Raw genomic sequence first — 53,137 nt, 5'->3', positions numbered from 1 at the left:
CCTTGCGGCCGTCCGGCCAGCAGCGGGTCAGCGTGCGGCGCCCGATCTCGACCACCAGCACCGAGCCGTCCGGCAAGGCGATCGGACCCTCGGGGAACTGCAGGCCTTCGGCGATGGTGCGCAGCGTCATGTCTGGTCTCCTCCCTGAATCGCGCGCAGTATCGGCCGGACCTGCACCGCAGGGCAAACCCCCACATGGCTCGGCCCCGGCGGCGGTCTCGCCCCGGCCCGGCAGCGGGAGGACATCATGAGCGACCAGACAGACACCCCCGGAATCGACACGGTGATCGTGCCCCGGACCCGCGACCTCGGCGGTTTCGAGGTGCGCCGGGCGCTGCCCTCGGCGCGGCGCCGGATGGTCGGCCCGTTCATCTTCTGGGACCAGATGGGGCCGGCGAGGTTCCCGTCGGGCGAGGGGCTGGACGTCCGCCCGCACCCGCATATCGGGCTGGCCACCCTGACCTACCTGTTCGACGGCGAGATCATGCACCGCGACAGCCTCGGTACCGCCCAGCCGATCCGCCCGGGCGAGGTCAACTGGATGACCGCCGGCCGCGGCATCGTGCACTCCGAGCGGACCGACCCGGCGCTGCGCGAGGACGGCGCGTCGATGTTCGGCATCCAGGCCTGGGTCGCCCTGCCGAAACGGCACGAGGAGACCGCGCCCGGCTTCGTGCACCTGGGCTCGGACGAGCTTCCGACCATCGAGGGCGAGGGCAAGCGGGTGCGGGTGATCGCCGGCACCCTCTGGGGGGCCACCTCGCCGGTGCCGAGCTATTCCGAGATGATCTACGCCGACGCCATCCTCGAGGCCGGCGCCTGGCTGCCGATCCCGGCCGAGCACGAGGAGCGCGCGATCTACGTTGCCGAGGGCACGGTGTCGATCGCCGACGACCGGTTCGAGGCCGGCCGGCTGCTGGTCCTGCACCCGGGCGACGGCGTGACGGTCGAGGCGGTCGGCCACGCCAGGGTGCTGGTGCTGGGCGGCGAGCCGATGGACGGGCCGCGCTTCATCTGGTGGAACTTCGTGTCGTCGTCGCAGGACCGGATCGAGGCCGCCAAGGCCGACTGGCAGGCAGGGCGGTTCGATATCGTGCCGGGCGACGAGCGGGAGTTCACGCCGCTGCCGGAGGGATGAAGGGGCGGTGCGCCCCGACCGAGGACGGGTCCCGGCTCCGCCGCGCCTTCGGCACGCCGGTCCGGGATGAGGTCAGGGGCTACGTGCAGGATCCTCATCCCGGGCGCAGCGGCGCCGCCGCGGAGACCCGGGACCTGCCGGGCGCGGTCGCTCGCTATCCCACCACGTTGACCACGTTGAACCGCCGCATCTCCTGCACGGTCAGCCAGTGGATGTCGAAATGCGGGGTGGCGAACAGCGGGTCGAACACTTCGATGGCGACGCCCATCCGCACCACGTAGGCGGCGATCATGCCGGCGGCGCGCGCCGACATCTGCTCGTTCAGCAGCACGATCAGCCGGATCCGGTCGTCGATCGAGAACTGGCGCGCGCCCAGGATCTCGCGCAGCTTGCCGACATAGGCGTCGCTGCGGGCCGCCGAGTGCATGTGCACGCCGAGCCGGCCCGAGGGGTCGACGCTGCGCAGCACGCCGCCGAGGAACGCATAGAAGCAGGCGCTGGCGCATTCCCGGCCGCCGGCGACCCGGGTCGCGACCTGGGAGGCGCGCAGGGTCATGCCGACGTCGAGCCCGGCCTTCATGCTGCCGCCGGGCGAGTGCAGCTGAACCTCCATGATCGGCTCGCGCGAAAGCGCGGCGAGCACCCGGCTGGCGTCGCCGTCGACGAAGGGTCCGGACAGCGCCAGGATCGTGCCCTGGCCGGTGACGACCCGGTCGATGTCCAGGGCCCGCGCCGCGCCCGGTATGAGCAGCAGGGGCACGAGCAACAGGACGGCCGCTGCGAGCGGCCGGGTCAGGCTTCGACCCACCGGCCGTCCTGCAGGCAGAAGCGCTTGGTCTCGGCCTGCTCCTGGCCGTTCAGGTAGTAGACGCTCTTGACGTTCTTGCAGAGGTCGCCGTCCTCGACCTTGGCCGGCGAGACCGGCTCGGCCCAGCCGTGCACCTCCTGGTTCTTCTCGCTCTTCCAGTGCACCGGACCGGGCTGGCTGGCGTTGGCGGCCTGGCGGGCGGCGTCCTCGGCCCGCAGCCGGTCGGCTTCGTCGAGCTGCTGGCCGATCATGCCGCCGGCGACCGCCCCGGCGAGCGCGCCGATCACGACCGCGACCAGCCGGCCCTCGCCGCTGCCGAACTGTGCCCCGGCGGCGGCACCGGCGAGCCCGCCGAGCAGGGCCCCCGAAGTCTGGTTGTTGCCGGTGGTCTGGCAGCCGGACAGCGCCAGCGCCGATACGGCGAGTACGGCGGCCGCCTTGCGAACGCGAGTCATCGAATAGCTCCCCCTGTGCAGCCAGTCCGATCCGGTGGCCCTGATGCACGCCCGATAATCGAAAGCGTGCCCGCAGGCACGCCTCAAGGCAACGGAATTGCTCGCCGGATCCCGGTCTGTCGACGCGATCCCGCAAAGCTCCCTTGCGCGCGCTCGTCTTTGCGGGTGCCCGGCGTGGCGATACAGTGCGCGCCGATGACGATGCTGAGCTTCGACGACCTAGGCTTTCTCGGTTCCGGCCTGCGGCGGCCGGAATGCGTGGCGTGCACGGCCGCCGGCGCGATCTGGGTCAGCCACGCGCTGCCGGAAGGCGGCGGCGGGGTGGCCAGGCTGCTGCCGGACGGCAGTCTGCAGCCGTTGCTGGCGCGCGCCGGCATGCCGGGCGACTTCATGCCGAACGGCTGGTCGATGGCGCCCGACGGCTCGTTCCTGATCGCCAACCTCGGCGAGAGCGGCGGCGCCTGGCGGCTGCTTCCGGACGGCGCCTGCGAGCCGGTGCTGACCGAGGTCGACGGACTGCGGCTGCCGTCGGTCAACTTCGTGCACCGGGCCGAGGACGGCGTGCTGTGGATCTCGGTCAGCACCTGGCGGGCGCCGCGCGACCGGGCGTTCCACCGCGACGTCGCCGACGGCTTCGTGATCCGCATGCCGGACCCGGCCGATCCGGCCTCGGCCCGGATCGTCGCCGACGGCCTCGGCTACGCCAACGAGGTCAAGGTCGACCCCTCGGGGACCTGGCTGTACGCCAACGAGACCATGGCGCGGCGGGTGTCGCGCTGGAAGCTGACGGAGCGCGGCCTCGGCCCGCGGGAGACCGTCGCCGACTACCTGGACGGCGTGTTCCCCGACGGCTTCGAGTTCGACGCCGAGGGCGGCATCTGGTGCGCCAGCGTGATGAGCAACCGGGTGGTGCGGGTGGCGCCGGACGGCAGCCAGAGCGTGGTGCTCGAGGACTGCGACCCGGCCGAGGTCGAGACCGCGATGGCGCACTGGCGCGACGGGACGTTCGACCGCACCTATATGAACCTGGGTGCGGCCCGCCGGCTGCGGAACGTCGCCAGCATCACCTTCGGCGGCCCCGACCTGAAGACCGCCTATCTCGGCTCCCTGGCCGGGGACAGCCTGGTTACCTTCCGCTCGCCGGTCGCTGGCGCAAAGCCGCCGCACTGGCATTTCTGACCACAGGAGACGTTCCGATGACAGAGGTTCGACCCTACACGAGTGTCGGCACGGTCGAGGTGACCGAGGTCGGGCCGCGCGACGGCATCCAGGCCGACCCGACCTTCGTGCCGACGGCGCGCAAGATCGACTGGATCAACCGGCTGATCGACGCCGGCGTGCGCCGGATCGAGGCGACCTCGTTCGTGTCGCCGCGGGCGGTGCCGCAGCTGGCCGACGCCGCCGAGGTGATGAAGGGCGTCAAGCGTTCCAAGGACACGGTGCTGGCGGCCCTGGTGCCGAACGCCCGCGGCGCCATCCGGGCCGCCGAGTCCGGCGTCGACCAGATCGTGGTGTTCGTCTCGGCGTCGGAGAGCCACAACCTGAAGAACCTGAACAGCACGATCGACGACTCGCTGAAGGGATTCGAGGAGGTCGCCAGGATCGCCGGCGACGCCGGCATCCCGGTGCACGGCGCCATCGCCACCTCGTTCGGCTGCCCGTTCGAGGGCAACGTCCCGGTCGAGAACGTGGTGCGGATCGCCAAGGCGTACCAGGACATGGGCTTCGTCGGCATGAGCTTCGGCGACACCACCGGCATGGCCACGCCGCCGCTGGTGCGCGAGCGGGTGCAGGCGGTGCGCGCGGCGGCGCCGAAGCTGAGCCAGGTGCTGCACTTCCACAACACCCGCGGCATCGGCCTGGCCAACGTGATGGCCGGCCTTGCCGAGGGCGTCGACCGCTACGAGGCGTCGTTCGGCGGCACTGGCGGCTGCCCGTTCGTGCCGAAGGCGACCGGCAACATATGCACCGAGGACCTGCTGTACCTGCTCGACGAGATGGGCATCGAGACCGGCATCGACATCCGCAAGATGATCGACGTCGCCTGCGACGCCGAGGCGGTGCTCGGCCGCCAGCTGCCGGGCCAGCTGATGAAGGCGGGGCTGCGGCTCGACCTGCATCCGATGGACTCCGTCCGGACGGCTACGGGCTGAGCCGGGGGAAGCATTTCAATGGGTGCGCTTGCCGGTATTCGGGTCGTCGACCTGACACGGATCCTCGCGGGTCCGTTCTGCACGCAGCTGCTCGCCGACATGGGGGCGGAGGTCATCAAGGTGGAGCCGCCGACCGGCGACCCGGTCCGCGGCCAGGGGGCCGTCGTCGACGGCTTCTCCTGGTACTTCGCCCAGTTCAACCGCAACAAGAAGTCCGTCGTCCTCGACCTCTACACCGACGAGGGCAAGGACGCGCTGGCCAGGCTGATCGCCTCGGCCGACGTGCTGGTGGAGAACTACCGGCCCGGCGTGCTGGCCAAGATGGGCTTCGACGACGGGCGCCTCGAGGAACTCAACCCCCGCCTCATCACCGCCAGCGTCAACGGCTACGGCTCGACCGGGCCGTATGTCGACCGGCCGGCCTTCGACTTCATCGCCCAGGCGATGAGCGGCTTCATGGCGGTCAACGGCGACCCGGACGGGCCGCCGCGCCGGGCCGCGCCGCCGGTATCCGACCTGATCGCCGGGCTGTACTGCGCGTTCGGCGTGACCTCGGCGCTGGAGGCCCGGCACCGCAGCGGCCGCGGCCAGAAGGTCGAGTCGAGCCTGACCGGCGGGCTGATCTCGATGATGGCGTACCTGTCGGCCGAGTATTTCGCGACCGGCAGCAACCCGAAGCGGACCGGCAACGACCACCCGATCGTCGCTCCCTACGGGCTGTTCGAGGCGGAGGACGGCGAGATCGCGGTGGCTCCGTCGCACGACGTGATGGTGGCGCGGTTCCTCGGCGTGCTCGGCCTGTCGGACCTGCTGAACGAGCCCGACTTCGCCGACAACGCCCGGCGCATGGCCAACCGCCCGGCGCTGAACGCCCGGATCAACGCGGTGACGCGGACCCGGCCGGTCGACCACTGGATCGAGGCGATCAACAAGGCCGGCTGCCCGGCCGGCCGGGTGATGGCGCTCGACGAGGTGTTCACCGACCCGCAGGTCCTGGCCCAGGAGATGGTGGTCGAGTCGCAGCGCCCGGGCCGGGCGCCGATCCGGATGACCGGCTTCCCGGTCAAGCTGTCGGCCACCCCCTGTACCGTCCAGCTGCCGCCGCCGGAGCTCGGGGAGCACACCGACGAGGTGCTGGGCGGGTTGTAAGGGGGCGCCGGCGGCGGCCGGTGGGTTCCGGATGCGTCCCGCCTGCGGGCGGTCCGCTCCGGAATGACGGCAGAACAAAGTTCACCCCTCTATGTCGTCATTCCGGACTGGATCGCCGAAGGCGAGACAGAGCCGGAACCCACGGTGCGACGGGCGCAGGCCACTACCCGAAGAACACCCGGTGCAGCAGCCGCCCCGGCATCAGCGTGAAGGCGCCGGCCAGCACCAGCGCGCCGAGGTAGAGCGCAAGCATCACCCGCTTGTGCCGGCGCACGTCGTGCCGGCGGGCGGCGATCAGGCCTCCGGCGACGCTGAGCAAAGTCACCGGGATCAGCAGGTGGATCGGGCTCAGGCCGCCCTCGGGGTCGATCTCGCGGACGAACACCGTGCTGAGCGCCGTGACGGTCATAAGCGCCAGGAACAGATAGCCCATCCGCCGGTGCCACAGCGCGCCCTTGCGGCTGGCCAGGATCAGCCAGCCGCCGATGCCGGCCGCCGGCAGCACGGTCGCCAGATGCAGCAGGACCGCCGGCGGGGCGGCGAAGACCGGGGCGAGGGTCACGGCGCCACCTTGGTCTGCGCGGCCTCGAAGGCTGCGAACGCCGCCTCCAGCTTCCATTGCGCGGCGGCCTTCTCGCTGCGCCCCAGGATCGCGGCGCACGGCTCCGACGGAGTCGGGTCGCCGAGCCGGTCGCGGGCGCAGGCGCCGAGCGGCCGTGCCGCATCCGGGTCGGCCCACAGGCTGATGCCGGCCAGGAACGCATAGGTCAGGGCGTTGCGCGACAGCGCCTTCACGTCGGCGTAGGACAGGTCGTAGGTGCGCACGGCCCGGACGTATTCGTGGGTCAGGTCTATGCGCGACACCCCCTCGTCGTCGGTCGACAGGGTCAGCGGCACGCCGTAGGCGCGGTAGGTCGCGAACGGGTGGTCGTCGCCGGCCACGCCCAGGATCACGTCGTTGCTGGTCAGGTTGATCTCGACCGCGACCCGGTCCTTGGCCATCCGCCGCAGCAGCTCGTAGGGCCGGTCCTCGTACAGGATGTCGATGCCGTGGCCGATACGCTTCGCGCCGGCCACCTCGACCGCCTCGCGGATGTGGAACCGCAGGTCCTCCGGCGGCACCAGACCCATGGTAAGCTCGCCGGCGTGCAAGGCGACCGGCACGCCGGGCGTCTCCTTGGCCAGCGCCGCGATCATCCGCATGTGCAGGCTGTAGTCGCCGAGCGAGATCCGGTCGTCCTCCGGGGCGACGAAGTTCAGCCCGACGATGCGCGGGTCGGCCTCGACCAGCGCGAAGGCCAGCGCGGTCTCGGCGAACACCATCGCCTTCGGGAACGTCCGGATCACCTGGGCCAGGTAGCGTACCGTCACGTCGCAAGCCGGCGGGCGGGCGCCGGCGCAGTCCAGGATCTCGCGGGCCCGCGCCTCCATGGCGTCGAACCCGGTCCGCGCCTGGGCGACGATCTGCGGCAGGCCGGCATCGATCAGCTTCCGGCGCAGCCGGGAAAGGTCGTCGTCCCAGCCGACCCTGGCGCCGAGCCCGAGGGCCGCGCCCATGCCGGTCGAATCCATCAGCTCGAGGTAGGGGATGTTCTGGTCGGCGGCGCGCGCCATGGCCTCGGCCAGCTGGTCGCCCTCGCGGCCGGCGGCGGCGGCGTCGAACCGCGCGAAGGTCGCGAAGAACTGGTCGTGGCCCGAGACCTCGCGCAGCGCGTAGTTGCGGGTCGACAGCGCGTCGATCAGCCGGTTGTAGGCGTCGCCCGACTTCATCGCCTCGGCCATCGCCGGCCGGCCGGCCTTGGCGTCGCAGGGCGCCGGGGCGATGGTCTGGGTGGCGACGATCAGGCAGCGCCCGTCGGCGACCGCCCAGGCGATGAAGTTCTCGGCGTAGATCGTGCCGACCAAGTGGTTGTGCAGGTCGCCGCCCTTCGGCATGGCGCGCAGGAAGGCGGTCAGCTCGGCCGGGCGCTCGGCCTTCAACCGCTCGAAGCGCGCGGCGGCGGCGGCCGCATCGCTGTCCGGTGCGGCCGCAGAAGGCTCCATGGTGGCGCATGCGGCGAGCGTCAGGCCGACGAGCAGCCCGGCCAGGCCGCGATAGATCCGGTGCATGAGTTCCCCCGCGCTGGCGGTCGCTGTTCTGCAGGCATGTGTAGTATCATGCGGGCGTTCCGCGAACGGAAGCCGAAGCCATGAAGATCGGTCCGCTCCTCAGACGCGCCCGGGCCCTGCGCCGCTGGAAGCAGCAGGCGGTCGCCGACCTGGCCGGGGTCGCGCAGACCACGGTGTCGCGCTGGGAGGCCGGCGCGATCGAGCCGTCGGCGGAGCAGCTGCGCCGGCTCGGCCCGATTCTCACGCCGGTTGCCGATCTGGCGCGCGACAGCGGGCTGAAGCGGCTGGTGGTGTCCTCGCCGCTGCCGGTCCACCTGGTCTGCGACCTGACCCACCGGCTGCTGGCCGCGTCCCCCGCCCGCGAGGTCGAGTGGACGGTGTCGGCGTCCGAGCTGCACGGCGAGCCCCTGTTCCGGTTCGCCACCGACGAGATCCGCGAGGCCGAGAGCCGGCTCGACGACATCGGCTGGTTCGCCGACGCCACCACCGGCGCAGTGCTGTGGATCCGCGGGCGGGAGCGGCCCGGCCCGATCCGCATGATGACCGGCTACTGCGTGTGGGAGCGGCTGACCCTGAACGACGGCAGCCCGGTCCGGCTGGTCACCACCCTGCCGGACGGGGTCGTGCCCGAAGCCGGCCTGACCCGCCTGTTCGACGGCGAGCCACAGCACCCCTGAGCGGGGTCTCCGGGCCGGAATAACTTATGCGTGGCCGCGCCGGCGGGCGTGGCGCTAGCGTCCGCGCCATGCCGAGACACCACGGACAGAGAAGCGACACCGGGCCGGCCGAGGCCCTGGGCGGGTTTCTCGCGGCACTGCGGCCGACCGGGGCGGCGTCCGACCGCGCCTGGCGGATCGCCCTGGCGGCCATGCTGGCGGCCCGGCACCTGGAGCGGCCGGTCGACCTGAACCGGGTGCTGGAGATGGCTCTGGTCCGGACCCTGCCGGGATCGCCGGCGGCGATCCGCGATGCCCTCGATCCCGACAACGGCCTGCACGTCCACGCGCTGCTGCTGGAGCTGCAGACCGCCGGCACCTCCGAGGCCCGGGTGGTGCACGCGCTCGACGCGATCATGGACGGGCGCGAGCCGCCGGGTCGCGACCGGTTCCTGCGAAGGCTTGCGGCCGTCCTGCACGCGGGCGACCGGGGCCGCGCATGCACCGGTTGACGGCGCCGGTTGACGCCGCCGGAACCGGGACCGATCCTCCCGGCCCAACCCGGCGGAGAGACATTTCATGAGCAGCAGCGGCAGCACCTTCGGCACCTCGGCCTATGGCGGGGCCGGCTGGCAGGGACGCACCCGGACCCATCGCCAGGAGATCGGCGACCTGTGGGCGGCGTCCGGCATCGACAGCGAGTACGGCCGGCTGCGTTCGGTACTGCTGCACCGCCCCGGCGGCGAGCTGGCGGCCGCCCTCGACGATCCCGATTCGGTGCAGATGCTCGCACCGCTCGACATCGCTCGGGCCGGCGAGCAGCACGACGCCATGGCCGAGGCCTATCGCGCCGCCGGCGTGGCGGTCGAGTACGTCGAGCCGTCCGGGCAGCCGACCCCTAACCAGATGTTCTGCGCCGACCTGTTCGTGATGACGCCGGAGGGCGCGATCCTGGCGCGGCCGGCCTCGACCGTGCGGGCCGGGGAGGAGCGCTGGGTGGCGCGCCGGCTCGCCGACATGGGCGTGCCGATCCTGCGGACCCTGACCGGCAACGCGGTGTTCGAGGGCGCCGACCTGATGTGGGTCGACCCGGAGACGGTGATGATCGGCCTCGGGCTTCGCACCAACGAGGAGGCGGCGTCGCAGATCGCCGCGGTGCTGGAGGAGGTCGGCATCGAGACCCTGGCGGTCGACATCCCCTACGGCACCATGCACTTCATGGGCATGTTGCGGATCGTCGACGAGGACCTGGCGATCTGCTGGCCGCGGCGCACGCCGTTCGCCGCCGTGCGGGCGCTGCAGGAGCGCGGCCACGACATCGTCTGGCTGCCGGACGAGGACGATAACGTGCTGAACCGGGCGCTCAACGTGGTCACGCTCGGCCCGCGCAGGATCCTGATGCTGGCCGGCTACCCGTCGGTGCAGAAGGTCTACGAGGCCGCCGGCATCGAATGCGTGACGGTCGACGGCTCGGAGCTGGTCAAGGCTGCCGGTGCGATCGGCTGCCTGACCGGCGTGGTCAGCCGCGACCCCGTCGCCTGACGCGCACCGGAATCGGGGCCATCCGGATGGCGTCGTGCTGGTCGCGGACCAGGGCCGCGACCGCGACGATGATCCCGCCGCCGACCGATATCGCGATCCAGCTGCCGGCGATCCAGAGAGCGAGGTCCATCATGGGGTCCTTTCCCGCGCGTGCCCGATGCGGGAATGATCCCGGTCGGAAGGTTAAGATTCCGTAGCCGCAGGCCGTCCGCTGGCGGTTCCTTCGATGATCCGGCGGTGCCGCCGGATCGCCGGGACCAGGTGGTCGATCAGCGTGCGCACCCGCGCGGTGCGGCGCAGGTCGCGGTGGTACAGCAGCCAGATGCTCTTGCCGTCCAGGGTGCCGGTGCCGGGCACCCGGACCACGTCCGGCTCGGCCTCGCCCAGGAAACACGGGAGCAGCGCCAGCCCGAGGCCCTCCTTGCAGGCCTCGATCTGCAGCAGGTTCGAGAACAGCCGATGCCGGACCGGCAGGTCGGGGAACGGGGTGTCGCGGGTCCAGGACGGGGAGGGCAGGCCCTCGCCCCAGCCGATCCAGGCGTGGCGCCCGGGATCGAGGCCGTCGCGCGCGGTCTCGAGATAGGCCGGGGCGGCGTAGATCGCCTTGCGGTAGCGGATCACCCGCCGGCCGACCAGGTCGTCGGTCACCTCGTCGGCCATGCGGATCGCCACGTCGGCCTCGCGGCGCGCCAGGTCGGAGTAGCTGTGCGAGGCGTCGACGTCGAGCTCGATCCCCGGATGTGCCTTGGCGAAGCCGACCAGCTCGGCCGCCAGGAACGACCGCAGCATGGCGGGCGGGACGCTCAGGCGGACCAGCCCGCGCGGGCTGTCGTCGCGGCCGCCGACCCGGCGCTGCACCGCCAGCAGCTCGGACTCGACGCGTTCGGCGGCACCCAGCAGGTCCTCGCCGGTCTGCGAGGCGACCAGGCCTTCCGGCCGGCGGTCGAACAGCCGGGTGTGCAGGCCGTCCTCCAGCCCCGCAAGCCGCCGCGTCACGGTGGCGTGGTTGACGCCGAGGGCGCGGGCCGCTCCGCGCAGGCTCCCGGCCCGATGTACCGCCAGGAAGACCCGCAGGTCGTCCCAGTCGATGGATGAGAAACGATCCGCCATGGTGCAGAATTACACCCTGTCGGATGGAAATCGAACCACCTAGCGTAGCCCGCACCGTCCAACCGTCAGGCCATCGCCATGTCCGGCATCCATTCCTCGATCCTCGAACGCATCGGCGATACCCCGCTGATCGAGCTGCACGACCTCGTCCCCCAGGGCAGCGCCCGCATCCTGGTCAAGCTGGAGAGCGAGAACCCGACCGGCAGTATGAAGGACCGCATGGCGCTGGCCATGATCGAGGCGGCCGAGCGTGACGGCCGGCTGCAGCCGGGCGGCCGGGTGGTCGAGTACACCGGCGGCAGCACCGGCGTGTCGCTGGCCCTGGTCTGCGCGGTCAAGGGCAGCCCGCTCAGCATCGTCACCTCGGACGCGTTCAGCGTGGAGAAGCGCAACCACATGGCGGCCCTCGGTGCCGAGCTCACCCTGGTGCGCAGCGCCGGCGGCGGAATGGATGCGACGCTGACCCGCACCATGATCGAGGCGGCGCGCCGGATCACCGAGCGGACCGGCGGTTTCTGGACCGACCAGCTCAACAATGCCGACCAACTCGCTGCCTATCACCGCATGGGCGAGGAGATCTGGGCGCAGACCGGCGGCCGGGTCGACGCCTTCGTGCAGAGCACCGGCACCGCGGCTTCGGCGCGCGGGGTGTCGGAGGCGCTGCGGGCGCACCGGGCCGACATCCTGACGGTCGCGGTCGAGCCGGCGGAATCGGCGGTACTGTCCGGCGGCAAGAGCGGGGTGCACCGGATCGAAGGGATCGGCGCCGGCTTCGTGGTGCCGCTGTGGGACCCGAAGCCGATCGCCGAGATCGCCACGGTGTCGACCGAGGAGGCGATGGCGATGGCCCGGAAGTTGGCGGCCGCCGAGGGACTGTTCGCCGGCACCTCGACCGGCGCCAACGTGGTCGCCGCGCTCGAGGTCGCCAAGCGGCTCGGACCGAAGGCGACGGTGGTTACAGTGCTGTGCGATTCAGGCATCAAGTACCTCAGCACCTTGCTGTACAAGGACGGGGCGGCGACGGTGCGCGAATGGGACGGAGGGTATGCATGACGACGGATCGGCCAAGCTTCGCGGTCGTCGGCGCCGGCGGCGTCGGCGGGTACTTCGGCGGTCGGCTGGCGCGGGCCGGCTTCGAGACCGCGATCCTGGCCCGCGGCGCCCACCTGGAGGCGATCCGGCGGTCCGGCCTGCGGGTCGAGCAGCCCGACGGCGGCTTCACGGTCCAGGTCCAGGCGACCGACGAACCGGCGCAGATCGGGCCGGTCGACTTCGTGCTGTTCGCCGTGAAGCTGTGGGACACCGAGGCCGCGGCCGAGGCGTGCCGGCCGCTGGTCGGGCCCGAGACCGCGGTGGTATCGCTGCAGAACGGCGTCGATTCTGAGCCGACCCTGGCCCGCATCCTCGGCGGCGATCACGTCGTCGGCGGCGTCGCGGAGATCTCGGCCGCCATCACCGCGCCCGGCACCGTCACCCGGTTCAGCCCGTTCCAGCGTATCCGGGCCGGCGAGCTGCAGCCGACGGACTCGGGCCGGTTGGGCCGGCTGGCCGACGCCTGTCGGGCCGCCGGGATCGATTTCACCCGGCCGGACGACATCGGCGCCGCGATCTGGCTGAAGTTCGTGTTCCTGGTCGGTCTCAGCGCCCTGACCGCGCTGACCCGCCGGCCGATCGGCCCGGTGCGCGAGGACCCGGATACCCGGGCACTGCTGCGGGCGGTCATGCAGGAGGCGTTCGCGGTCGGGCGGGCGAAGGGCGTGGCCCTGCCGGACGACACGGTGGATGCGCGGATGGCCTTCGTCGACACGCTGCCGGCCGAGATGCGGGCGTCGATGGCGATGGATCTCGAGCAGGGGCGGCGTCTGGAACTGCCCTGGCTCTCGGGCGCGGTGTCGCGGCTGGGGCGGGAACTCGGCGTCGCGACGCCGGCCAACGACTTCGTCGTGGCGGCTCTCAAGCTGCTCTGAAGCGCGATCTCCCGCCGATGGGCATCACTCCGGCGGGCTGTCGTTGGCCCGGCCCAGCAGGCCGATCATCGGCGAGGCGACAAGCGAGGCGACGAACCAGCTGCCGACGAGCCAAAAGGCGATGTCCATGGCGGATCCCCCGCTGTTGCCACCGTCCCGCTCTCCGCTCCCACCAACGATGCTAGTGATGTTCATCTATTACAATCAATGGGCATGATTTGCCGCTAAGCCGCCGGCAACCAGGCAATTATTGCCGGTCTGGCGCGGCGGAACCCCAGGTCACCTTGTCGAGCCCGGCGAACCCGCGCCAGCGCTCGATCTCGGCCTCGATCCGGGCGATCCGCGCCCTGGCCGGCCGGACCCCCGGCTCCAGCCAGAATCCCCGGACCTCGAGCTCGCTTCGGTCGCGGTGCGCCTTCAGCTCGATGCGGCCGATCAGGCGGTCGCGTTCCAGGATCGGCAGCACGTAGTAGCCCCAGACCCGCTTGGCGGCCGGCACGAACGCCTCGAACCGGTAGTCGAAGCCGAAGAACCGCTGGGCCCGGTCGCGGTCGCGGATCATCGGGTCGAACGGCGACAGGAAGCGGACCCGGGCCTGTGGCTCCGGGGCGTCACGCACCAGGTCGAGCACGTCCGGCCGGGCCCACACCTCGCGGACCGAGCCGTCGGCGTGCTCGATCTCGATCCGGCGCAGCACGTCGGGGCCGGCCTCGGCGCACCAGGCCTTGGCCTCGTCCGGGGTGACGGCCTCGAAGAACGCCGCGATCTCGGAATGGCTGGCGACACCGAGCCGGGCGATCGCCTCGCGGCAGGTCCAGTCGACGGTTTCCGCGTGGCTCGGCTCCGGTGCCCGGTGCTCGTCCGGGATCACGCGCTCGGCCAGGTCGTACAGCTTGGAGAAGCCGCGCCGGGCGGTGACCGCGAACTCGCCGGTGTGCCAGAGGTATTCGAGGGCCGCCTTCGAAGGTGTCCAGCCCCACCATGTCCCGCGCTCCTCGGTGTCGTCGGCGGTCACGTCGCGCGACCCGACCGGGCCGTCCTCGCGGACCCGGCGGCGGATCTCGTCGAGCACCTCGTCCTGCCGGCCGTTGAACCGCTCGACCCAGTGGCGGCTCCCGGCGATGCGGGCGGCCCGCCGGGCGAACCGGTGCTTCCAGTGGGGGTAGAAGCGGGTCGGGATGATCGAGGCGTCGTGGGTCCAGTGCTCGAACAGCGACCGCCGCTTCTCCAACAGGTGCTTGAGCTGCGGCTTGCGGTAGCCGTTGGCGCGGGTGAACAGGATGTGGTGGTGCGCCTGCTCCAGGGTCGAGATGGTGTCGACCTGCACGAAACCGAGCCGCTCGATCAGGGCGTCGAGGCCGTCGCGGGTCAGCGGCCCGGACGGCGACTCGGAGAGTGCGTGGCGCTCCAGGAACAGGCGGCGCAGGTCGGTGTTGCTCAACCGGTCGGTCATGGTCGTCGTTTCCGCTTCCACGCTATGCTGGCGAATGGGTCTGCGCGGGAGGATAGCGATGCCAGTTCAGAAGCTCGACCACGTCAACGTCCGGACCTCGGATCTGCCGGGGATGATCGACTTCTACCAGCGGGTGATGGGCATGAAGCTGGGCGCCCGGCCCGGTTTCGACTTTCCGGGCGCCTGGCTGTATGTCGGCGACCAGGCGGTGGTGCACCTGATCGAGACCGTCGACTCGCCGCCCGACTACCGGCCCGACCAGCGACTCGAGCACTTCGCGCTGAGCGCGACCGGGCTCGGCGACTTCCTGGCGCACCTGCGGGCGCACAAGGTCGCCTACTACTGCCGGGTGCTGCCGGACTTCGACATCCGGCAGGTGAACCTGCACGATCCCGACGGCAACCACCTGCACGTCGACTTCCCGCCGGACGAGGACGCCGACCTGTCGGACTACGACGGCACGTGATGCTGCAGGCCGTGGACGGTCGGGCCGGACCGTCCTAGCATCGCCTCACGTCACGACACCCGGAGGCCCGTCATGTCCGTCACCTCGCTCGCCCAGCCTGCCGCCAAGCGCCCGAAGACCCGCTCGCCGGAAGAGCAGACGATCCGCGAGGAACTGGCGGCGGTCTACCGGATCTTCGGCACGCTGGGGATGGACGACCTGATCTACACCCACATCTCGGCGCGCGTGCCGGGGCCCGAGCATCACTTCCTGATCAACCCGTTCGGGCTGATGTATGAGGAGGTGACCGCCTCCAACCTCGTGAAGATCGACCTCGAGGGCAACATCCTCGAGGACAGCGGCCATCCGATCAACTACGCCGGCTTCATCATCCACGGTGCGATCCACGAGATGGCGCCGAACGCCCACTGCGTGATCCACCTGCACACCGACTCCGGGGTCGCCGTCTCGTGCCAGCGCGAGGGGCTGCTGGACGCCTCGCAGTTCGCCATGTTCCTGCCGGGCGGCATCGCCTACCACGACTACGAGGGGCTGGCGCTGGACGAGGACGAGAAGCCGCGGCTGATCGCCGACCTGGGCGACCGCAAGGCGATGATCCTGCGCAACCACGGCACGCTCACGGTCGGCGAGACCGTCGCCGAGGCGTTCTTCCACATGTACAACCTGGAGCGCGCCTGCCGGGTCCAGGTGCTGGCGCAGGCCGGCGGCCAGGCCGAGGTGCTGCGGATCCCGTCGGCGATCGTCGACAAGACCCGCTCGCAGAAACCGGTCGGCACCCGGTTCGGCGGCTACGGCCAGGTCGAACTGGCGGCCTGGATGCGCAAGCTCGACCGCATGGGCGTGCCGTTCCGGGACTGAGGCCGGCGAACGGTCACGGCGGCGGCCCGGGGTCGAGGTACAGCGCCAGGAAGATCTGGTCGACCGGGCCGTCGCGCTGGCTGCGCATCGGCAGCAGCAGGCGGACCGCGTCGCGGAACTTGCGCTGGTAGATGCGCGTGGTGTGCAGGCTGGCGCGGCCGGTCCGGACGGTCTTCTGCATGCATCCGACGAGGTCGGTCGCGAACCGGGCGTCGACGTCGCTGGCGTGCCGCCCGGTCCAGTCCTCGCCCGTGATCTGGCCGACCCGCGTGCCTTCCAGCCGGATCCGGAAGTCGGCGCCATCGTCGACCGTCTCGTACACGCAGATGTGCCCGAGCCAGGGCTGCAGGTCGAAGACGTCGAGGGTCTCGCGGTCCGGCGGCGCGCCGTCGACGCAGCACGCCCGCCACTTCTCCAGGAGGCTGCCGGCCCGCGGATCGGCGGACGGCGGCAGGGTTGTCACCTCGCGGTCCGGGCTGTCGGTCACGGACACTTCCTTCGGCAACAGTGGGCGGGCCGGGTGCGGTTCGCCGCCTGAATAACCCGGGCCCGGGCGGAACGGAATACGGGTCGGCCGCACCAAAGCATACTTGCGCTCTCGCGCGGCCAAGGCTCCAGGGTATGGTTCGGTACTTCACCCAGCAACGGCGGTCACGATGACGCGACGCATCCTGGTCCTGAACCCGAACGTGACCGAAGCGATCACCGCCACCATGGTGGAGGAGGCCCGGCGTGTCGCCTCCGCCGATACCGAGATCGTGCCGGCGACCGCGCGGTTCGGCACGCAGTACATCGAGAACCGGGTCGAGGCCGCGATCGCCGGGCATGCCGTGCTCGACGCCCTGGCCGAGCAGGCGCCCGGCTGCGACGCCGCGGTCGTCGCGGCCTTCGGCGACCCCGGTGTGTTCGCCGCCAAGGAGATGCTGGAGATCCCGGTGATCGGGATCTCCGAGGCGGCGTTCCTGACTGCCTACACGCTCGGCCGGCGCTACGCCGTCGTCTGCCTGACCCCGCGGCTCGGCGTGTGGTACCGCGAGTGCGCCGAGGAGCACGGGCTGGACGGCCGGCTGGTCGCGGTGCGGCCGCTCGACGTGCCGCCGTCGGACATCACCGCCGCCAAGCAGCAGACCGGCCGCAGGCTGGTCGAGGCCTGTCACGAGGTCATCGACCGGCACGGCGCCGAGGTGGTGATCATGGGCGGCGGGCCGATCGCCGGACTGGCGCGGACGGTCGCGCACGAGATCCCGGTGCCGGTGCTCGACGGCGTCTCCTGCGCCGTCCGGCTGGCCGAGGCGCTGGTCGACCTGGCGCCGCGCCCGGCGACCCGGGGCAGCTTCGCCCGGCCGCCCGCCAAGCCGTCGCAAGGACTGGCGCCGGCGCTTCAGGCGTGGGTGGAGCGGAGCGGCGAGCGCCGCTAAAGTCGCCGCGAAGAACACAAGGGAGGCAAGCATGGATCTCGGGATCAGCGGCCGGAAGGCCATCGTGTGTGGTTCGAGCCGCGGGCTCGGGCGGGCGATCGCGACGTCGCTGGCGCGGGCCGGCTGTGTCGTGATCGTGAACGGGATCGACGCCGCACGGTTGGCCGAGCGGGCCGAGGAATTGACGGCGGAGACCGGCGCGCAGGTGATCCCGGTGGCGGCCGACGTCACCACCAGGGACGGCCAGGACGCGCTGTTCGCGGCCTGCCCGGACCCCGACATCCTGATCACCAACGCCGGCGGCCCGCCGTTCAAGGATTTCCGCGAGATCGACCGCGAGGCGATGCTGAAGGGCGTGACTGCCAACATGGTTACCCCGATCGAGCTGATCCAGCGCTCGGTCGACGGCATGGTCGAGCGCCGGTTCGGGCGGATCGTCAACATCACCTCGGTGTCGGTGAAGATGCCGGTGTTCGGTCTCGACCTGTCGAGCGGCGCCCGGGCCGGGCTGACGGCGTTCCTGGCCGGCGTCTCGCGCTCGGTGGCGCACGCCAACGTCACCATCAACAACATCCTGCCGGGATATTTCGATACCGACCGCTACCGGGCCGGCATCGACGCCACGGCCAAGGCGCAGGGCGTATCTCATGACGAGATGCATGCCGCCCGGGTCGCCACGGTGCCGGCGAGGCGGGCCGGCGATCCGGCGGAGTTCGGCGACGCGGCCGCGTTCCTGTGCAGCGCCCAGGCCGGCTACATCACCGGTCAGAACCTGCTGCTGGACGGCGGCCTGTTCCAGAGCGCATTCTAGCCTCGAGCCGGCCGTTAACCCGGACTTAAGGTCGATCGGCGACTATCGGCGGTGCGCCTGGAGCGCACGGTTCGACAGATTTCGGGTCTCGGGAATGAACGCCTTGGCGATCGATCGGATGGTCGGGGCCGCAGCAGCGGGCTCGGCGTCCTATATCGCGACTGCCAGCCGCGAATGGGTCGACCATTGGTGGTCGCTGCCGCGGGACGGCCACGTCCCGGTCCGGTCGGCGTTCGACCCGCTGGCGGTCCCGAGGCTGCTGCCGCGCATGCTGATCTGCGACCTGACGGAGCCGGGGATCGTCCGGATCCGCCTGATGGGCACGGAGATGGCGAGCAACTTCGGCTTCGATCCGACCGGCGGCGACTATCTGGACCTGGTCGTGCCGGAGCGGCGCGAGGCCGCCTACCAGGGTTTCATCGTGCCGGCTTCGCATCCTTGCGGCATGCGCGTTCTCGGCGAGAACCGGTACTCCTCCGGCGGCCCGATCGCGGTCGAGACCGTCGGGCTTCCGTTCCGGCGCGACGACGGCGAGGGCATGCAGATGGTGTTCGTCGGGTCGCGTCTCGGATCGTCGCAGGACCTCTGGAAGGATCTCGGCCAGGCCAACAGCTTCCACGTGTTCGAACGCGAGTTCATCGACATCGGCGCCGGCGTGCCCTGACGCCGGATCAGCCGGCGACGGCGCGTTCGCGCAGGGTCGTCTCGTAGGCGAACAGCGCCGGCAGACCGCCGGTATGCAGGAACAGCGTCCGGCTGCCCGGCGCGATGCGGCCGTCGCCGGCGCAGGCGATCAGCCCGGCCAGCGCCCGCGCGGTGTATACCGGGTCGACCAGCAGCCCCTCCAGCCGGGCCGCCAGCCGGATCGCCTCGGCCACGGCCTCGTTCAGCTGGCCGTAGCCCGGCGCCAGCACGTCGTCATGCACCTCGATGTCGGAGCGGACGACCGGCGAAGGCACCTGCAGCAGCGTCGCCAGCCGTTCGCAATGCCCGGCCAGGCGCTCGGCCTGGGGCGCTGCCGCCCGGCGCACGCAGATGCCGACGACCCGGCCCTGCCAGCCGAGCGCCCGCAGGCCGAACAGCAGCCCGCTGTGGGTCAGCCCGCTGCCGGAGCCGAGGACGACCTGGTCGACGTCCAGTACCCCCTGGTCCATCAGTTCGGCCGCGCAGGCGAGGTAGCCGAGCGAGCCGAGCGGCGGGTGGCTGGGCGCGAGCGGGACGACGTAGGGCCGCCTTCCCTGGCGCGCGAGGTCGGCGGCGATTTCCTGGACCCGCCGGTCGGCGCCGGCCTCGTCCTCGCCGGTCGGGTAGGCGTGGCGGCTGGCGCCGAGCAGGTCGTCCAGCAGCACGTTGCCTGAGGTGTGGTACAGCGCGTCCTGCCCGGGCACCCGCTCCTCGAGCTGGACATGGCACTGCATGCCGAGCCTGGCGGCGCAGGCGGTCATGACCCGGACGAAGTTGCTCTGCACCGCGCCGGTGATCAGCAGGGTGTCGGCGCCCTGCCGCAGCGCCTCGCCGAGGTAGAACTCCAGCTTGCGTACCTTGTTGCCGCCGAAGGCGATCCCGGTGAGGTCGTCGCGTTTCACCCGCAGCGCGATGCCGAGCCGTTCGCCGAGCCGCGGCAGCTCCTCGACCGGGGTCTCCCAGGTCAGGAAGCGGGCGCGCGGGAATCGGTCGATCAGGCGCTTGATTCTGGCTGGCACGGCGGGTCCTCCAGGAATGTCTGCCGCCAGCATAGCGTCAGGCGGCGGAGTCCGCCGCATGCCGTCCGAGTGCCTCGGACAGCCGCCGGGTTATCTCGCGCATCGGTGCCGGGCCGTCCCGGTCGACGCCGTAGACCCACGCCGGGAAGTCCAGCGGCCGCTGGACCGCCCAGATCTCGTCGTGCCGGTCGGGTGGCAGGATCCGGGCCGGATCGCCGACCGCGACCCAGCCGATCGGCACGGCTGCGCCGGGGGCCAGGCGGGTGCGCAGGTGGACGGTCGCGTGCACCCGGACCTCGCTGCCGCGGCCGAGCAGCGCGCCGTGGAACACCGCCGCGCCGGTGGCGACGAACACCTCGTCCTCGACGGTCGCACCGGTGACGTGCGCGTTCGGGCCGATCAGGCAGTGGTCGCCGACGGTGCAGGGATGCCGGGGTCCGGCCCGGACCACCGCGTTCTCCATGACGATGACGTCGCGCCCGATGCGGATCGTGCCGCCGGCCTCGCCGACGATCCGGGCGCCGTGCAGGACGCGGGTCCCGGGGCCGATCGTGACGTCGCCGCAGACCGTCGCGTCGGGCGCCACCCAGGCGCCCGGGTCGATGACGGGATGCCTGCCGGCGTGCTCGATCAGCATGGTCGGGTCATCCCTCCCGGTTCCGTTCGGCCCGTTCGATCGCCGCCGCGCGGGTGCCGACCGGGCAGGCGGGCCCGTCGCACAGGGCGTGGTCGCACAACCGGCAGGTGGTGCGGGCGAACCGGCGCGAGGCCGTGGCCCCCGCCAGCATGCCGTCCAGCAGCCGCGCGAGCTGATCCCGCTCGGCATCCTTCAAGGGGGCCAGCAGGCGGTCGAGCGCCGCGAGGCGAGCCGATTGCAGGGCCAGGGTCCGCGCGGTACCGGCCTCGGTCAGGCGTAGCGGTGCCGCCTTGCCGACCCGTTCGCCGTGCACGACGAGGCCGCGATCGATCAGCCCGCCGCACACCCGGACGGCGGTCGGCTGCGAGATCCCGGCGATGGCGGCCAGGGTCGTCGCGGTCGCGTCGCCGTGGTGATGCAGGGTGAGCAGGATCGCCGCCGCCGTCGGCGACAGTTCGCCGACCGTGTCGCGGGTCAGGTCGCCGATCAGGACTCCGAGGGCTCCGAGCTTGTTGGCGGTCAACATATGCATAGGCTATGCATATTTCAGGTCTGTGTAAACCCGAAGGGAGTTCGCGTATACAAGGCGTACGGCAAAGCGGCGCACCGCCGCCGGAACCGGTCCATCGAAAACGATCGGACGGATCCGGCAGCGACCAGGACGGTGGTGGCCATCAACAGAATGTGGATTGCCGACCATGGTTGGACCGGCCAGGCACTTCGACCTCTTCGATACCGCGTCGATCGGCCGCGAGGTTCTGACGATTCCCCGGGACTCGGACGACTTCGGGTTCTTTCGCCCGCTGCTGCAGTACTGGGACGCCCGGCGCGCGGGGCGGATCGCACCGGCCCGGGGCGACATCGATCCGTTGGACCTGCCGCCGGCGCTGTTGCCGCACGTGGTGCTGATCGAGGTTCGGCGCGATCCCCTGGAATTCAGCTACCGGCTCGCCGGAACCGCGGCCGACACCATTCACGGCCAGAGCCTCAAGGGGGTGCGGGTCCTCGATCTGCGTCCCGAGAGCTTCGCCAAGATCCTCAACGCCGACCTGATGCGCATGGCCGAGGACCTGACCATGCAGTTCGTGCTGCACACCTTCACCAACCGGGAAGGCAAGACGCGGCGGTTCCGCGTGTTGCGCCTCCCGCTGTGCGACGCCGCCGGGCGTCTGGAAATGGTGCTGGTTCTGGCGGACCACGGGGCGATCCAGCGCTGACGGCCGGGCCGCCGCGATCCACGAGGGTTGCGGGTAGGCGGCATTTGAACGACAGTCGAGGGGTGGAGGACACCGCTCTGGGAGTCCGTCAGAGTGCCTGCGACCGGCCTGCCGTTCTTTCACGGCGATGCGATTGAGGCGTCCCGCGTCCTGCTGGATCTCGTGCCGGAAGACGACGACTTCGCGTTCTTCCGCCCCCTGTTCCATTATTGGTCCCGCCTGCGCGGCGACCGTCCCGCGCCGAGCCGCTCGGACATCGATCCCGTCGACATGCCGCGCGATCTGCTGCCGAACCTCATGCTGATCGAGGTCGAGCTCGATCCGCTGGACTTCCGGTTCCGGCTCTCGGGCACCCAGGCCGACACGATCGTCAATCGGAACCTGGCCGGGGCCAGGCTCCTCGACCTGCCGCCGCCGGCGTTCACCCGGTCGATGCACGACGACCTCGCGCGGATGGCGGACGACCTGCTGCCGCAGTTCGTGCATGTCGGCTTCAAGCTGGAGGGCGGCCGCGTGCAGCGGAACTACCGGGCGCTCCGCCTGCCGCTGTGCGACGCCGAGGGGCGAATGGAGATGGTGCTGTCGCTGGTCGATCACGGCACGCTCCCGATGTGATCGCGACTCCCCCCTTGCACCTGCCCGGGATCGGCCGTGGAATGGCCGCAGCCAAAATCCGCCCCCCAAGCCGGTCCGTTGGCCGGCACGCCGGGGAGGACGGTCCCCAAAAGGTCCCGGAGGAGAACCACCCATGAACGAGACGGCACCGATCGCCATTCGCGACCTGCTTGAGAACGGCGCGGGCGGCGACGTCGCGATCGGCGCCCCCGGCCGTCCGGATCTGACCTATGACGGTCTGCGCGGGCTGGTCGACCGGACCGGCGCGGCGCTCGCCGCCCTCGGGGTGGCGCCGGGCGACCGGGTGGCGATCGTGCTGCCGAACGGGCCGGCGATGGCGTCGTGCTTCCTGGCGGTCGCCGCCTACGCCACGGCCGCCCCGCTCAACCCCGCCTACCGCGAGGACGAGTTCGATTTCTACATCTCCGACCTGCGCGCCAGGATCCTGGTGGTGCTGCAGGGCATGGAGACCCCGGCCCGGGCGGTGGCCGCGAAGCACGGCGTGCCGGTGGTCGAGCTGATCGAGGACGAGGGCGGGGCGGCCGGCGACTTCGCGCTCGATCTCGGCGGCAGGGCGCCGGGAACCGCTCGCCGGGCGGGTCCGTCCGACACCGCCCTGGTGCTGCACACCTCCGGCACCACCTCGCGGCCGAAGATCGTGCCGCTCGCCGGCTCCAACCTCGCGGCCTCGGCCCGTCACATCGCGACCACCCTGCGGCTGTCGCCGGCCGACCGCTGCCTGAACATCATGCCGCTGTTCCACATCCACGGCCTGATCGCGGCGGTGCTGTCGTCGATGCAGGCCGGCGCCTCGGTGCACTGCTCGCCGGGCTTCGACGCGCTCCGGGTGTTCCGCTGGTTCGAGGAGGTGAAGCCGACCTGGTACACGGCGGTGCCGACCATGCACCAGGCCATCCTCGGGCGTGCCGGTCGCAACGCCGAGACCGTCGCGGCCATGAAGCTGCGGTTCATCCGCTCGTCGTCCTCGTCGCTGCCGCCGCAGGTCATGACCGAGCTTGAGGCGACCTTCGGCTGCCCGGTGATCGAGAGCTACGGCATGACCGAGGCGTCGCACCAGATGACCTCGAACCCGCTGCCGCCGGCGGCGCGCTACCCGGGATCGGTCGGGATCGCGGCCGGGCCGGAGGTGCGGATCCTCGGCCTCGACGGCAAGTTCCAGCCGGCCGGCGCGGAGGGCGAGATCGTCATCCGCGGCCCGAACGTGACCGCCGGCTACGAGAACAACGAGAAGGCCAACGCCGAGGGCTTCGCGCCCGATCCCGATGGCCGGGGCGGGCGCTGGTTCCGTACCGGCGACCAGGGGACCATGGATGCGGACGGCTACCTGCGGATCACCGGCCGCATCAAGGAGATCATCAACCGCGGCGGCGAGAAGATCGCCCCGCGCGAGGTCGACGAGGTGCTGATGGACCACCCGGCGGTCGCCCAGGCGGTGACCTTCGCGGTGCCGCACCCGAAGCTCGGCGAGGAGGTCGGGGCCGCCGTGGTGCTGCGCGACGGGGCGTCGGCGACCGACGCCGAGCTGAAGCAGTTCGTCTCGGCCCGGCTCGCCGACTTCAAGGTGCCGCGCACCCTGCTGCTGGTCGACGAGATCCCGAAGGGCGCCACCGGCAAGCTGCAGCGCATCGGCCTGGCCGAGAAGCTCGGGCTCGGGGCGAAAGCGTCATGAAGGTCTGCATCTACGGGGCGGGAGCGATCGGCGGCTATCTCGCGGTCGGTCTCGCCGAGGCCGGGGTCGAGGTCTCGCTGGTGGCGCGCGGCCCGCACTTGGCGGCGATCAAGGAACGCGGCCTGACCCTGCGGACCGACGAGGGCGAGCGCACGGTCCGGCTGGCAGCCTCGGAGAATCCCGAGGAGCTGGGGCCGCAGGACTCCGTGGTGGTGGCGTTGAAGGCCCATTCGGTGCCGGCGGTGGCCAAACGCATGACCTCGCTGTTCCACGACGCCACCACCGTGGTGACCGCGGTGAACGGCGTGCCGTGGTGGTACTTCCACGGCGTCGGCGGGCCGCTCGACGGCACCCGTCTGGAGACCGTCGATCCCGGCGGCGTGCAGTGGGAGGCCATCGGGCCGGAGCGGGCGATCGGCTGCGTGGTCTATCCGGCGGCCGAGATCGACGAGCCCGGCGTGGTCCGGCTGATCGAGGGCGACCGCTTCACCCTCGGCGAGCCGTCGGGCGAGAAGACCGACCGGGTGACGGCGCTGTCCGAGGCGTTCCGGGCCGGCGGCTTCAAGGCGCCGGTTCGCCCGCGCATCCGCGACGAGATCTGGGTCAAGCTGTGGGGCAACCTGTCGCTCAACCCGGTCAGCGCGCTGACCACCGCGACCCTGGAGGAGATCTGCCGGTTCCCGGAGACCCGGCACGTCATCCGCCAGATGATGCAGGAGGGCCAGGCGATCGGCGAGGCGCTCGGCGTCAGGTTCGCGATCGACGTCGAGAAGCGGATCGCCGGGGCCGAGGCGGTCGGCGCCCACAAGACCTCGATGCTGCAGGACCTGGAGCGCGGCCGGGCGATGGAGATCGACGCCCTGGTGGCAGCGGTGCAGGAGCTCGGCCGCCTGACCGAGGTCCCGACGCCGACCATCGACGCGGTGCTGGCGCTGGTGAAGCTGCGCGGCTTCAAGGCCGGGGCGTACGGGCTGGAGTTCTGACGGAAGGTGCCGGTCGCTTCGTGGGTCCCGGATCGGCCGCGCCGGAGCGGCGCGCCCGTCCGGAATGACGACAGGAAGGGGAAACGCCCGTTACCTCTCCTTGTCGTCATTCCGGGCAAGCGCAGCGCGACCCGGAACCCACGAAGCGACGGGCGTGCCGTCCTTCTCAGAACGCCAGCGGGGCGTTGTCGGTGACTTCCTTCATGACGAAGAACGTCCGGGTCTGCCGCACGCCGGGCAGCGCCAGCAGGCGCTCGCCGTGCAGGCGGCTGAAGTCGGCGATGTCGCGCACCCGGATCTTCAGGAAGTAGTCGAAATCCCCCGCCACCAGATGGCAGTCGAGGATGAAGTCGAGCTGGGCGACCGCCTCCTCGAACGCCGCGAAGCTCTCCGGCGTCGAGCGGTCGAGCACCACGCCGACGATCACCAGGGCGGCGCGGTCGACCTTGTCGGGGGCGATCTGGGCGCGCACCGACTTCACGTAGCCGTCGGCGAACAGCCGCTGGGTGCGGCGGTGGCAGGTCGCCGGGCTGGTACCGACCCGGGCGGCGATCTCGGCGTTGCTCAGCCGGCCGTCGGCCTGCAGCAGGCGGAGAATCTTGAGGTCGGTGCGGTCCAGCTCGTCGGCCATGAAAGATCGTTCCGAGGAATGACAGATCAGTGAGAGATACATTCAAGATTCATCGAACCTAGCCGGCAAGGCAGAAACTTCGGTCTGAACTTCGAAAGCACCTTCCGGCCGTCCGCGGCTATTCTCCGGCCGTCGTTCACGCGCCCGGAGACCACGGCCATGCTGGAGAAATTCGACCGCTATCCCCTGACCTTCGGCCCGACGCCGATCGAGAAGCTGTCGCGGCTGTCCGCCCATCTCGGCGGCGGCGTCGAGCTGTTCGCCAAGCGCGACGACTGCAACTCCGGCCTGGCGTTCGGCGGCAACAAGGTCCGCAAGCTCGAGTACATCGTGCCGGACGCCATCAAGTCGGGTGCCGACACCCTGGTGTCGATCGGCGGCGTGCAGTCCAACCACACCCGCCAGGTGGCGGCGGTGGCGGCCAAGCTCGGGATGAAGTGCCGGCTGGTGCAGGAGAGCTGGGTGCCGTTCGAGGACGCGGTCTACGACCGGGTCGGCAACATCCTGATGAGCCGGGTCATGGGAGCCCAGATCGAGCTGGTCGACGAGGGCTTCGACATCGGCATCCGCGAGAGCTGGGAGCGCGCCCTGGAGGACGTGAAGGCCAAGGGCGGCAAGCCGTACCCGATCCCGGCCGGCGCCTCGGTGCACCCGCTCGGCGGCCTCGGCTATGTCGGCTTCGCCGAGGAGGTCCGGGCCCAGGAGGCCGAGCTCGGCTTCAGGTTCGACTACGTGGTGGTGTGCACCGTCACCGGCTCGACCCATGCCGGCATGGCGGTCGGGTTCGCCAAGGACGGGCGGGCCGACAGGGTGATCGGCATCGACGCCTCGTGCACGCCGGAGCAGACCTTCGCCCAGGTCCTCGACATCGCCCAGAAGACCGCCGACCTGGTCGGCCTCGGCCGGGCGATGACCGCCGACGACATCGTGCTGAAGACCGAGTACGCCTACCCGGTCTACGGCGTGCCCTCGGCCGAGACCAACGAGGCGATCCGGCTGTGCGCCCGCACCGAGGGCATGATGACCGACCCGGTGTACGAGGGGAAATCCATGCAGGGCCTGATCGACCTGGTCCGCAAAGGCTTCTTCCCGGCCGGGTCCAAGGTGCTGTACGCCCATCTCGGCGGCGTGCCGGCGATCAACGGCTACAGCTACGTCTACCGCAACGGCTGAGAGGCCGGGCGCCGAGGCGGCGGGTGGGTCCCGGGTCGCGACTGCGTCGCGCCCGGGATGACGTCGGGAGATGGGGTGTCGACCCGGTCTTCCAGGGACCGCGCCGCTTCCGCCCCGCCCCTTATCTGACGTCATCCCGGACCGGATCGCCGCAGGCGGGACGGATCGGGGACCCACGGCGCGACGGGCGTTGGCCGATCACCCCGCCGCCCGGTGGATCCCGCACTCGGTCTTGGCCAGCCCGGCCCAGCGGCCGCTGCGGGCGTCCCCGCCGGCCAGTACCCGGCGGGTGCAGGGGGCGCAGCCGATCGAGGCGTAGCCGTCGTCGAACAGCGGGTGCCGCGGCAGGTTGCGGCGGCGGAACGCGTCCTCGACCTGCTGTGCGGTCCAGCCGGCCAGCGGGTTCACCTTGACCCGGCCGTCGACCGCCTCGATCGGGGCCAGCCGCGAGCGGTCGGCGCCCTGGAACCGCTTGCGGCCGGTGATCCAGGCGTCGAAGCCGGCCAGTGCGCGCTCCAGCGGCACCACCTTGCGGAGGTGGCAGCACAGATCCGGGTCGTGGCGGTGCAGGCTGCCGTCCGGGTCGGCTTCCCGCAGGTCGTCGGCATCCGGCCGCAGGTTGCGCAGGTCGGTGAAGCCGAACCGCCGGGCCAGGATGTCGCGATAGGTCAGGGTGGCGTCGAAATGCTTGCCGGTGTCGAGGAACAGCACCGGCACCGTCCTGTCGATGCGCGCCACCATGTCGAGCAGCACCGCCGCCTCGGCCCCGAACGACGAGACCAGGGCGATCCGGCCCGGGAACACCCGGGTGATCATCGCCTCCAGCAGCCCCTCGCCCTCCAGCCGGCCGAAGGCGCGGTCCCAGGCGGCGGCGTAGCTGTCGGCATAGGACGGGCCGTGGCTCGCCGACTCGCCCCCCGACTCGCTCGACGGATCCCGATACATGGCGGTCTTCCCCGTTTGGTCCGGTGGAGCCCCTAGTAGGCCCAGTTCGCGGCGCAGGCCGCCGGCTCGGGCGCGGGCGGCTGTACCGGTTCCGAGCGGATCACCGCCACGCTGGCCCGGGCCGGCACGGCATAGCGCCGGCGGGCCGGGATCGGGGCGTCGGCATCGGCGGCCGGCTGGTACCAGGCGCTGAACGCCCCGGTCGCCGCCTGCCAGCCGGCGGCCGCCCGCTCGTCCAGGTCGAAGGCGTCGAAGCCGCAGCGCAGCAGGAACGCGATCTGGTCGCGCAGCACGTGGCCGACAGCCCGGATCTCGCCGGTGAAGCCGTGGCGCTCGCGCAGCAGGCGGGCATAGGAGAACGCCCGGCCGTCGGTGAACTTCGGGAACTCCAGCGCCACCAGGTCGAAGCGCTCGAGGTCCCCGGCGATCGCCGCCGGCGATTCGTGGCTGGCCAGCCGGATGCCGATCGGCCCGACCCGGTCGACGAGGCGGTCGCGGTGCTCCTGCCAGAGGGCGAGCGGGACGAGCATCGGGCCGGACCGGTCGAGCTCTTCCTCGGTGGCGACGGCGAACCACGGGTCCTGGAGCCGGGCTCCGTTCTTAATGAGCGGCATAGAGCTTCTCCTTGAACGGCTTGAGGCCGATGCGGCGGTAGGTGTCGATGAACGGCTCGTCGGCGCCGCGGCGCTCGGCGAGGTAGACGTCGACGACGGTCTCGACCGCGTCGGCGATCCGGTCCTCGTCGAAGGCCGGGCCGACGATGTCGCCGATCGCGGCGTTCTCGTCGGCGGCCCCGCCGAGGGTGACCTGGTAGAACTCCTTACCCTTCTTATCGACGCCGAGGATGCCGATGTTGGCGACGTGGTGATGGGCGCAGGCGTTGATGCAGCCGGAGATGTTGACGGTGACGTTGCCGATCGCCCGCTCGCGCTCCGGGTCGGCGAACCGCTCGCTGATCGCCTGCGCGACCGGGATCGCGCGGGCGTTCGCCAGGTTGCAGTAGTCGAGGCCGGGGCAGGCGATGATGTCGGTCACCCGGTGCGCGTTGGCGGTCGCCAGTCCGGCCGCGACCAGCCCTTGCCAGAGCGCGAACAGGTCGCCCTTGCGGATGTCGGGCAGCAGCAGGTTCTGCTTGTAGGTCACGCGGATCTCGCCGAAGCCGTAGCGGTCCGCGAGGTCGGCGACCGCCTCCATCTGCTCGGCGGAGGCGTCGCCGGGAATCCCGCCATGCGGCTTCAGCGAGATCGTCACGACCGCGTAGCCGGGCCGCTTGTGGGCCTCGACGTTGCTGCCGACCCAGGCGTCGAAAGCGCGGTTGCCGGCGCGCTGGACGGCGAGCTCGGGGCAGGCATCGTCGAGCGCCTGGTACGCCGGCGGCGCGAAGTAGGCCTGGATCCGCTCGATCTCGCCGTCCGGCAGCCGCAGCTCGCCGTCGCGGATGTGCGCCCACTCCTCCTCGACCAGCCGGGCGAACTCGTCCCGTCCGGTCTCGCGCACCAGGATCTTGATGCGTGCCTTGTAGATGTTGTCGCGGCGGCCGAGCTGGTTGTAAACGCGCAGGATCGCCTCGAGGTAGGACAGCAGGTGCCGCTCGGGCAGGAACTCGCGGATCGTCACCGCCAGGATCGGGGTCCGGCCCTGGCCGCCGCCGACCAGCACCTCGAAGCCGGGATTGCCGTCGGCGTCAAGCTTCAGGCGCAGGCCGATGTCGTGGGCCGCGGTCACCGCGCGGTCGCGGCCGGAGCCGGTCACCGCGATCTTGAACTTGCGCGGCAGGAACGAGAATTCCGGGTGCAGGGTCGACCACTGCCGGATGATCTCGCAGTAGATCCGCGAGTCCGCGACCTCGTCGGCCGCGACCCCGGCGGTGGCGTCGGCCGTGGTGTTGCGGATGCAGTTGCCGCTGGTCTGGATGGCATGCATCTCGACGGCCGCCAGATCGGCCAGGATGTCCGGGACATCCTTCAGGGTCGGCCAGTTGAACTGGATGTTCTGGCGGGTCGTGAAGTGGCCGTAGCCGCGGTCGTAGCGCCGGGCGATATAGCCGAGCTGGCGGAGCTGGCGCGACGACAGCGTCCCGTACGGGATCGCCACCCGCAGCATGTAGGCGTGCAGCTGCAGGTACAGCCCGTTCATCAGCCTGAGCGGCTTGAACTCGTCCTCGGTCAGCTCGCCGGCGATCCGGCGCGCGACCTGCTCGCGGAACTGCGCCACGCGCTGGGTCACGAAGGTGTGGTCGAACTCGTCGTAGCGGTACATCGGTCGATCCGGTCAGCTGCGGGCGGCCTGGTAGCCGAGGTCGGTGCGCACGCTCGGGCCGAGGGTACGCAGGATCTCGCGCCGGCCGCGCGGCAGCGGCCGGCCGGCGTCGGTCTCGACGTCGAAGGCGTAGGGGGCGATCACCGTGCCGGCCCGGGCGGCGCGTTCGGCGACCGCCTGCAGCCCCTCGAGCTCGTCGTCCGAGGTCGCGACGGCGGCGTCGGCGAGGCTCTCCGACCAGCCGCCGTCGGCGGTCAGGTAGATCACGAAGCCGTCTGCCAGGCGATTGGCGGTGATGGCGGTGTTCGGCATATCGAACGTCTCTCTCAGGATGCGGCCGAAAGCGCGCGTGGCGCGCTTCCGACCGGGGTGACGGAGGCGGCGGCCACGCCGGGGACGATCTCGACCTCGATACCGTTGACCCGCAGGAGAGCGGCCTCGTGGTCGGCGGTGGCGTCGCCGTTTCTCAGTCGCACGACGCGCTGGCCCTCGCGGGCCCGATGCAGCAGCAGGGCGTCGATCGCGGCCTGGCTCCAGGGCTTCGCGTCCCCGCCGACGGCGATCCGGGTGGCGTCGCGGCGGGCGCAGTCGACGACCGCGTCGCTGGCCGGGCGGTCGTGGATCACCACGTCGGCCTGCTGCAGCAGGCGCAGCGCCTTCAGGGTCAGCAGCTCGGGGTCGCCGGGGCCGGCGCCGACGATGTGCACGACCCCGGCCGGCCGGCCGCGGTCCCGCGCGGCGAGCGCGGACAGGATCTGGGGGCATCCGTCCTCGTCGCCGCGCAGGACACGCGTCGCGATCGGCCCGTCCAGGACCGAATCCCAGAACCGGCGGCGGGCCGGGGCCGAACCGAGCGTGCCGTTGACGGTCTGCCGGGCGGCGTCGAGCGCCCGGGCGAGTGCGCCGAGCCGGGTCGGCAGCAGCGTCTCGATCCAGGACCGGACCCGGCGGGCCAGTGCCGGCGAGCTTCCGCCGGTGGAGATGGCGATCAGCACCGGGTCGCGGTCGACGATCGCCGGCATGATGAAGGTCGAGAGCGCCGGCCGGTCGACCACGTTGACCGGTACGCGCGCGGCCCGGGCCGCGGCTGCCACCGCGACCCCGTCGGCATCCGGCTCGGCGACGATCACCACCGCGCGGCCCTCGACGAGGTCGGCGGCCGGGCGGCGGCGGTCGAGCGTCAACCGGCCGGCCCGCGCCCAGTCGAGCAGTTCCGGCGCGGGCGCCGTGGCCGCGACCGTGACGGCGGCACCGGCGGCCAGCAGCAGGCGGGTCTTGGCGACCGCGGCCTCGCCGCCGCCGACCACCAGGGCCGGTTCGCCGGCCAGCCGCAGGAAGGCGGGGAAGCCGTTCACGACCGGGGGCCCCGACGGAAGTGGCGGGCAGCCCGGAAGGCTGTGCTAGTCTCGGCGGAGAGGAACGTGAGGGGCACAGGCGCACTCCATCGGTTCGTGTCCACGAGCCCACGGAGCGGTCCCCGTGGCGCTTTAGCAATTTGTGACGCGGCTGCAAGCTGCCCGATCAAATGGCCGCGGGTCCGTCGGGGGGGACCAGCCCTGTGCGATGTTGAGAGTAGCATATAGCGAACGAACGTTCGTTGTAAAGAACGTGGATCGACAAAAAGAACGCCGCTCGCTTCGGCGGCGATTGTGGTAGGTCGGGGATCGATGTCGCAGCGGATCAAGGAACCGGGAATGGCCGTGACACCGCCGAAGTTCGGCGCCGAGATATTGCGGGCGCGCAAGGATGCCGGCCTCAGTCTCGACGAGCTCGCGCGCCGGTCGGGCGTGTCGAAGTCGATCCTCTCGCAGATCGAGCGCGACAGCACCAACCCGACGATCGCCACGGTCTGGCGGATCTGCGCGGCGCTCGAGCGCTCGCCGGAGAGCCTGTTCCGGGCGGGTGGGGCCGAGGAGGCCGGGATCGAGGTGCTGACCGCCAATGCGACGCCGGAGATCCAGAGCGAGGACGGCCGCTGCCGCCTGCGCATCCTCGGCGCGATCGAGACGGTCGAGCGCGTGCAGTGGTACGAGTTCCTGGCCGAGCCGGGCGGCGAACTGGTGTCGGCGGCCCACGGTCCGGCGACCGTCGAGCACCTGACGGTCCTGGAAGGCACGCTGACGGTGACCGCCAACGGCGACGTGAAGTCGGGCGGGCCGGGCGAGACCCTGCGCTATGCGACCGCCCAGGGCACCCACACCGTCAGGAACGACGGCGAGGCCCCGGCGCGGGCGATGATGGTGTGCATCCTCTGACGGCCGAGCGCCCGCGCTCGCCGGCAGGCGGGCGGCGCGGGCCGCACGGCGCGTGCGGTCTCGGGTCGGTCCCGATCCGATCTGCTTGCGGTGGCCGGCTTACTTGCAGGTGAAGTTGACGACCGTCTTGTCCGGCGCCATGCCGCCATCGGTCTTGCCGCCGGCCATCGCCTTGCGCTTGTCGCAGTATTCCTGGGCGATCTTGGTGGCACCGCCCATGCCGGACACGCCGTCGTAGTAGACGACGCCGATCTGGTCGCCGGACATCGACTGGATCTCGGCGGCCGGAACAGCGCCGCGCCCGCCGGCGCAGGCGGAAACCAGAAGACCCAGGGCGATCGTGCCGATCATGGTTTTCATTTCTTACCCCTCCTAAGTGGACCTTCAGCATCCGGCCGGATCAAGGCCGGGTAACGGCCGAGGTGCCGCGGAAAAGACAGAGTCCTGAACGCGCGGGAACTGCGTCGGTTCCACGGTAGGACAGGTTGTCCGGCGCGTCATCACTTCAGGAGGGTTGGTGGCTACCGCCCGGACGCGATTTCGGCCGGTGGTGCCGGGTCGATGCGCTCCACGAACGCGACCAGCGCCCGGTTGAAGGCTGCCGGCTGCTCCAGGTGCGGGGCATGCCCGGCATCGGCGACGACGGCGATCTCGGCACCCGCGATCGCACCGGCCAGCCACGCGGCGGTGTCCGGGCCGTAGAGCTGGCTGCGCTCGCCGCGCAGGATCAGCGCCGGCAGCGCGATCCGGCCGACGTCGCGGCGATAGTCGGCGGCCGTCAGGTCCCGCCACAGCGCCGCCATGGTGTCCGGGTCGCAGCCCTGCATCTCGCCGGCGATCCAGTCCAGCAGGGCGGGGTTCCCGGGGCCGCCGGCCGCCAGCACCGTCGGCAGGAACGCCTCGACCCAGCGCGGCCAATCGCGGCGGATGATCGCCGGCGCCCGCTCGGCCTGCGAGGCCCGGTAGCCACCCAGCAGGCCGAGCCGCCACTCGGCGTCGTTCACCACCCGCGCGGTCATGTCGACCACGACCAGGCCGCCGAGGTCGTCGGTCCCGAACCGGCGGGCGTACTCGAACGCCACCATCGCGCCCATCGACCAGCCGACCAGCACCGGGGACGCCAGGCCGGCCGCCGCGATCAGGCCGCGCAGGTCGTCGGCCAGGGTCGCCAGGGTCGGCGCGTCGCCCGCCCGATGCGAGTGCCGGTGGCCCCGCAGGTCCGGGACGACCACGCGGAACCGCGCCGCCAGCGCTTCCGCCTGGGGCGCGAAATAGCCGGCGTGGCAGGCCCAGCCGTGCAGCAGCACGAGCGGCCGCCCCGCGCCGCGGTCCTCGTAGTACAGCCGGTGGCCGTCCCCCGGGTCGTAGCTCGGCATGGTGTAGTCCCGGATTCGTGATTCGCCATTGACAGGCGAGGCGATCGGCATAAACATGACACCTGACTCATATCTCATAAAAGAAAAAAATGAGCGCACTCGGGGAGAAGACGCCGAAGACGGCACGCGGGAGACGGACGCTCCGGAAGATTCTGGACGCGGCCGAGCTCGAGTTCGGGGCGCGCGGCTTCCACGAGGCCTCGGTCGCCAGCATCACCGGCAACGCGGGTGTCGCGCAGGGCACCTTCTACATCTACTTCGAAAGCAAGGAGCAGCTGTTCGGCGCGCTGGTCGAGGACCTTGGGCTGCGCCTGCGCTCCTACCTGCACGAGGCGGTGGCCGGCGCCGGCAGCCGGATCGAGGTCGAGCGCCGTGGCCTGCGCTCGTTCATCGAGTTCGTGCGCGAGCACGGCAACCTGTACCGCATCGTCATGGAGTGCCAGTTCGTCGATCCAGAGGCGTTCCGCGCCTATTTCATGGACTTCGCCGACGCCTACCAGGAGGGGCTGGACCGGGCGGTCGCCACCGGCGAGGTGCGGGCCGGCGAGACCGAGGGCCGGTCCTGGGCGCTGATGGGGATCTCGCTGTTCGCCGGTCTGCGCTACGGCATCTGGGAGCCGGAGCGCGACATCGATCCGCTGGTCGACGGCATCACCGACATGATCGAGCGGGGCCTGTGCCCGCAGGAGAGTCGGCCATGACGGCGCCGGTACGCGAACTGGTCCGGCTCGAGGTCGAGGGCGGCGTCGCCCGACTGACGCTGGCACGCCCGGAGCGCCACAACAGCCTAGTGCCGGAGCTGCTCGACCGCCTGCTGGCGCATCTCGACGCGGTCCGCGGCGACGAGGGCATCCGGGCGGTGGTGCTGGCGGCCGAGGGCCGCAGCTTCTCGACCGGCGGCGACGTCCGCGGCTTCCACGACCAGCCGGCGACCGACCTGCACGGCTACGCGGCCGGCCTGGTCGGCCTGCTGAACCGGACGATCCTGGCGCTCATGGACCTGCCGCAGCCGGTGATCGCGCGGCTGCAGGGGCCGGTGACCGGCGGATCGATCGGCCTGGTGCTGGCGGCCGACCTGGTGGCGGCGGTGCCGGAGGCGTTCTTCGCGCCGTACTACGTCAGCGTCGGCTTCGCGCCGGACGGCGGCTGGAGCGCGATCCTGCCGGACCGCATCGGCGTGCAGCGGGCGCGCGAGATCCAGCTGCTGAACCGGCATGTCGGGGCCGCCGAAGCGCAGACCCTCGGGCTGGTCACCGAGGTCGTGCCGGCCGACCGGATCGACGTGCGGATCGCCGAATGGCTCGCCACTCTGGACGGTCATGTCGCGTGCGGTGTCCGGGCCGCGAAGCGCCGGCTGCTGCCGGACTGGCGGCGGGCCGCCTACGCCGCCGGGCTGGAGTGCGAGCGCCGGGCGTTCCTGGCCGAGGTGACGCGTCCCGAGGTCCGCGAGGGCATGGCGCGGTTCCTGGATCGTCGGATGGCCGGATAGGGAGGCGGGCGTGTTCAGCATCGTCGACATCGCCGCCAAGCGGGCGGCCCTCAGCCCCGACAAGATGGCGCTGCACGAAGTGGTGGGCGGCACCCGCCTGACCTACCGCGAGCTCGACGCCCGGGCCTGCCGGTTCGCGGCGGCGCTGCGCGACCGCGGGCTGGCGGCCGGCGACCGGATCGCGATCCTGACCCACAACGCCGCCTCGTTCTTCGAGATCCTGTTCGCCTGCGGCAAGGCGCGGGTCGTGCTGGTGCCGCTGAACTGGCGCCAGACCGTCAGCGAGCTGGCGCCGCTGCTCGACGACTCCGGCCCCCGGATGCTGCTGCACGACGCCGGCAACGCCGCCCTGGCGCAGGCGCTGGCCGTCGCACGGCCGGGCCTGCCGCTGGTTCCGGTGCTGGCCGAGGGCGACGCGCCGGCCGCCGGCAGCTACCAGGCGCTGCGCGACGCCGCCGAGGAGCGCCACGACTGGGACCCGGTGTGGCCGGCCGACGGGCTCTGGTACATGCTCTACACCTCCGGCACCACCGGCCGGCCGAAGGCCGTGATGCAGACCTTCGGCATGGCGCACGCCAATTTCGTGAACCTGGCGAGCGCCATCGACCTGACGGCGCACGACATCACCCCGAACTACCTGCCGTTGTTCCACACCGCCGGCATCAACCTGCACACCCTGCCGACCCTGATCGCCGGCGGCTCGGTCAAGGTGCTGCCGGGCTTCGATGCCGACCGGTTCTTCGACCTGATCGAGGCCGGCGAGCTGACGGCGCTGCTGGCGGTGCCGGCGATCTACCAGGCGCTGGCCGTGCACGAACGGTTCGCCGCGGCGGATCTGTCGAAGGTCCGGTCGTGGTCGAGCGGCGGGGCGCCGCTGCCGCATGCGCTGATCGACCTGTACGCGTCGCGCGGGGTGACGATCTGCCAGGGCTACGGCATGACCGAGACCGGGCCGACCACGTTCCTGCTGCGGCCCGAGGAGACCGTCGGCAAGCGCGGCGCCGTCGGCCGGCCGCTGCTGATGACCGAGAGCCGGATCGTCGGCCCGGACGGCCGAGACGTTCCGGCCGGCGAGTCCGGCGAGCTGCTGATCCGCGGCGCCAACGTCACCCCCGGCTACTGGAACCGCCCGGACGCGACCGCCGAGGCCCTGGACCCCGACGGCTGGCTGCACACCGGCGACGTCGCCCGGGCCGACGAGGACGGCTACGTCACCATCGTCGACCGCATCAAGGACATGTACATCTCCGGCGGCGAGAACGTGTACCCGGTCGAGGTCGAGCAGGTCCTGCACGGCCACCCGGACATCCTCGAGGCGGCGGTGGTCGGGCTGCCGGACAGCCGCTGGGGCGAGGTCGGCCGCGCCTACCTGATCCCGCGCGCCGGCCGCCGGATCGACGAGGCCGCGGTCAGGGCGTACTGCCGCGAACGGCTGGCCGGCTACAAGGTCCCGAAATCCATCGCGGTGGTCGACGACCTGCCGCGCACCCCGGCCGGCAAGGTCCGCAAGCACGTGCTGCGGGCCGAGGCAATGCAGCAAGCGACCGAGGCGGGGGTGGCGTCGTGACGACGATCCGCGAGAGCCGGGTGTTCACCCAGGCCGAGTTCGACCGGTTCGCCGCGGTCAGCGGCGACGACAACCCGATCCACGTCGATCCGCGGTTCTCGGCCGAGACCCGGTTCGGCCGCACGGTCGCGCACGGCATGCTGCTGTATGCGGCGCTGTGGGGCGTGATCCGCCGGCACTTTCCGAGTGCGGTGCAGGAGACCCAGGACCTGATGTTCCCGGCCCCGACCTATGCCGGCGAGCCGATGCGCCTGGAGGTCGACGAGCTGGACCGGCCGGAGTCCGACCTCCTCGACCTGGCGGTCCGCGTCGTCGCGGAGGCCGACGGCACGGTCACCCTGGACGGCCGCACCCGCATCCGGCTGAGAAACGGAGCCGCGCGATGAAGGTCGGCGACAGCGCCAGCATCACCCGCAGCTACACGGCCGCCGACACCGCCGCGCTGACCGCGCTCGCCGGGGTCGAGGTGGTGGTCGACGGTTTGGTGCCCGAGCCGCTGGTCGGCGGGCTGTTCTCCTACTTGCTCGGGCGCGAGCTGCCGGGCTTCGGCACCAACTACCTGAAGCAGGAGATGCGGTTCCTGCGGCCGGTGCTGGTCGGCGAGCCGGTGACCGCGACCGTCGAGATCACCCGGATCCGGCCGGAGAAACACCTGGTGGATCTGGCGACGACATGCACCGACGCCTCGGGCGAGGTGCTGTGCGAAGGCCGTGCCCTGGTCCTGGTCAAGGACGTCGGGCACCGGACAAACGACAAGCAGCAAGGGAGTGACACGGCATGAGACGGCATATCGGCATCGCCGCCGCGGCGGCAGTTGCGCTCGGCCTGCTGGGCGGGACCGCCCTGGCGGCCGACCCCTACAAGATCGCCCACGTCTACGGCAAGACCGGCCCGTTCGAGGCCTACGCCAAGCAGAGCCACGTCGGGCTGATGATGGGCCTGGAGTACGCCACCGGCGGCTCGATGGAGGTCAACGGCCGCAAGATCGAGGTGATCGAGAAGGACACCCAGCTGAAGCCGGACCTCGGCAAGACCCTGCTGGCCGAGGCCTATGGCGACGACGACGTCACCCTGGCAGTCGGCCCGGTGTCGTCGGGCGTGGCGCTGGCCATGCTGCCGGTCGCCCAGGAGTACGGAAAGGTCCTGCTGGTCGAGCCGGCGGTCGCCGACTCGATCACCGGCTCGGCCTGGAACCGCTTCGTGTTCCGGACCAGCCGCAACTCCTCGCAGGACGCGATCTCGAACGCGGTCGCGCTCGGCGATGCCGGCAACTGCGTCGCCACCCTGGCCCAGGACTACGCCTTCGGGCGCGACGGCGTCGCCGCCTTCAAGGAGGCGCTGGCCAAGACCGAGGCCAGGCTGGTGTTCGAGGAGTATGCCCCGACCGACACCGCCGACTTCACCGCCCAGGCCCAGCGCCTGTTCGACGCACTCGGCAAGGCCGAGGGCTGCAAGCGCAAGATCATCTGGGTCGTGTGGGCCGGCAAGGGCAACCCGCTCGGCAAGCTGAACGCGCTGAATCCGGGCAGCCAGGGCGTCGAGCTCGCCACCGGCGGCAACATCCTGGCGGCCATGGCGGCCTACAAGGAGCTGCCGGGCATGGAGGGTGCCACCTACTACTACTACGAGATCCCGAAGAACCCGGTGAACGACTGGCTGGTCGCCGAGCACCAGAAGCGCTTCAGCGCGCCGCCGGACTTCTTCACCGCCGGTGGCATGGCGGCCGGCATCGCGGTGGTCGAGGCCCTGAAGAAGGCGCCGTCCGGCGACACCGAGGACCTGATCGCGGCGATGGAGGGCATGGAGTTCGTGACCCCGAAGGGCGTCATGAAGTTCCGCAAGGAGGACCATCAGGCCCTGCAGTCCATGTACCACTTCAAGATCAAGGTCGACCCGGCCGTCGCCTGGGGCATCCCCGAGCTGGTCCGGGAGCTGAAGATCGAGGACATGGACATCCCGGTGCGGAACAGGAAGTGAGGCCGAGAGCGCCGGGAACCGCCCGTCGGCGGGTGGGTCCCGGCTCTCCGCTGCGCTACGGCCGGGATGACGTCGAGAGTAGGGGAGACCCTCTCTTCTGCCGTCATCCCGGGCAGTCCCGGACTTGATCCGGGGGTGACCCGGGACCCACCCGCCGCTCCGTCGCGCCAGAACAGGGACCGTCGCATGACCGCCACCGAACCGCCCGTCCTGCGGACCGAGGAGCTGACCATCCGGTTCGGCGGCCACGTCGCCGTCGACCGGGTGAGCTGCGCCTTCGACCGCGGCACGCTGACGGCGATCGTCGGCCCGAACGGCGCCGGCAAGACCACCTACTTCAACCTGATCTCCGGACAGCTCCGCAGCACCGCCGGAAAGGTCGTGCTGTTCGGCCAGGACATCACCGGCCTGACCGCGCCGCGCCGGACCCGCGCCGGCATCGGCCGGGCGTTCCAGCTGACCAACCTGTTCCCGAACCTCTCGGTGCTGGAGAACGTGCGGATCGCCGTGCAGGCCCGCCACGACACCGGCCTCGACATCTGGTCGCTGGCCACCCGGCGGCGCGAGCTGATCGAGCTGGCCGAGCACCACCTGGCGCGCACCGGCCTGCTCGACAAGATGGACTCGGTCGCCGCCGAACTGCCGCACGGCGACCAGCGCAAGCTGGAGGTCGCGGTGCTGCTGGCGCTGGAGAGCGAGGTGCTGATGTTCGACGAGCCGACCGCCGGCATGAGCGTCGACGAGGTGCCGGTGGTGCTCGACCTGATCCACCAGATCAAGGCCGACACCGCGAAGACCGTGCTGCTGGTCGAGCACAAGATGGACGTGGTCCGTTCGCTCGCCGACCGCATCATCGTGCTGCACAACGGCGCCCTGGTCGCCGACGGCGCGCCGGAGGCGGTGATCGCCTCGGACGTGGTGCAGCAGGCCTATCTCGGCACCTCCTCGGCATCGGGGGACGGCCATGGCTGAGCTGCTGCGCCTGGAGGGCGTGCACACCCATATCGGCCAGTACCACATCCTGCAGGGCGTCGACCTGGTCGTGCCCGAGGGCGAACTGACCATGCTGCTGGGCCGCAACGGCGCCGGCAAGACCACCACCTTGCGCACCATCATGGGCATGTGGCGGGCTTCGGCCGGCGAGCTCGGCCTCGCCGGCACCGACCTGAGGCCGCTCGCCACCCCCGATATCGCCCGACTCGGCGTCGGCTACGTGCCGGAGAACATGGGGGTGTTCGCCGCCCTGACGGTGCGCGAGAACATGCTGCTGGCGGCCCGCGACGGCGCCATGGACGAGAGCCGGCTGGAGTGGATCTTCTCGCTGTTCCCGGCCCTGAAGAAGTTCTGGGGACTGCCGGCCGGCAACCTGTCGGGCGGCCAGAAGCAGATGCTCTCGATCGCCCGCGCCATGATCGAGCCACGCCGGCTGATCCTGATCGACGAGCCGTCCAAGGGCCTGGCCCCGGCCATCGTCGACGCCCTGATCGAGGCGATGCGCGAGCTCAAGCGCACCGCTACCACCATCCTGATGGTCGAGCAGAACTTCCGCATGGCGCAGGCGCTCGGCGACGGGGTAGCGGTGATGGACGACGGCCGCGTGGTCCACGCCGGCCGCATGGCCGAGCTCGCCGCCGACCCGGCCCTGCAGGCCCGCCTGCTCGGCCTCAGCCTCGGAGCGCACCAATGACCGACCAGACATCGGACGCCTCGATCCCGTCGCCGCCGCTCGCCGACCGGCTGAAGGCGCAGGCGCCGTACTGGACCGTGCCGGGGTTGGCCGTCCTGGGCCTGGTCCTGATCGCCGACGCCTCGACCTGGGGCACCCTGACCCTGGCCGGCCTCGCCATGGGGATGCTGATCTTCATCATGGCCTCCGGCCTGACCCTGGTGTTCGGGCTGATGGACGTCCTGAACTTCGGGCACGGCGCCTTCATCTCGATCGGCGCCTTCGTCGGCGCCACCGTGCTGCTGGCGCTCACCGGGTGGACCGGCGCCGACTCCCTCGCCCTCAACCTCGGCGCGGTGCTGCTGGCGATCGTCGCGGCGATGCTGGCGACCGGCGGCCTCGGCTGGTTCTTCGAGCGGGTGATCATCAAGCCGGTGTACGGCGCCCACCTGAAGCAGATCCTGGTGACCATGGGCGGGCTGATCGTCGCCGAGGAGCTGATCCACCTGTTCTGGGGGCCGAACCAGATCCCGCTGCCGCGCCCGGAGATGCTGAAGGGCTCCTGGGTGGCCGGGGGGGTGATCGTCGAGAAGTACCGGGTGCTGGCGGTGGTGCTGGGGGCGGCGATCTTCATCGGCCTGCGCTGGTCGCTGGTGCACACCAGGCTCGGCCTGCTGATCCGCGCCGGGGTCGAGAACGGCGAGATGGTCGAGGCGCTCGGCTACCGGGTGCGGCGGCTGTTCGTTCTGGTGTTCGTCGCGGGCTCGGCCCTCGCGGGGCTCGGCGGCGTGATGTGGGGGCTGTACGACGAGATCATCACCGCGCAGATGGGCCTGAACATCCTGGTGCTGGTGTTCATCGTGGTGATCATCGGCGGCCTCGGCTCGGTCGAGGGCTGCTTCATCGGCGCCCTGCTGGTCGGGCTGATGGCCAACTACACCGGCTTCCTGGCGCCCAAGGTGGCGCTCGGCTCCAACATCCTGCTGATGGTGGTCATCCTGATGTGGCGGCCGCGCGGCCTGCTGCCGGCCGGCAAGGGGTGACGGCGATGCTGAGGACCCTGCTTTCCGAGGACTTCCCGCGCAGCCGGGCGCTGACCGCGGTGGTGCTGCTGATCGTGCTCGGTCTGGTGTTGGCGCCGTTCGTGTTCCCGGGCATCCGGTCGCTGAACACGGCCGCGACGATCTGCATCTTCATCGTGCTGGTCGCCAGCTACGACCTGCTGCTCGGCTACACCGGCATCGTGTCGTTCGCCCACACCATGTTCTTCGGCATCGGCGCCTACGGCGTGGCGCTTTCGCTCAAGGCGTTCCCGGCGTCCTGGGGCGCGGTGGCGCTCGGCGCCGGCGCCGGGCTGGTGCTGGCCATGGGGCTGGCCCTGGTGATCGGGCTGTTCGCGCTCCGGGTCCAGGCGATCTTCTTCGCCATGGTCACCCTGGCGGTCGCCAGCGCCTTCCTGATCCTGGCCTCGCAGCTCTCCGGCCTCACCGGCGGCGAGGACGGGCTGACCTACCGGGTGCCGCGCGAGCTGTCGCCGGCCTTAAAGCTGGTCTCGGCCAAGGTCATGGACGTCCGCCTCGACGGCCGGATCGTCAGCTACTACCTGATCTTCGGTTCGGCCCTGGTGCTGGTGCTCGGCCTGCTGCGGGTCGTGAACTCGCCGTTCGGCCGGGTGCTGCAGGCGATCCGCGAGAACGAGTTCCGGGCCGAGGCGATCGGCTACCGCACGGCGTTCTACCGCACCGCCGCCACCTGTCTGTCGGCCGGGGCGGCGGCCCTGGCCGGCGTGCTGATGGCGCTGTGGACCAAGTACACCGGCCCCGACACCACGCTCAGCCTGTCGATCATGATCGACATCCTGTTGATGGTGGTGATCGGCGGCATGGGCACGATCTACGGCGCCGTGGTCGGGGCCACCCTGTTCGTGCTGGCCAAGAACTACCTGCAGGTGCTGATGGCCTCGGCGGCCGAGACCACGGCCGGCGTGCCCCTGCTGAACGAGCTGGTCAGCCCGGACCGCTGGCTGCTGTGGCTCGGCATCCTGTTCGTGCTCAGCGTCTACTTCTTCCCGACGGGGATCGTCGGGCGGCTGCGGGGGCGGGCTTAGAGCCTCGTATCGCTTGAATTCAGTGTGGTCACATCACATATGATGTGACATTCTCTGTGATGTGAGAATCGTACTCGATACCGACGTCGTTGTCGCCGCCATGCGAAGTCCGCGCGGCGCTTCGGCGGAGTTGGTGCGGATCGCAAGCGCAGGTCGTTTGTCGTTGGTGATGAATGTCGCGCTCGCCCTCGAGTACGAGGCCACTTGCCGCCGCCTCGAGCATCGCATGGCCGCCGGCTTGACCGAGGCCGAGGTGGGCGTCTTCGTCGACGGTCTGATTGCCTTGGGCGAGCCGGTGGAGACGCATTTCATCTGGCGGCCGCAGTTGCGCGATCCGGGGGATGAGATGGTCCTGGAGGCTGCCGTGAACGGCCAAGCCGAACTGCTGGTGACGTTGAATCGGCGCCACTTCCGAGATGTGCCGGCCCGGTTCGGCATCGATGCGGTCCTGCCGAAGCAAGCGCTGGCGAGGGTTCGGGGATGAAAGAGACGAGTACGTATCCGTTGCGCCTGCCGAAGTCGTTGAAGGCAGCCGTCGAGCGTCTGGCGAAGCAGGAGGGAACCAGCCTCAACCAGTTCGTCGCGATGGCCGTCGCCGAGAAGGTGTCGGCGCTCGACACGGCGCAGTACTTCCAGGAGCGTCGCCAGCGGGCCGATCCCGAGGCGTTCGCCCGGATCATGGCGCGCGAGGGCGGCGAGCCGCCGCGCGAAGGGGACGAGCTTCCCGATTGAAGGGCCTTGGAGTGGCGATTCGGCCGTCTACGTCGATACCCGCTACAACACGTAGGTCGCGCAGTCCTGGCCGTAGTGGCGCTTCAATCCGAGCGAGCGCATCCCGAGCCGTTGCATCACCCGGATCGAGGCGCTGTTGGCGGGGTCAGCGTTCGCTAACAGGCGTGGGACGTTCAATGTTCCGAACGCGTAGTCGACGATGGCTGCCGCCGCTTCCGTCGCGTATCCCATTCCCCAGTGCGCCGACAGCAACCGCCAGCCGATCTCCAATTCCTGTGCCGGGTCGTTCTCGATGTGCTGGAGGCAGCTGGCGCCGATCACCGCGTCGCTCTCGGCGAGGCGGATGACCCACCAGGAGTATCCGTGGATCCGCCAGCGTGCTTCGGCCCTCATGATCCAGGCGGCCGTTTCTTCGGGGGTCTGAGGCTGGCCGCCGACGAAGCGCATCACCGACGGGTCGCCGTTCACCAGCCTAAGATCGGCGAAGTGCCGCGTCCTGCAGGGCTCGAGGCGCAGACGGCCGGTGGTCAAGACTGCGGACATCACGGCCTCCGAATTGCGTCCGTGCAGTCCCTAAGGACCGGTGGCCGCTTGTGCAAGCGTCGTCGGGGTTTGGCCGAATATGCCGGGCAGGTTGGCATTGTGCCGGCCGACCCGGCCTTGGATGCTGGCTCGCATCGCCACCGCCCGGACCCCCGCCGTGCCCACCGTCGTCACCGATGCCCGCAGCTTCACCGCCGAGCGTGCCTGGGGCGCGCGCGACCTCGCCGAGGTCGACGGCGCCACGGTGCGGCTGCACTGGACCGACCGGCCGTATCGCTGGCACGTCAACGACGGCACGGAAGTGTTCGTGGTGCTCGATGGCGCGGTCGACATGCACTGGCGCGAGGACGGCGTCGAGCGGGTCGCGCGCCTCGGGCCGTCCGACCTGTTCGTGGCGGCCGACGGCGACGAGCACGTGGCGCACCCGGTCGGCGAGGCGCGGGTGCTGGTGGTCGAGCGCAAAGGCTCAGTCTGACGGTACAGGGGGGGGGATGCTCATGGCACTGCAGCTTCGGCCGAACTGCGAGTACTGCGACAAGGACCTGCCGCCCGATGCGGTGGACGCGATGATCTGCTCCTACGAGTGCACGTTCTGCGCCGACTGCGTCGAGACCAGGCTGCACAACGTCTGTCCGAACTGCGGCGGCGGCTTCGCGCCGCGGCCGATCCGGCCGGCCCGGCAGTGGCGGTCCGGGGTGTGTACGGCGAACCAGCCGCCCTCCGACAGGCGCGTGCACCTGAAGTACCCGGTCGAGGAGGTGGCGGCGCACGCGGCGCGCATCCGCGACGTGCCGCCGGACCGGCGTTAGCAGGCACCGCGACGAAGACAGTCCTTCCGTCGACCCGTTCCATTGTTTAGGCGTATGGCGGAACGGATGTCGGAGAGAGGAAGACCATGACCACCAAGGTGGCGATCGTCACGGGGGCCGCGCGCGGGATCGGGCTGGCGGCGGCCAAGCGGTTCCAGGCGGACGGCTGGAACGTCGTGCTGCTGGACATCGACGCCGAGACCCTCGCCACGGCACAGGCGACCCTGCCCGCCGACCGGACGCTGGCGCTGACCTGCGACGTCTCCGAGCCGGCCCAGGTGGCGGCCGGCGTCGCCGCCACGGTGGAGCGGTTCGGGCGGATCGACGCGGTGGTCAACAACGCCGGCATCGCGGTGTTCAAGCCGCTGCTCGACACCGGCTACGAGGAATGGTCGCGGGTGCTCGCCGTCAACCTGAACGGCCCGTTCCTGATGGTCCAGGCGACCGCCCGGATCATGGCCGAGACCGGCGGCGGGGCGGTGGTCAACATCGGCTCGATCTCCGGCCTGCGCGCCAGCACCCTGCGGGTCGCCTACGGCACCTCGAAGGCGGCGCTGATGCAGCTCACCAAGCAGCAGGCGACCGAGCTCGGCGAGATCGGCGTACGCGTCAACCTGGTCGCCCCGGGCCCGGTCGACACCGCCATGGCCAAGCAGGTGCATACCCCGGCGATCCGGGCCGACTACCACGATGCGATCCCGCTCAACCGCTATGGCCTGGAGGAGGAGATCGCCGAGGCGGTGTTCTTCCTGTGCTCCGACCGGGCCAGCTTCATCACCGGTCAGACCCTGGCGGTCGACGGCGGATTCGACGCCGCCGGCATCGGTCTGCCGACCTTGCGTCGGGGGAACTGAGGGGCGGAATGCCGGGCGCCGCTTGCGGCTCAGGCGGTCCCGATGTCGGAGCGTTCGGCCAGCCGCTTGGCCGCGTGCTCATAGTGGCGGCGGGTGGCGAGGCGGGCCCCCTCGGCATCGCGGTCGCGGATCGCGGCATAGACCTCGTCGTGCTCGGCCCGAACCTGGGCGCCGGTCTCGGCGACCATGGCGTTCTTCACGACGACCGAGCGCAGGTTCTCCATCAGCTTGGCGTCGATCATCTGGATGAACTCGATGAAGTACTCGTTGTCCGAGGCCTCGGCGATGGTGCGGTAGAACGCGGCCTCGGCGTCGACCCGGGCCTCGGCCGCCACCATGCCGCTGCCGGTGGCCCCGGCGAACCGCTCGAGCGCGGCGGCCATCGCCGCCAGTTGTTCGTCGGTTCGGCGCAGGGCCGCCTTGGCGGCGGCGTCGGCCTGCACGCTGGTGCGCAGCGCCAGGAGCTTCACGAGCTGCTGACGCTTGGCGAAGCAGGACGGGCTGATCCGGAACGAGCGCCGCCGCGAGGCGTCCGACACGAAGGCGCCGACGCCCTGGCGGGCCGTGATCACGCCGTCGAACTTCAGCAGCGAGATCGCCTCGCGGACCACCGTGCGGGCAACCCCGAACTGGTCCGAAAGGTCCATCTCGGTCGGCAGCCGGTCGCCCGGTTGCAGGTCGCCGCGCGAGATCGCCTCCAGGATCGAGGAAGCGATCTCGTCCGGCAGCCGCCGTGGCCGGGAAACCGGTTCGAAGATGTCCGCCATTGTTCCGCCCAGCTGCCTTACCGTCTGGAGGCGAACTGTAGCACAAACATCACGCGCCGGCCCGCGGCAGGCCCGGGATCTTGCAGGACGCGGCATGCGGTTTGTCGGCTCTGCCGAACCCCGCCACAATGGGTGCCGACTCGACGGAGGGGACCCGGCATGACGATCGGATTCATCGGCCTCGGCGGCATGGGCGGTGGCCTGGTCAGGAACCTGGCGACCAAGGGGCGGGCGGTCCGGTGTTTCGACCTGGATCCGGCGAAGGTCGAGCGTGCCGCCGGGTTCGGCGCGCTGCCGGCGGCATCGGCTCGCGAGGCCGCCGACGGGGCCCCGATCCTGGCGCTGTGCGTGACCACCGCCGAGGCGGTCGACGCGATCCTGTTCGGTCCGGATGGTGTCGCCGGCCTGCTGCCGGCCGGCGCGGTCGTGCTGGACCACACCACCGTCAATCCCGGCCACGTCGAGCGCATGAACCGCCTGTGCGCCGAGCGCGGGCTGCGCTACGCCGAGGCGCCGATGACCCGCACGCCGATCCACGCCGAGCAGGGCTGCGTCAACGTGCTGTTCGGCGGCGAGGCGGCGCTGCTGGACGAACTGCGGCCGGTGTTCGAGTGTTACGCCGAGAACGTGTTCCATGTCGGGCCGTCCGGCCATGCCATCCGCCTCAAACTGATCCACAACTTCATCGCCTTCGCCAACGTCGCGGCGTTCTGCGAGGGCTTCGCCCTGGCGGCCCGCGAGGGGCTCGACATGACCAAGGTGATCGGCATCATCTCGGCCGCCGGCGGCAAGTCCGGGATGATGGACCTGTACGGCGAGAAGACCCTTCGCCGCGACTTCGCGCCGTACATGTCGCTGGCCAACGCCCAGAAGGACGTGAAGTACTACGCCCGCTGGCTGGAGGAGGCCGGCCTGCCGGGCTTCATGGCGGAGTCGGTGCACCAGACCTACGCGCTGGCCTCGGCGCTCGGCCACGGCGAGGAGGGCTGCACCGCGGTGATCAAGGCCTACGAGCACCTGTCCGGCGTCGAGGCCCGGCTGCCGGACCCGGACGGATCCTGACAGGAGGACGCCATGGTGGACGACACGGACCGTAAGCACCTGCGGCGCTGCCTGGAGCTGGCGCGCGAGGCCCTGGACGCCGGTGACGCCCCGTTCGGATCGGTGCTGGTGGCGGGCGACGGCACGGTGCTGGCGGAGGACCGCAACCGGGTGTCCGGCGGCGACCGCACCCGGCATCCGGAGTTCGCGCTGGCGCGCTGGGCGGCCGGGAACATGGCGCCGGCGGAGCGCGCCGGGGCGACGGTCTACACCTCGGGCGAGCACTGCCCGATGTGCGCGGCCGCCCATGGCTTCGTCGGGTTGGGGCGGATCGTCTATGCCGGCTCGACCAGACAGCTGGTCGGCTGGCGCCAGGAGATCGGGGCCCCGCCGTCGCCGGTCAGTCCGCTGCCGATCCAGCAGGTGGCGCCCGGCGTGGCGGTCGAGGGGCCGGTGCCGGAGTTCGCCGACGAGCTGCGCGAGCTGCACCGGCGCTACGCCGAGCTGACGCGGTGAGCGGCGCTTGCCGGGCTCGCGTTCCGCGTGCTATCGACCAGCGATCGGTTCCACTTTGACTCGGGGAGGGCTGCGCGATGCTGATCTGGCGCTATCGACAGCGCGGCCCCGTTTCCGCCCTGCAAACGCGTTTGCAGGGCTGACCGGGAACTGACGCGCGACATCGTCTTTCGTCTTGGTCCGCCCTTGGTCGGCGCTCTGCGCCATTTCCGGAGTTCGCTCCGGGCGGATCCCGAAAGACGGCATCATGACCCTGATCAGCCTCACCGGCCTCGGCGTCACCCTGGGTGCGCCGCTGTTCCAGGACCTCACCTTCTCCCTCGCCAAGGGCGACCGGCTCGGCCTGGTCGCCGCCAACGGGCGCGGCAAGTCGACCCTGTTGCGCTGCCTCGCCGACCGGCTCGAGCCGAGCGCCGGCCGGATCGTGCGGGCACGCGGGCTGCGGACCGCGCTGGTGCGCCAGGACAACCCTGACGCGCTGCTGCCGCTGACGCTGCGGGCGGTCGCCCTCGACGGGCTGCCCGCGGACACCCGCGACTGGGAGGCGTGGCGGGCCGACGTCACCCTGGACGAGCTGGCGGTTCCCGACGACCTGCGCGACCGGCCGCTCGCCGAGCTGAGCGGCGGCTGGCGGCGGATGGCGCAGCTCGCCCGGGCGCGGGTCGCCGAGCCCGACCTGCTGCTGCTGGACGAGCCGACCAACCATCTCGACCTGGAGCGGATCGCCGGGCTGGAGGCGTGGATCGCCGGCCTGCCGGGCGACATGGCGCTGATCGTCGCCAGCCACGACCGCGCCTTCCTGGATGCGGTCACCACCCGCACCCTGTTCCTGCGCGAGCGCGGCTCGCAGCTCTACGCGCTGCCGTTCTCGCCGGCCCGGCAGGCGCTGGCGAAAGCCGACGCCGCGACCGCGCGCCGGCACGCCGCCGACCTGCAGGAGGCGGCCAAGCTGCGCCGGCAGGCCGCCAAGCTGAACAACATCGGCATCAACTCCGGCTCGGACCTGCTGCAGGTGAAGACCCGGCAGCTCAAGGCCCGGGCCGAGCGGATCGAGGAGGCGGCGCAACCGGCGCACCGCGAGCTGTCGGCCGGTACGGTCCGGCTGTCGGACGGCGGCGCCCATGTCCGGGCGTTGCTGGTGCTGGACGGGGCGGAGGTCGGCACGCCGGACGGGCGGCCGTTGTTCCGGACCGGGCGGCTGGCGATCGCGCCCGGCGACCGGGTGGTGGTGCTGGGGGCCAACGGTGCCGGCAAGTCGCGGCTGCTGGCGGCGGTCGCGTCGGCCGTGGAAGGAATGCCGGCGCCGGGCTTCTGGGCCGCCGGCTCGATCGTTCCGGGGATCTGCGACCAGGAACTGACCCGGCTGGACCGCGACCGTACGCCGTTCGAACTGGTCGCCGGCCGGTTCGAGATCGGCGACCAGCGGGCGCGGTCCCTGCTGGCCGGCGCCGGCGTCGGCCTCGACCTGCAGGTCCGTCCGGTGGCGGCCCTGTCCGGCGGGCAGCGGGCCCGGCTGGCGATGCTGGTGCTGCGCCTGCAGCGGCCGAACTTCTACATGCTCGACGAGCCGACCAACCACCTGGACATCGAGGGCCAGGAGGCGCTGGAGGCCGAGCTGTGCGCCCGCGAGGCGGCCTGCCTGCTGGTCTCGCACGACCGCCGGTTCGTCGAGAACGTCGGCAACCGGTTCTGGCGGATCGAGGGGAAACGGCTGATCGAGCTGGACGGTCCGCCGGGGTGAGCGTCGGGACGGCTCCCGCTATCGTGGGTTCCGGCTCGACCGCGCCGGAGCGGCGCGTTCGTCCGGAATGACGAGAGGGGGAGAGGGATCTCCTCCTTACCCTCCGTCATTCCGGACCGGACCGCCTGTGGCGGGATGGCTCCGGAACCCACCCGCCGCGCCGTCTTCGGACGAACCCTTACTCCGCGGCCGGGCGCGGCTGCAGGGGCGGGTTCACCTCGGCCGGGATCGGGCAGACATAGGGCTGCTTCGCCAGCCGGTCGCGGTGGTCCTTCTTGGCGCGCGCCAACAGCAGCTCGTCGGTGAACAGCATGCGCGCCGTCGCCCCCATCACCTGGGCGGCGAAGGTCATGCCCTTGTGGGCGGCCGGCGCCATGCCCTGGGCGGTGATCTGCCAGGTGTGGCCGGGGGTGCCGATGGCGACGGTCGCGACCCGGGCCTGCACGGTCGGCACCGCCCACGACACGTCGGCCACGTCGGTCGAGCCCATCATGCCGCCGCCCTTGAGGTCGCGCGGGACCACGTAGTCGCACAGCGCCTCGCCGGTGCGCGGCTCGATGCCGGCCCGATGGTAGCTGGCGGCGATGTCCTCGGGCGTCAGGGTGGCCTGGATCTGCCGGGCGTACTCCCGGTCGGCGTCGTCGAACTCGACCCCGCCCAGCCCCTGCATGACCTGCTCCATCGCCTCTTCCAGCGGGGTGTTGCCGAGCAGGTTGGAGACCGCCGAGATCACCTGCGGCTTCACCGTGGTCTCGGTCATCAGGGCCGCGCCCTCGGCGATCTTCTTGACCCGCTCGACCAGCGCCAGCATGCCCGGCAGGTCGGTGGCGCGGACCGTGTAGCGGACCTTGGCGGTGCCCTGGACGACGTTCGGCGCGGTGCCGCCGGCGTCCAGGTAGGCGTAGTGGATGCGGGCCGAGCTCGGCATGTGCTCGCGCATGTAGTTCACGCCGACGTTCATCAGCTCGACCGCGTCGAGCGCGCTGCGGCCGAGATGCGGCGAGGCGGCGGCATGGCTGGTGCGGCCGGTGAAGGTGAAGTCGATGCGGGTGTTGGCCAGGCTGTGGGCGCCGAACACCTGGGTCATGCCGCCCGGGTGCCAGGAGATCGCGGCGTCGACGTCGTCGAAGCACCCGTCGCGCACCATGAACGCCTTGGCGGCGCCGCCCTCCTCGGCCGGGCAGCCGTAGTAGCGCACCCGCCCCGGCGTGCCGGTCTGCTCCAGCCAGTCCTTCAGCGCGCAGGCTGCCAGCAGGGCGGCCGAGCCCAGCAGGTTGTGGCCGCAGCCGTGGCCGGCACCGCCGGCGACCAGCTCCTTCGGCTCGGCGATGTTGGCGACCTGGCTGAGGCCGGGCAGGGCGTCGTATTCGCCGAGGATCGCGATCACCGGCCCGCCTTCGCCGGCCTCGCCCATCACCGCCGTCGGGATCCCGGCCAGCTCCTCGGACACCCTGAAGCCCTTGGCCTTCAGCACCGCCGTGTGCTCGGCGCAGGACCGGTACTCGGCATACAGCGTCTCGGGCATCCCCCAGACGCGGTCGGACAGCTCGACCAGGTCGGAGCGGTGGCTGTCGATGTGGGACAGGATCGGTTCGACGTTCTGCATGACGGGTTCCAAGCGATGGGGGAATGGCCGCGCGCATGGCGCGAAAGGCGGGCAAGTCGGCAAGGATTCCACAGATGCGGGCGCAAGGGGATCGGAATGTTGTCGGCGGCCGGCATCCCGGCGTTGCGCCGGCCCGGGATCGCGCGCAGGTTTGAGTCCCGCCCGCCGAAACCACTCCACATCCTCACGGTGACCCCATGTTCCAGTCGAAGCCGCACCCCGATTCCGTGCTGCACAGCGCCCACTGGGGGACGTTCGCGGCGCACTGGGACGGCCGCGACGTCGAGATCACGCCGTATCCGGGCGACCCGGCACCGTCGCCGATCCTCGGCAACTTCCGCGGCGCGCTCCGCCACCAGGCCCGGATCCGCAAGCCGATGGTGCGCAAGGCCTGGCTGGACAACGGCCCGGGTCCGCAGCGCCGGCGGATCGGCGATCCGTTCGTCGAGTGCGAGTGGGACACCGTGCTCGACCTGCTGGCAGGCGAGCTGGCGCGGGTGCGCGACGGCTTCGGGCCGCAGGCGATCTTCGGCGGCTCCTACGGCTGGTCGAGCGCCGGCCGCTTCCACCACGCCCAGAGCCAGATCCACCGGTTCCTGAACGTCGCCTGCGGCGGCTACGTCCGCTCGGTCAACAGCTACAGCGCCGGCGCCTCGGGCGTGATCCTGCCGCATATCCTGGGCTCGTTCGAGGGCGTGTCGCGGCGCAACGTCACCTGGGACCAGATCCGCGAGCACACCGACCTGGTGCTGGCGTTCGGCGGCATGGCGGTGAAGAACTCGATGATCGCCGGCGGCGGCATCAGCCGGCACGTCGAGCCCGGCGCCATGCTGGCGGCGGCCCGGCGCGGCTGCCGTTTCGTCACCGTCGGCCCGCAGCGCGACGACCTGCCGGAGGAGGCTGCCGCCGAGTGGCTGCCGCTCCGCCCCGGCACCGACGTGGCGGTGATGCTGGCGATGGCCCACACCCTGCTTGCCGAGGACCGGCACGACCGGGCGTTCCTGGACCGCTACGCCACCGGCTTCGAGCCGTTCGCCCGCTACCTGCGGGGCGTGACCGACGGCCGGCCGAAGGACGCGGACTGGGCGGCGGCGATCTCCGCCGTGCCGGCCGACACCATCCGCGAACTCGCCCGTGCCCTGGTGGCCGGGCGCAGCCTGATCGTGGTCTCGCATTCCCTGCAGCGTGCCGAGTTCGGCGAGCAGCCGGTGTGGGCGGCGGCGGCGCTGGCGGCGATGGTCGGCCAGATCGGCCTGCCGGGCGGCGGCTACAACTACGCGCTCGGCACCCTCGGCCACACCGGCCGGCGCAACGTCGCGGTCCCGACCCCGACCCTGTCGCAGGGCCGGAACCCGGTCGAGGCGTTCATCCCGGTCGCCCGCATCTCCGACATGCTGCTGAACCCTGGGGCGCCGTTCGACTACAACGGCCGCCGCCTCGAGTATCCCGACATCCGGCTGGTGTACTGGGCCGGCGGCAACCCGTTCCACCACCACCAGGACCTGGCCCGCCTGCACCGCGCCTTCGACCGGCCGGAGACCATCGTGGTGCACGATCTGGCCTGGACGCCGATGGCGCGCGTCGCCGACGTCGTGCTGCCGGCGACCATGACCCTGGAGCGCGACGACATCGGCGCTGCCGGCACCGACCCGCTGATGGTCGCGATGCGGCGGGTCGCGCCGGCGGTCGGCGAGGCGCGCGACGACTACGCGATCTTCTCCGACCTGGCCGAGCGGCTGCAGGCCGGGGCGGCGTTCACCGAGGGCCGCACGGTGATGGAGTGGCTGGCCCATCTGTACGAGCCGACCCGCCGGGCGCTGGCCGAGCTCGGGGCCGACGCGCCGTCGTTCGAGGCGTTCTGGGAGCGCGAGTCGATCGAGCTGCCGCAGGCGCCCGACGACGGCGGCATGCTGCGCGGCTTCCGCACCGACCCGGAGGCCAACCCGCTGCCGACGCCGAGCGGCCGGATCGAGATCTTCTCCGAGACCATCGCCGGCTTCGGCTACGACGACTGTCCGGGCCACCCGGTGTGGATGCCGTCGACCGAGCAGCCGGACGAAGCGGCACCGCTGTGGCTGATCGCCAACCAGCCGGCGACCCGGCTGCACAGCCAGCTCGACTTCGGCGGCTACAGCCAGTCGCGCA

Annotated in this window: 62 protein-coding genes and 1 riboswitch (2 of these 63 only partly in view); of the genes, 39 read left to right on the top strand and 23 right to left on the bottom strand. The window is 71.3% G+C overall.

The genetic code is table 11. The features are described 5' to 3' along the window. On the bottom strand, window positions 1-130 hold the 5' end (the start) of the coding sequence (locus IE246_RS04995) for an SMP-30/gluconolactonase/LRE family protein (protein ID WP_189987840.1). The gene continues 809 nt to the left of window position 1, outside the view; the window shows 130 of its 939 coding nt (coding positions 1-130); its start codon is at window positions 128-130; the stop codon falls past the left edge of the window. A 117-nt stretch (window positions 131-247) separates the two neighbouring features. Between IE246_RS04995 and IE246_RS04990 the strand changes: the two genes are divergently transcribed. Continuing rightward, window positions 248-1,138, top strand: coding sequence for a pirin family protein (locus tag IE246_RS04990; protein WP_189987839.1), 891 nt, complete (start codon window positions 248-250; stop codon window positions 1,136-1,138). A 154-nt stretch (window positions 1,139-1,292) separates the two neighbouring features. On the opposite strand, the gene IE246_RS04985 is transcribed toward IE246_RS04990, so the two are convergent. Next, a complete protein-coding gene (locus IE246_RS04985) occupies window positions 1,293-1,946 on the bottom strand; it encodes a COG3904 family protein (protein WP_189987838.1) in 654 nt (217 codons plus the stop codon). Continuing rightward, window positions 1,931-2,401, bottom strand: coding sequence for a YMGG-like glycine zipper-containing protein (locus IE246_RS04980; protein WP_189987837.1), 471 nt, complete (start codon window positions 2,399-2,401; stop codon window positions 1,931-1,933). The genes IE246_RS04985 and IE246_RS04980 overlap by 16 nt, the downstream gene beginning before the upstream one ends. 195 nt (window positions 2,402-2,596) lie before the next feature. On the opposite strand from IE246_RS04980, the gene IE246_RS04975 reads away from it, so the two are divergent. From IE246_RS04975 to IE246_RS04965, 3 genes are read left to right on the top strand one after another with little or no spacing between them, the layout of a single operon-like run. Continuing rightward, a complete protein-coding gene (locus IE246_RS04975) occupies window positions 2,597-3,580 on the top strand; it encodes an SMP-30/gluconolactonase/LRE family protein (protein ID WP_189987836.1) in 984 nt (327 codons plus the stop codon). A 17-nt stretch (window positions 3,581-3,597) separates the two neighbouring features. Next, window positions 3,598-4,554 (top strand): hydroxymethylglutaryl-CoA lyase, encoded by a 957-nt coding sequence (locus IE246_RS04970; protein WP_189987835.1) that lies wholly within the window; start codon window positions 3,598-3,600, stop codon window positions 4,552-4,554. Window positions 4,555-4,572: 18 nt separating this feature from the next. Continuing rightward, window positions 4,573-5,703, top strand: coding sequence for a CaiB/BaiF CoA transferase family protein (locus tag IE246_RS04965; protein WP_189987834.1), 1,131 nt, complete (start codon window positions 4,573-4,575; stop codon window positions 5,701-5,703). A gap of 163 nt (window positions 5,704-5,866) precedes the next feature. On the opposite strand, the gene IE246_RS04960 is transcribed toward IE246_RS04965, so the two are convergent. Together IE246_RS04960 and IE246_RS04955 are read right to left on the bottom strand one after the other, a co-directional pair. Next, window positions 5,867-6,265 carry a DUF2306 domain-containing protein gene (locus IE246_RS04960; protein WP_189987833.1) on the bottom strand — a complete coding sequence of 133 codons (399 nt, stop codon included), beginning with the start codon at window positions 6,263-6,265 and terminating at the stop codon, window positions 5,867-5,869. Then, on the bottom strand, window positions 6,262-7,812 hold the full coding sequence (locus tag IE246_RS04955; RefSeq protein ID WP_189987832.1) for an adenosine deaminase family protein: 1,551 nt from the start codon (window positions 7,810-7,812) through the stop codon (window positions 6,262-6,264). Before IE246_RS04955 ends, IE246_RS04960 begins: the two co-directional genes overlap by 4 nt. 80 nt (window positions 7,813-7,892) lie before the next feature. Here IE246_RS04955 and IE246_RS04950 point away from each other — a divergent pair, with 80 nt between their 5' ends. The 3 genes from IE246_RS04950 (at window position 7,893) to IE246_RS04940 (ending at window position 10,010) form a co-directional block, all read left to right on the top strand. Then, window positions 7,893-8,489 carry a helix-turn-helix transcriptional regulator gene (locus IE246_RS04950; RefSeq protein WP_189987831.1) on the top strand — a complete coding sequence of 199 codons (597 nt, stop codon included), beginning with the start codon at window positions 7,893-7,895 and terminating at the stop codon, window positions 8,487-8,489. A 68-nt stretch (window positions 8,490-8,557) separates the two neighbouring features. Then, on the top strand, window positions 8,558-8,980 hold the full coding sequence (locus IE246_RS04945; protein WP_189987830.1) for an HD domain-containing protein: 423 nt from the start codon (window positions 8,558-8,560) through the stop codon (window positions 8,978-8,980). A 67-nt stretch (window positions 8,981-9,047) separates the two neighbouring features. Further along, window positions 9,048-10,010 carry a dimethylarginine dimethylaminohydrolase family protein gene (locus IE246_RS04940; protein ID WP_189987829.1) on the top strand — a complete coding sequence of 321 codons (963 nt, stop codon included), beginning with the start codon at window positions 9,048-9,050 and terminating at the stop codon, window positions 10,008-10,010. On the opposite strand, the gene IE246_RS04935 is transcribed toward IE246_RS04940, so the two are convergent. Both IE246_RS04935 and IE246_RS04930 read right to left on the bottom strand, forming a co-directional pair. Beyond that, on the bottom strand, window positions 9,988-10,143 hold the full coding sequence (locus IE246_RS04935; protein ID WP_189987828.1) for a hypothetical protein: 156 nt from the start codon (window positions 10,141-10,143) through the stop codon (window positions 9,988-9,990). The genes IE246_RS04940 and IE246_RS04935 overlap by 23 nt on opposite strands. Window positions 10,144-10,193: 50 nt before the next feature. Further along, a complete protein-coding gene (locus tag IE246_RS04930; protein WP_189987827.1) occupies window positions 10,194-11,120 on the bottom strand; it encodes a LysR family transcriptional regulator in 927 nt (308 codons plus the stop codon). Between the two features lie 78 nt (window positions 11,121-11,198). Here IE246_RS04930 and IE246_RS04925 point away from each other — a divergent pair, with 78 nt between their 5' ends. After that, on the top strand, window positions 11,199-12,173 hold the full coding sequence (locus IE246_RS04925; RefSeq protein ID WP_189987826.1) for a PLP-dependent cysteine synthase family protein: 975 nt from the start codon (window positions 11,199-11,201) through the stop codon (window positions 12,171-12,173). Next, window positions 12,170-13,087 (top strand): 2-dehydropantoate 2-reductase, encoded by a 918-nt coding sequence (locus tag IE246_RS04920; RefSeq protein WP_189987825.1) that lies wholly within the window; start codon window positions 12,170-12,172, stop codon window positions 13,085-13,087. Before IE246_RS04925 ends, IE246_RS04920 begins: the two co-directional genes overlap by 4 nt. 247 nt (window positions 13,088-13,334) lie before the next feature. Here IE246_RS04920 and IE246_RS04915 read toward each other — a convergent pair whose 3' ends face one another. Beyond that, the gene (locus tag IE246_RS04915) at window positions 13,335-14,540 is read right to left on the bottom strand and encodes a winged helix-turn-helix domain-containing protein (RefSeq protein ID WP_189987824.1); all 1,206 of its coding nucleotides are present in this window, start codon (window positions 14,538-14,540) and stop codon (window positions 13,335-13,337) included. Between the two features lie 58 nt (window positions 14,541-14,598). On the opposite strand from IE246_RS04915, the gene IE246_RS04910 reads away from it, so the two are divergent. Together IE246_RS04910 and IE246_RS04905 are read left to right on the top strand one after the other, a co-directional pair. Beyond that, the gene (locus IE246_RS04910) at window positions 14,599-15,006 is read left to right on the top strand and encodes a VOC family protein (RefSeq protein ID WP_189987823.1); all 408 of its coding nucleotides are present in this window, start codon (window positions 14,599-14,601) and stop codon (window positions 15,004-15,006) included. A 72-nt stretch (window positions 15,007-15,078) separates the two neighbouring features. Continuing rightward, a complete protein-coding gene (locus IE246_RS04905; protein WP_189987822.1) occupies window positions 15,079-15,864 on the top strand; it encodes a class II aldolase/adducin family protein in 786 nt (261 codons plus the stop codon). Between the two features lie 13 nt (window positions 15,865-15,877). Here the strand turns inward: IE246_RS04905 and IE246_RS04900 are convergent, their stop codons facing one another. Then, complete coding sequence (locus IE246_RS04900) at window positions 15,878-16,351, bottom strand: PAS domain-containing protein (protein WP_189987821.1); 474 nt, start codon at window positions 16,349-16,351, stop codon at window positions 15,878-15,880. A 169-nt stretch (window positions 16,352-16,520) separates the two neighbouring features. On the opposite strand from IE246_RS04900, the gene IE246_RS04895 reads away from it, so the two are divergent. From IE246_RS04895 to IE246_RS04885, 3 genes are all read left to right on the top strand, one after another. Next, on the top strand, window positions 16,521-17,282 hold the full coding sequence (locus IE246_RS04895) for an aspartate/glutamate racemase family protein (protein WP_189987820.1): 762 nt from the start codon (window positions 16,521-16,523) through the stop codon (window positions 17,280-17,282). Window positions 17,283-17,313: 31 nt separating this feature from the next. Beyond that, complete coding sequence (locus IE246_RS04890) at window positions 17,314-18,093, top strand: SDR family oxidoreductase (protein ID WP_189987819.1); 780 nt, start codon at window positions 17,314-17,316, stop codon at window positions 18,091-18,093. 103 nt (window positions 18,094-18,196) lie between these two features. Continuing rightward, complete coding sequence (locus IE246_RS04885; protein ID WP_189987818.1) at window positions 18,197-18,757, top strand: PAS domain-containing protein; 561 nt, start codon at window positions 18,197-18,199, stop codon at window positions 18,755-18,757. 7 nt (window positions 18,758-18,764) lie between these two features. Here the strand turns inward: IE246_RS04885 and IE246_RS04880 are convergent, their stop codons facing one another. From IE246_RS04880 to IE246_RS04870, 3 genes are read right to left on the bottom strand one after another with little or no spacing between them, the layout of a single operon-like run. Further along, window positions 18,765-19,796, bottom strand: coding sequence for a D-cysteine desulfhydrase family protein (locus tag IE246_RS04880; protein ID WP_229836398.1), 1,032 nt, complete (start codon window positions 19,794-19,796; stop codon window positions 18,765-18,767). A gap of 37 nt (window positions 19,797-19,833) precedes the next feature. Continuing rightward, the gene (locus IE246_RS04875; protein WP_189987816.1) at window positions 19,834-20,433 is read right to left on the bottom strand and encodes a gamma carbonic anhydrase family protein; all 600 of its coding nucleotides are present in this window, start codon (window positions 20,431-20,433) and stop codon (window positions 19,834-19,836) included. Window positions 20,434-20,440: 7 nt separating this feature from the next. Beyond that, entirely contained in the window at window positions 20,441-20,959 is a 519-nt protein-coding gene (locus IE246_RS04870) for a MarR family winged helix-turn-helix transcriptional regulator (RefSeq protein ID WP_229836396.1), read from the bottom strand. A 172-nt stretch (window positions 20,960-21,131) separates the two neighbouring features. Here IE246_RS04870 and IE246_RS04865 point away from each other — a divergent pair, with 172 nt between their 5' ends. From IE246_RS04865 to IE246_RS04850, 4 genes are all read left to right on the top strand, one after another. Further along, the gene (locus IE246_RS04865) at window positions 21,132-21,650 is read left to right on the top strand and encodes a PAS domain-containing protein (protein WP_189987814.1); all 519 of its coding nucleotides are present in this window, start codon (window positions 21,132-21,134) and stop codon (window positions 21,648-21,650) included. Window positions 21,651-21,743: 93 nt separating this feature from the next. Continuing rightward, window positions 21,744-22,265, top strand: coding sequence for a PAS domain-containing protein (locus IE246_RS04860; RefSeq protein ID WP_189987813.1), 522 nt, complete (start codon window positions 21,744-21,746; stop codon window positions 22,263-22,265). A gap of 133 nt (window positions 22,266-22,398) precedes the next feature. Next, window positions 22,399-23,955, top strand: a complete 1,557-nt coding sequence (locus IE246_RS04855; RefSeq protein ID WP_189987812.1) for an acyl--CoA ligase — start codon at window positions 22,399-22,401, stop codon at window positions 23,953-23,955. Then, window positions 23,952-24,938: a 2-dehydropantoate 2-reductase gene (locus IE246_RS04850; protein WP_189987811.1), complete on the top strand. Its 987-nt coding sequence runs from the start codon at window positions 23,952-23,954 to the stop codon at window positions 24,936-24,938. The genes IE246_RS04855 and IE246_RS04850 overlap by 4 nt, the downstream gene beginning before the upstream one ends. 166 nt (window positions 24,939-25,104) lie before the next feature. Here IE246_RS04850 and IE246_RS04845 read toward each other — a convergent pair whose 3' ends face one another. Continuing rightward, entirely contained in the window at window positions 25,105-25,569 is a 465-nt protein-coding gene (locus IE246_RS04845) for an Lrp/AsnC family transcriptional regulator (RefSeq protein WP_189987810.1), read from the bottom strand. Between the two features lie 159 nt (window positions 25,570-25,728). Here IE246_RS04845 and IE246_RS04840 point away from each other — a divergent pair, with 159 nt between their 5' ends. Then, a complete protein-coding gene (locus IE246_RS04840) occupies window positions 25,729-26,742 on the top strand; it encodes a 1-aminocyclopropane-1-carboxylate deaminase (protein WP_189987809.1) in 1,014 nt (337 codons plus the stop codon). A gap of 198 nt (window positions 26,743-26,940) precedes the next feature. On the opposite strand, the gene IE246_RS04835 is transcribed toward IE246_RS04840, so the two are convergent. Genes IE246_RS04835 through IE246_RS04815 form a run of 5 tightly spaced genes read right to left on the bottom strand, consistent with a single transcriptional unit; the run spans window position 26,941 to window position 31,301 of the window. Further along, window positions 26,941-27,687: a phosphoadenylyl-sulfate reductase gene (locus IE246_RS04835; protein WP_189987808.1), complete on the bottom strand. Its 747-nt coding sequence runs from the start codon at window positions 27,685-27,687 to the stop codon at window positions 26,941-26,943. 32 nt (window positions 27,688-27,719) lie between these two features. Further along, the gene (locus IE246_RS04830; protein WP_189987807.1) at window positions 27,720-28,301 is read right to left on the bottom strand and encodes a DUF934 domain-containing protein; all 582 of its coding nucleotides are present in this window, start codon (window positions 28,299-28,301) and stop codon (window positions 27,720-27,722) included. Beyond that, window positions 28,288-29,946 carry a nitrite/sulfite reductase gene (locus tag IE246_RS04825; protein WP_189987806.1) on the bottom strand — a complete coding sequence of 553 codons (1,659 nt, stop codon included), beginning with the start codon at window positions 29,944-29,946 and terminating at the stop codon, window positions 28,288-28,290. The genes IE246_RS04830 and IE246_RS04825 overlap by 14 nt, the downstream gene beginning before the upstream one ends. 12 nt (window positions 29,947-29,958) lie before the next feature. After that, the gene (locus tag IE246_RS04820) at window positions 29,959-30,258 is read right to left on the bottom strand and encodes a DUF2849 domain-containing protein (protein ID WP_189987805.1); all 300 of its coding nucleotides are present in this window, start codon (window positions 30,256-30,258) and stop codon (window positions 29,959-29,961) included. A 14-nt stretch (window positions 30,259-30,272) separates the two neighbouring features. Further along, window positions 30,273-31,301 carry an SAM-dependent methyltransferase gene (locus tag IE246_RS04815; RefSeq protein ID WP_189987804.1) on the bottom strand — a complete coding sequence of 343 codons (1,029 nt, stop codon included), beginning with the start codon at window positions 31,299-31,301 and terminating at the stop codon, window positions 30,273-30,275. A gap of 112 nt (window positions 31,302-31,413) precedes the next feature. Beyond that, window positions 31,414-31,489: riboswitch (SAM riboswitch) on the bottom strand. Between the two features lie 151 nt (window positions 31,490-31,640). Between IE246_RS04815 and IE246_RS04810 the strand changes: the two genes are divergently transcribed. After that, entirely contained in the window at window positions 31,641-32,201 is a 561-nt protein-coding gene (locus IE246_RS04810) for a helix-turn-helix domain-containing protein (protein ID WP_189987803.1), read from the top strand. A 99-nt stretch (window positions 32,202-32,300) separates the two neighbouring features. On the opposite strand, the gene IE246_RS04805 is transcribed toward IE246_RS04810, so the two are convergent. Both IE246_RS04805 and IE246_RS04800 read right to left on the bottom strand, forming a co-directional pair. After that, the gene (locus tag IE246_RS04805; RefSeq protein WP_189987802.1) at window positions 32,301-32,561 is read right to left on the bottom strand and encodes a hypothetical protein; all 261 of its coding nucleotides are present in this window, start codon (window positions 32,559-32,561) and stop codon (window positions 32,301-32,303) included. A 161-nt stretch (window positions 32,562-32,722) separates the two neighbouring features. Beyond that, window positions 32,723-33,577 carry an alpha/beta fold hydrolase gene (locus tag IE246_RS04800; RefSeq protein WP_189987801.1) on the bottom strand — a complete coding sequence of 285 codons (855 nt, stop codon included), beginning with the start codon at window positions 33,575-33,577 and terminating at the stop codon, window positions 32,723-32,725. An 89-nt stretch (window positions 33,578-33,666) separates the two neighbouring features. On the opposite strand from IE246_RS04800, the gene IE246_RS04795 reads away from it, so the two are divergent. The 12 genes from IE246_RS04795 to IE246_RS04740 all read left to right on the top strand — a co-directional run bounded on the left by IE246_RS04795 (window position 33,667) and on the right by IE246_RS04740 (window position 43,115). Further along, entirely contained in the window at window positions 33,667-34,278 is a 612-nt protein-coding gene (locus IE246_RS04795; protein WP_189987800.1) for a TetR/AcrR family transcriptional regulator, read from the top strand. After that, window positions 34,275-35,066 carry an enoyl-CoA hydratase/isomerase family protein gene (locus tag IE246_RS04790; RefSeq protein ID WP_189987799.1) on the top strand — a complete coding sequence of 264 codons (792 nt, stop codon included), beginning with the start codon at window positions 34,275-34,277 and terminating at the stop codon, window positions 35,064-35,066. The genes IE246_RS04795 and IE246_RS04790 overlap by 4 nt, the downstream gene beginning before the upstream one ends. Window positions 35,067-35,076: 10 nt before the next feature. After that, the gene (locus IE246_RS04785) at window positions 35,077-36,633 is read left to right on the top strand and encodes an acyl-CoA synthetase (RefSeq protein ID WP_189987798.1); all 1,557 of its coding nucleotides are present in this window, start codon (window positions 35,077-35,079) and stop codon (window positions 36,631-36,633) included. Beyond that, window positions 36,630-37,019: a MaoC/PaaZ C-terminal domain-containing protein gene (locus IE246_RS04780; RefSeq protein ID WP_189987797.1), complete on the top strand. Its 390-nt coding sequence runs from the start codon at window positions 36,630-36,632 to the stop codon at window positions 37,017-37,019. Before IE246_RS04785 ends, IE246_RS04780 begins: the two co-directional genes overlap by 4 nt. Next, window positions 37,016-37,414: a hotdog family protein gene (locus IE246_RS04775; RefSeq protein ID WP_189987796.1), complete on the top strand. Its 399-nt coding sequence runs from the start codon at window positions 37,016-37,018 to the stop codon at window positions 37,412-37,414. Before IE246_RS04780 ends, IE246_RS04775 begins: the two co-directional genes overlap by 4 nt. Beyond that, the gene (locus IE246_RS04770) at window positions 37,411-38,610 is read left to right on the top strand and encodes a substrate-binding domain-containing protein (protein WP_189987795.1); all 1,200 of its coding nucleotides are present in this window, start codon (window positions 37,411-37,413) and stop codon (window positions 38,608-38,610) included. Before IE246_RS04775 ends, IE246_RS04770 begins: the two co-directional genes overlap by 4 nt. A 186-nt stretch (window positions 38,611-38,796) precedes the next feature. Next, the gene (locus IE246_RS04765) at window positions 38,797-39,582 is read left to right on the top strand and encodes an ABC transporter ATP-binding protein (protein WP_189987794.1); all 786 of its coding nucleotides are present in this window, start codon (window positions 38,797-38,799) and stop codon (window positions 39,580-39,582) included. Then, the gene (locus tag IE246_RS04760; protein WP_189987793.1) at window positions 39,575-40,297 is read left to right on the top strand and encodes an ABC transporter ATP-binding protein; all 723 of its coding nucleotides are present in this window, start codon (window positions 39,575-39,577) and stop codon (window positions 40,295-40,297) included. Before IE246_RS04765 ends, IE246_RS04760 begins: the two co-directional genes overlap by 8 nt. Beyond that, on the top strand, window positions 40,294-41,319 hold the full coding sequence (locus IE246_RS04755; RefSeq protein WP_189987792.1) for a branched-chain amino acid ABC transporter permease: 1,026 nt from the start codon (window positions 40,294-40,296) through the stop codon (window positions 41,317-41,319). The genes IE246_RS04760 and IE246_RS04755 overlap by 4 nt, the downstream gene beginning before the upstream one ends. Before the next feature lie 5 nt (window positions 41,320-41,324). After that, a complete protein-coding gene (locus IE246_RS04750) occupies window positions 41,325-42,383 on the top strand; it encodes a branched-chain amino acid ABC transporter permease (RefSeq protein ID WP_189987791.1) in 1,059 nt (352 codons plus the stop codon). 61 nt (window positions 42,384-42,444) lie between these two features. Then, the gene (locus IE246_RS04745) at window positions 42,445-42,867 is read left to right on the top strand and encodes a putative toxin-antitoxin system toxin component, PIN family (RefSeq protein ID WP_189987790.1); all 423 of its coding nucleotides are present in this window, start codon (window positions 42,445-42,447) and stop codon (window positions 42,865-42,867) included. Beyond that, entirely contained in the window at window positions 42,864-43,115 is a 252-nt protein-coding gene (locus IE246_RS04740) for a toxin-antitoxin system HicB family antitoxin (protein ID WP_189987789.1), read from the top strand. Before IE246_RS04745 ends, IE246_RS04740 begins: the two co-directional genes overlap by 4 nt. A gap of 42 nt (window positions 43,116-43,157) precedes the next feature. Here the strand turns inward: IE246_RS04740 and IE246_RS04735 are convergent, their stop codons facing one another. Further along, on the bottom strand, window positions 43,158-43,658 hold the full coding sequence (locus IE246_RS04735) for a GNAT family N-acetyltransferase (RefSeq protein ID WP_189987788.1): 501 nt from the start codon (window positions 43,656-43,658) through the stop codon (window positions 43,158-43,160). Between the two features lie 157 nt (window positions 43,659-43,815). Between IE246_RS04735 and IE246_RS04730 the strand changes: the two genes are divergently transcribed. From IE246_RS04730 to IE246_RS04720, 3 genes are all read left to right on the top strand, one after another. Further along, window positions 43,816-44,133, top strand: coding sequence for a cupin domain-containing protein (locus IE246_RS04730; protein WP_229836393.1), 318 nt, complete (start codon window positions 43,816-43,818; stop codon window positions 44,131-44,133). A gap of 22 nt (window positions 44,134-44,155) precedes the next feature. Further along, the gene (locus IE246_RS04725) at window positions 44,156-44,467 is read left to right on the top strand and encodes a DUF1272 domain-containing protein (protein ID WP_189987786.1); all 312 of its coding nucleotides are present in this window, start codon (window positions 44,156-44,158) and stop codon (window positions 44,465-44,467) included. An 86-nt stretch (window positions 44,468-44,553) separates the two neighbouring features. Then, entirely contained in the window at window positions 44,554-45,321 is a 768-nt protein-coding gene (locus IE246_RS04720; RefSeq protein WP_189987785.1) for an SDR family NAD(P)-dependent oxidoreductase, read from the top strand. A 29-nt stretch (window positions 45,322-45,350) separates the two neighbouring features. On the opposite strand, the gene IE246_RS04715 is transcribed toward IE246_RS04720, so the two are convergent. Further along, window positions 45,351-46,088, bottom strand: coding sequence for a FadR/GntR family transcriptional regulator (locus IE246_RS04715; protein WP_189987784.1), 738 nt, complete (start codon window positions 46,086-46,088; stop codon window positions 45,351-45,353). A 159-nt stretch (window positions 46,089-46,247) separates the two neighbouring features. On the opposite strand from IE246_RS04715, the gene IE246_RS04710 reads away from it, so the two are divergent. The 3 genes from IE246_RS04710 (at window position 46,248) to IE246_RS04700 (ending at window position 49,386) form a co-directional block, all read left to right on the top strand. Continuing rightward, window positions 46,248-47,150: an NAD(P)-dependent oxidoreductase gene (locus IE246_RS04710; RefSeq protein ID WP_189987783.1), complete on the top strand. Its 903-nt coding sequence runs from the start codon at window positions 46,248-46,250 to the stop codon at window positions 47,148-47,150. Window positions 47,151-47,162: 12 nt separating this feature from the next. Further along, entirely contained in the window at window positions 47,163-47,645 is a 483-nt protein-coding gene (locus IE246_RS04705) for a nucleoside deaminase (RefSeq protein WP_189987782.1), read from the top strand. 247 nt (window positions 47,646-47,892) lie between these two features. Continuing rightward, window positions 47,893-49,386 carry an ABC-F family ATP-binding cassette domain-containing protein gene (locus IE246_RS04700; protein WP_189987781.1) on the top strand — a complete coding sequence of 498 codons (1,494 nt, stop codon included), beginning with the start codon at window positions 47,893-47,895 and terminating at the stop codon, window positions 49,384-49,386. Between the two features lie 178 nt (window positions 49,387-49,564). Here the strand turns inward: IE246_RS04700 and IE246_RS04695 are convergent, their stop codons facing one another. After that, window positions 49,565-50,992 (bottom strand): amidohydrolase, encoded by a 1,428-nt coding sequence (locus IE246_RS04695; RefSeq protein WP_189987780.1) that lies wholly within the window; start codon window positions 50,990-50,992, stop codon window positions 49,565-49,567. 197 nt (window positions 50,993-51,189) lie between these two features. Between IE246_RS04695 and IE246_RS04690 the strand changes: the two genes are divergently transcribed. Beyond that, a protein-coding gene (locus IE246_RS04690; protein ID WP_189987779.1) for a molybdopterin guanine dinucleotide-containing S/N-oxide reductase crosses the window boundary here: on the top strand, window positions 51,190-53,137 show its 5' portion. 374 nt of this gene lie beyond the right edge of the window; the window shows 1,948 of its 2,322 coding nt (coding positions 1-1,948); its start codon is at window positions 51,190-51,192; the stop codon falls past the right edge of the window.

This window comes from Thalassobaculum fulvum (genome assembly GCF_014652915.1).
Classification (GTDB): Bacteria; Pseudomonadota; Alphaproteobacteria; order Thalassobaculales; family Thalassobaculaceae; genus Thalassobaculum_A; species Thalassobaculum_A fulvum.
Note: the sequence above shows the minus strand (reverse complement) of the source record. Positions and strands in the feature narration are given on the sequence as shown.

Bases quoted from the DNA above. Each gene is read 5' to 3' on its own strand.
- IE246_RS04990 (WP_189987839.1), top strand. From the start codon at position 248: ATGAGCGACCAGACAGACACCCCCGGAATCGACACGGTGATCGTGCCC.
- IE246_RS04980 (WP_189987837.1), bottom strand. From the start codon at position 2,401: ATGACTCGCGTTCGCAAGGCGGCCGCCGTACTCGCCGTATCGGCGCTG.
- IE246_RS04975 (WP_189987836.1), top strand. From the start codon at position 2,597: ATGACGATGCTGAGCTTCGACGACCTAGGCTTTCTCGGTTCCGGCCTG.
- IE246_RS04970 (WP_189987835.1), top strand. From the start codon at position 3,598: ATGACAGAGGTTCGACCCTACACGAGTGTCGGCACGGTCGAGGTGACC.
- IE246_RS04965 (WP_189987834.1), top strand. From the start codon at position 4,573: ATGGGTGCGCTTGCCGGTATTCGGGTCGTCGACCTGACACGGATCCTC.
- IE246_RS04955 (WP_189987832.1), bottom strand. From the start codon at position 7,812: ATGCACCGGATCTATCGCGGCCTGGCCGGGCTGCTCGTCGGCCTGACG.
- IE246_RS04950 (WP_189987831.1), top strand. From the start codon at position 7,893: ATGAAGATCGGTCCGCTCCTCAGACGCGCCCGGGCCCTGCGCCGCTGG.
- IE246_RS04945 (WP_189987830.1), top strand. From the start codon at position 8,558: ATGCCGAGACACCACGGACAGAGAAGCGACACCGGGCCGGCCGAGGCC.
- IE246_RS04940 (WP_189987829.1), top strand. From the start codon at position 9,048: ATGAGCAGCAGCGGCAGCACCTTCGGCACCTCGGCCTATGGCGGGGCC.
- IE246_RS04935 (WP_189987828.1), bottom strand. From the start codon at position 10,143: ATGATGGACCTCGCTCTCTGGATCGCCGGCAGCTGGATCGCGATATCG.
- IE246_RS04930 (WP_189987827.1), bottom strand. From the start codon at position 11,120: ATGGCGGATCGTTTCTCATCCATCGACTGGGACGACCTGCGGGTCTTC.
- IE246_RS04925 (WP_189987826.1), top strand. From the start codon at position 11,199: ATGTCCGGCATCCATTCCTCGATCCTCGAACGCATCGGCGATACCCCG.
- IE246_RS04920 (WP_189987825.1), top strand. From the start codon at position 12,170: ATGACGACGGATCGGCCAAGCTTCGCGGTCGTCGGCGCCGGCGGCGTC.
- IE246_RS04915 (WP_189987824.1), bottom strand. From the start codon at position 14,540: ATGACCGACCGGTTGAGCAACACCGACCTGCGCCGCCTGTTCCTGGAG.
- IE246_RS04910 (WP_189987823.1), top strand. From the start codon at position 14,599: ATGCCAGTTCAGAAGCTCGACCACGTCAACGTCCGGACCTCGGATCTG.
- IE246_RS04905 (WP_189987822.1), top strand. From the start codon at position 15,079: ATGTCCGTCACCTCGCTCGCCCAGCCTGCCGCCAAGCGCCCGAAGACC.
- IE246_RS04895 (WP_189987820.1), top strand. From the start codon at position 16,521: ATGACGCGACGCATCCTGGTCCTGAACCCGAACGTGACCGAAGCGATC.
- IE246_RS04890 (WP_189987819.1), top strand. From the start codon at position 17,314: ATGGATCTCGGGATCAGCGGCCGGAAGGCCATCGTGTGTGGTTCGAGC.
- IE246_RS04875 (WP_189987816.1), bottom strand. From the start codon at position 20,433: ATGCTGATCGAGCACGCCGGCAGGCATCCCGTCATCGACCCGGGCGCC.
- IE246_RS04870 (WP_229836396.1), bottom strand. From the start codon at position 20,959: ATGTTGACCGCCAACAAGCTCGGAGCCCTCGGAGTCCTGATCGGCGAC.
- IE246_RS04865 (WP_189987814.1), top strand. From the start codon at position 21,132: ATGGTTGGACCGGCCAGGCACTTCGACCTCTTCGATACCGCGTCGATC.
- IE246_RS04855 (WP_189987812.1), top strand. From the start codon at position 22,399: ATGAACGAGACGGCACCGATCGCCATTCGCGACCTGCTTGAGAACGGC.
- IE246_RS04850 (WP_189987811.1), top strand. From the start codon at position 23,952: ATGAAGGTCTGCATCTACGGGGCGGGAGCGATCGGCGGCTATCTCGCG.
- IE246_RS04845 (WP_189987810.1), bottom strand. From the start codon at position 25,569: ATGGCCGACGAGCTGGACCGCACCGACCTCAAGATTCTCCGCCTGCTG.
- IE246_RS04840 (WP_189987809.1), top strand. From the start codon at position 25,729: ATGCTGGAGAAATTCGACCGCTATCCCCTGACCTTCGGCCCGACGCCG.
- IE246_RS04835 (WP_189987808.1), bottom strand. From the start codon at position 27,687: ATGTATCGGGATCCGTCGAGCGAGTCGGGGGGCGAGTCGGCGAGCCAC.
- IE246_RS04830 (WP_189987807.1), bottom strand. From the start codon at position 28,301: ATGCCGCTCATTAAGAACGGAGCCCGGCTCCAGGACCCGTGGTTCGCC.
- IE246_RS04825 (WP_189987806.1), bottom strand. From the start codon at position 29,946: ATGTACCGCTACGACGAGTTCGACCACACCTTCGTGACCCAGCGCGTG.
- IE246_RS04820 (WP_189987805.1), bottom strand. From the start codon at position 30,258: ATGCCGAACACCGCCATCACCGCCAATCGCCTGGCAGACGGCTTCGTG.
- IE246_RS04810 (WP_189987803.1), top strand. From the start codon at position 31,641: ATGGCCGTGACACCGCCGAAGTTCGGCGCCGAGATATTGCGGGCGCGC.
- IE246_RS04805 (WP_189987802.1), bottom strand. From the start codon at position 32,561: ATGAAAACCATGATCGGCACGATCGCCCTGGGTCTTCTGGTTTCCGCC.
- IE246_RS04800 (WP_189987801.1), bottom strand. From the start codon at position 33,577: ATGCCGAGCTACGACCCGGGGGACGGCCACCGGCTGTACTACGAGGAC.
- IE246_RS04795 (WP_189987800.1), top strand. From the start codon at position 33,667: ATGAGCGCACTCGGGGAGAAGACGCCGAAGACGGCACGCGGGAGACGG.
- IE246_RS04790 (WP_189987799.1), top strand. From the start codon at position 34,275: ATGACGGCGCCGGTACGCGAACTGGTCCGGCTCGAGGTCGAGGGCGGC.
- IE246_RS04775 (WP_189987796.1), top strand. From the start codon at position 37,016: ATGAAGGTCGGCGACAGCGCCAGCATCACCCGCAGCTACACGGCCGCC.
- IE246_RS04770 (WP_189987795.1), top strand. From the start codon at position 37,411: ATGAGACGGCATATCGGCATCGCCGCCGCGGCGGCAGTTGCGCTCGGC.
- IE246_RS04765 (WP_189987794.1), top strand. From the start codon at position 38,797: ATGACCGCCACCGAACCGCCCGTCCTGCGGACCGAGGAGCTGACCATC.
- IE246_RS04760 (WP_189987793.1), top strand. From the start codon at position 39,575: ATGGCTGAGCTGCTGCGCCTGGAGGGCGTGCACACCCATATCGGCCAG.
- IE246_RS04755 (WP_189987792.1), top strand. From the start codon at position 40,294: ATGACCGACCAGACATCGGACGCCTCGATCCCGTCGCCGCCGCTCGCC.
- IE246_RS04750 (WP_189987791.1), top strand. From the start codon at position 41,325: ATGCTGAGGACCCTGCTTTCCGAGGACTTCCCGCGCAGCCGGGCGCTG.
- IE246_RS04740 (WP_189987789.1), top strand. From the start codon at position 42,864: ATGAAAGAGACGAGTACGTATCCGTTGCGCCTGCCGAAGTCGTTGAAG.
- IE246_RS04735 (WP_189987788.1), bottom strand. From the start codon at position 43,658: ATGTCCGCAGTCTTGACCACCGGCCGTCTGCGCCTCGAGCCCTGCAGG.
- IE246_RS04725 (WP_189987786.1), top strand. From the start codon at position 44,156: ATGGCACTGCAGCTTCGGCCGAACTGCGAGTACTGCGACAAGGACCTG.
- IE246_RS04720 (WP_189987785.1), top strand. From the start codon at position 44,554: ATGACCACCAAGGTGGCGATCGTCACGGGGGCCGCGCGCGGGATCGGG.
- IE246_RS04715 (WP_189987784.1), bottom strand. From the start codon at position 46,088: ATGGCGGACATCTTCGAACCGGTTTCCCGGCCACGGCGGCTGCCGGAC.
- IE246_RS04710 (WP_189987783.1), top strand. From the start codon at position 46,248: ATGACGATCGGATTCATCGGCCTCGGCGGCATGGGCGGTGGCCTGGTC.
- IE246_RS04705 (WP_189987782.1), top strand. From the start codon at position 47,163: ATGGTGGACGACACGGACCGTAAGCACCTGCGGCGCTGCCTGGAGCTG.
- IE246_RS04700 (WP_189987781.1), top strand. From the start codon at position 47,893: ATGACCCTGATCAGCCTCACCGGCCTCGGCGTCACCCTGGGTGCGCCG.
- IE246_RS04695 (WP_189987780.1), bottom strand. From the start codon at position 50,992: ATGCAGAACGTCGAACCGATCCTGTCCCACATCGACAGCCACCGCTCC.